This is a genomic window from Polyangium sp. 15x6, from assembly GCF_029960785.1.
Lineage (GTDB): Bacteria > Myxococcota_A > Polyangia > Polyangiales > Polyangiaceae > Polyangium.
The window spans coordinates 1-54,525 of the sequence record NZ_JASBQE010000083.1 but is presented as its reverse complement, the minus strand read 5'-3'; the positions used below and the strand labels follow the sequence as shown (position 1 = coordinate 54,525).

The following is a 54,525-nucleotide window of genomic DNA, read 5'->3' as shown; positions in this document are numbered from 1 at the left end:
GGCGCGGGCGGGCAAGGTGGCGCGGGCGGGCAAGGTGGCGCAGGTGGCGCGGGCGGCGTCGGAGGCGCAGGCGGCAGCGGCGGCGTCGGCGGCAGTGGTGGCGCGGGCGGCGTAGGTGGCAACGGCGGCGCTGGCGGAAGTGGTGGCAGCGGCGGCGCTGGCAATGGCGGCGCCGGTGGCCAGGGCGGCTCCTCGTTCGTCTGCGGCAACGACCTCATCGAGCCGGGTGAGACCTGCGACGACGGCAACACGATGCCGGCCGATGGTTGCTCCTCCCAATGTCTCCTCGAGCCCGGCACCACCTGCGGCGACGCCGTCGATCTCCTCACGAAGGGCCAAACGCAGGGCGATACGCTCGTTTATGCCGGCACCACGATGGGCTCTGCCGTCGTCGGGTTCGGCACGCCAACCTGCTCGGCCGGCGGCACCACGGCGCCTTCCGTCGTGCACCGTTACACCACGGGCTCCTCCCCCGCGCGCGTGACCTTCGAGACCACCGACATCGGCGGCGCGCTCGCCGATACCGTCGCCTGGGCCTACCTCGACTGCCTCGACACCAGCACAGAGCACGCTTGCGACGACGACAGCGGCGACGGTCCCCTCGCGCGCGTCGAAACCGCGGTTTTGCCTCCCCAGACGCCGGTTTTCCTCGTCGTCTCCGGTTATGCGGCCGCGAACGTCGGCCCCTACGAGCTCCGCGTCACCGAGCAGCCATTCGCCCTCGTCGACGCTTCGGGCACCTGCGCAATGCCCTCCCCCGCCGGCGCGGGCAACTACGCCGGCACCACGCTCGTCTCGGACGGCGCGACCCTCTCCGCGAGCTGCACCGGCGCCGGCCCCGAGGCCGTTTATGCGCTCACGCTCCCTGGCCCCGCCGATCTCTCGGTCCGCGTCGCGCCCTCCTCGCCCCTCTTCGACGCCGGCGTATACCTGCTCGACGCTTGCACGATGAATGCGGGCGAGCTCGCCTGCGCCGACACCCAGCTCGGCGGCCATCCCGAGTCGTTCGGCCTGACGAACCTCGCGGCCGGCACGTATTACCTCGTCGTCGACGGCTTCAGCTCCATGGACTTCGGCGCGTATGCCCTCGAAGCCATGGTCCGCCCCGTTCTTGGCCCGGGTCTCGCGTGCGATGCGTCAGGAAAGGCGAACCGCTGTGCGGACGGCGCGGCCTGCGTCGATCTCGGCATGGGCCCGAAATGCGCCGCCGTGACGAGCCTCCTCGCGCAGGATTTTTCCTCCGGCTTCGACCCGTTCGTCGTCACCGACGCGAACGGCGACGGCAAGAGCTTCTACCGCTGCGACCCGCTCCTCGGCTGCCTCCAGGACAACACCACGGGCAGCGCCTCCGGCGGCGCGTTCATGCTCCTCAAGGACGAGAGCAACGTCGCGCTCGACGGCGAGATCCTCGCGTCTCCTTCCCTCGACGCGGGCCCCTTCACGCGCGTCTTCCTCGAATTCGACCACGCCTTCGACCACTGGACCTCGGCCACGGACCGCGCCGCGGTCGAGATCTCCGTCATGGGCGGGCCCTTCAGCCCCGTCGCCGCGTACACGCTCGACGCCTCGGGCCACGTCCGCCTCGACCTCTCGGCGCTCGTCGCCGGCAAGCCCTTCGTCGTCCGCTTCCATTACGACGACCAGACGGCCGGGGGCGACGGTCTCGCCGAGGAATGGCGAATCGACGACGTCCACGTTTACGGATTGTGACGCTCGCGCCCGACGCGGCGCACAATCACGCGCGGCCTTCCGCGACGGTGGACGGCGCCGAGAATGGGGAGTATGCAGCGGAGCGAAACGTCCCGTTTCGTGACGGGGAGGAGGATTCTCATGAAGGTCTACGGTCATCCGGCGAGCACGTGCACGCGCAAGGTCCTTTGCGCTCTGGCGGAGAAGGGCGTGGATTACGAGTTCGTGCTCGTCGACATCATGAAGGGCGACCAGAAGTCGGCCGAGCACCTCGCTCGTCAGCCCTTCGGCGTCGTGCCGGTCCTCGAGGACGACGGCTTCGTGCTCTACGAGTCGCGCGCGATCCTGCGTTACCTCAACGCGAAGCTCGGCGGCCTCGCCCCGACGGACGCGAAGGACCTCGGGGTCATGGAGCAGTGGATCAGCGTCGAGCAGTCGTACTTCAGCCCGCCCGCGATGAAGGCGATCCTCGAGATCTTCTTCTCGCCGATGAAGGGCACGACGCCGGACCCGGAGGTCGTGAAGAATGGCAAGGAGGGCGCGGCGAAGGCCCTCGACGTGCTCGAGCGCGCGCTCGTCGGCAAGGAGTTCCTCGCCGGCTCGTTCTCGATCGCGGAGATCACCTACGCGCCGTACTTCCAGTACCTCTTCGACACGGGCCTCGGCGACATCGTCAAGGAGCGCCCGAACGTCGCGGCGTGGTGGAGCCGCATCAGCGAGCGCCCGTCCTGGCAGAAGGCGATCGGCAAGGCGCGCTGATTCGTTCGACGTCGTAACAAAATGAAAAAGGCGCGCCTCCCGGGGAGACCGGGGGCGCGCCTTTTCGTTTGGGATCACTGCGAGCGCACGATCAAGTGGAAGCCGAACTCCGTCTCCACGACGTCGCTCATCTGGTTCACGGACAGCTCGAACGCCGCGTCCGCGAACGGCTTGACCACCTGGGCGCGCTCGATCTCCCCCACGGAGCCGCCGCGCGAAGCCGCGCCCGGCTCCTCGCTGTACTCCTTCACCATCTCGTCGAAATCCGCGCCTTCGCGCAGCTTGTCGCGCGCCTCCATCGCCCGCAGGCACGCCGCCTCGCGCGTGCGCGTGATCGACGCGTCCGCGTTCTTCGTGCCTTTGTACCTCACCAGGATGTGCTTGACCGTCACCTTCGGCGGCTCGCCGCTGAACTTCGCGCGCTTCGCGTTTGCCGTCGCAATACATTGCTCGGCCTTCTCCGCGTCCGGCCCGGCCGCCGCTTCCCCGCTCGCCTCGGGCTTCGGCGCCTCGGCGACCTTCTCGGGCGCCTTTTCGACGGGCGTCACGGGCTCCGGGGTTCCACCGCCGCACGCCACGAAGAGCGTCGCGGCGAGGAGCGACGCGAGACCGCCATTGCTTGCCTTCATCATCCCTCTTCTCCTTCCTTGTCCTTCGGCGCCTCGGCGTTCGCCGCCTTCGCCTCGGCCGGCGGCGCCGCCGCGCGATCGATTCGCTCGCGCAGCCGCCGGTATCCATCCTTCATGCGCCCTCGATGCGCGCTCACCACGATCGCCAGACCCACGAGCCAAAGCACCGCGACCGGCGCCACGGCCGTGTCCGTCACGTAGACCAAGGTCGGCCGGAAGGGCCGATCCTTCGTCACGAGCTCGCGGCTCGCGCTCATCGCATGCCGATACTCCGGCAGCGGCAGCGGCACCGGCGTCACGCCCTCCAGCACCCCGCCGCCTTTGTCCACCCAACCATTGCCCGATCGATCATCGTCGAGTTTTCCGCCGCCCAACGTCGAGACCGGCGCGGCGGCCCGCTGGGGCGGCGGCTCGTAGCTGATGTCCGACGACTTCATCGGCGCACGCGAGCCCATGGCCGCGAGGCCGATGAGTCCCACGAGCCCGAGCCCGCCAACGAGCACGAGCGTCGCCGCCGCCCGCGCCGCGCCCTTCGCGAACACGCCCACGGCCCAGATGAGCGCCCAGAGCCCGAGCGCGATGAGCGAAAGAACGAACCCCGGCTTCCAGAGGAACCAGAGCGACGCGAGCACGATCCCCCCGAGAATGCGAAGCATCCGCAATCGCGACGGGCTCGTCCCCGGCCCCGGGCGCACCGCGGCCCACCCCGCCGCGAAGCCGATGCCCGACACCAGAAGATCGCTCCCCTCCACCGCCCATTTCGGCCGATCCCCGCCGAGCAACGCCAGCGGGAACACCCCCGCGGGCAATCCCACGGTCAGATGCACGCGGCTCGCCGTCAATGCATACGACGGCATCGGCACCGTCACCGTCCCGAAGAGCGGCTTGAGCCCGGTCTGCGAGAGCGCTTGCACCTGCACCGATTGGCTCCCCGTCCGGAGCGGCACCAGGATTTCCTCCGCATCCGCGCCCTGCCGCATGATCCGCTCGGCCTTCCCCGACGTGGACAGGAAGATCGGCCGGCCCGAGGGCGCGTACGCGAGGTAATCGACGCCATTGTTCTCGTAGTTCACCTGATCCTGCGAGACCACGTCTCCGCGCGCCGTCACCACCACCGTCCGCTGGTGCGATTGCACCACGGCGGCGAGCGCGTCCACCGCCGCGAGCGGCGTCACGGTCGCGTCCATCTTCTGGCCTTTTTGCATCAGAAACAGCCGCGAGGTCGGCTGCGACCGCGGAATGGGCGACTCCGCCGAGTCCACCTGCCGCGCGTCCCCGGCCACGGCCACGCGATGCTCCGGATCACTCTCGATGAGCCACCACTCGTAGCCCGAGCGCGCGTCCGGCGCCATGGCGCCGAGCTTCGCGAGCGTGCCCGTGATGGTCATCTCCGCCGTCCGCCCCGACGTCGGCAAGATGAGCTCATTTCCCTCGACCCGGAACCCCGCCGCGCCCGTCACGTCGAGCACCTTCTCGCCGAGTGTGAGCGGCAATCGCACGACCCCGAGGTCCGTCCCCGAGCGCATCACGAGCCGATATTCGAACCCGATCTCGCGCCCCACGCGCACCGCGCGCGAGAGCTGGAAGACCGTGGGCCCGGCCTCGGCCGCCTTGTCCTGCCGATTCAGGTGGATCGTCGTCCCCGCGATCCCGGACAAACGTGATCCCTCGACCACCACCCCCGACGCGAGATCCGCCTCCAGCGTGTTCAAGGGCCCGGCGATCTGGAGCGTCAGATCGCTCCCGAGCGTCATTTTTCCTTTGAGCACGAACCGCTTCGCGGACGTGTGCAGGAAATACCGATCGCCCTCGAATCCGATCGCCGCTTCCTTGTCGTTCTCCGTCACGCCTTCGAGCCGCACCTCTTTCGGCGGCCCGAACAGCGGGATGTCGACGGCCCCGTCCGCGAGCACCCGGCCCACGAGCTCGAATTCGAGCGGCCCCTCCCCGACCCGACCCGAGAGCTTCAATCGTTCGAGCGTGTAACACCGCGCCGCGCACGCTGGACCTTTGCCTCGGTCCGCGATCCATTTCGACAGCGCATCGAGCTCGCCCGCCCATCCGCCCGGCGCCGGCGCCGGCTGCGCTGGACCCGGCGCCGCCGGCGGATCGGCCGCGAGCGCCGCGCCGGGCGCGAGCAACAGCGCCGCCGACAGGATCCCGAGCGAGCGACGCTTCAAGCCGAGAGAATCGCCTCGATCGGCAGCGCTCGCCCCAGGATCCGCTCGATCGTCGCGACCGGCGTCCCCGCGGCGGGCCTCACGTACCGTGCATTCTGGTGATCGTCCGACGATGCCGTCCAGCATTTCTTGTGCTCCTCCGCGAACGCGCGGAACGACTCGGCCACCTCTGCCTTGTGGCGCGACGTATAAACCTCGATCCCGCTCGCACGCGCGAGGACCGCGCGTGTCCTCTCCTTGTCGCGGTACCGGCCCGGGTGGGCCACCACGTCGAGCGCGCCGTCCTGACGGATGCATTCGATCGCCTCCTCCGGCGTCCAGCCGAAGAGCTCCCTATCCTCTTCCCAGAACCGCACGTGATGATCACGGAACGCCGGAAACAGCGTCGTCCGCGAGGCGACCCGATCCAGCATCGATTGCAGCGCCGGAAAATCGGCCGGCGCGAGGGCCTCGAATGTGCCTTCCGGATCGATCGCGCGCCGCTCCTCCTCCGAAATCCCTTCCATCCACGCCAGCACGAACGCCTTCCATTTCGCCTGCACCCGCTCGCCGCGCCGGAACAGCGCCGTCTGCCGGAGGAGCGGCAGCACCGAGAAGCGCGACGGAAAATAAGCGAGCACGTGAAACTGCTCGGCCCGATCCGTCCCGAAATGCAAGAACGACGTCACCTCCAGGGCCGGCACGAACATGAGCCCCGCCCCCGCCGCCGCCCGCGCGGCGCGGGGCACGGCGGCGAGCACGTCGTGATCCGCCACGGCGATCACGCGCATCCCGAGCTCGCGACGGAAATCCACGTACGCCTCCGGCGTCGCGCGGCCGTCGGAGAACAACGTGTGCCCGTGCAGGTCCGTCGGGAGAAGCATTCAGAGCGAATTCGCGATCGAGAACGAGTAATTTGTGAAGGCCCCGTTCGGGTTGTCGTACTTGTCGGCCTTCAGCATCTTCTCCCCGTCCGCGTACCACTTCTCCGTGATGTTCGAGTATCCCGTGTAATCGGCGACGAGGTACGTCTTCACGTGCGTGTACATCATCATCCGCCGCGCCTTCGCGGGCACCTGGATCGTCCCCTCGTACGTCGTGCGACCCGAGCCCAGGAAGCGCGAATTCGGTTTTTCCGTGAGCATCACCTCGGGCCGCCAGTCGAGCCCGTCGTCGAAATGCACCGCATAGGCGACCTCGTGCACGATCTTGCCGTAAATCGGGATCGTCACCCAGCCGAACCGGCTCGCGCTCTGCGCCTTGCCGATCTGCGTGTCGATCAGCGATTTGTCCACGATCACGTCGGCCCGCCAGTCCGACACCGCGAGCAAGAGCTCCGCCCCCGCGATCGGATCGTCGCCCTCGATGATCCGGTTTTTTTTCGTCGCCTGCGCCCAATCCATGAGCAGGCTCTTGTTCGGCAGCTCCCCGCCGAAGACCGCGAGCGTCGAGAGCTCCGCCGCCGTGATGCTCGCGCTCAGGCCCCCGGGGGCGACGTCCGTGATCGTGATCGCGAACCCGATCCAGTCGGCTTTCGACGGCACGACGAACGTCTTCGTGATCGCTTTGAACCCATACGGATCCATGCCGGTGTAGGTCGTCACCGGCGCCTTCAGCGACGCGATCGTCGTCGCCTTGTCGACCGCGCTCACGGTCACCGTCGCCGTGATCTGCTGGAGCCGCGCGAGATCGGTCGGCAGCGGCGACCCCGGGTAGAGCTTGTCCCAGAGCATCCACACGGGCAGCTCGATCGTGAGCGCCTGGCCGGCGCGCAGAAACTCGTCCGTGTTCGCGTTGACGAGCTTCACGTTGAAGTTGCCCGGGAAGCCGTCGAGCGCGAGCGTGCCCGTGCCCGGCGAGAGCTCGTCTTCGGCCTCGGCGATGGGCTCGTCGCCCGGCTCGATCGGCTCGGCCACGCACCCCGTTTGCGCCCCCGAAAGGGCGATGAGCCCCGACGCCGCGGCGACGCCCGTCCCCGCCTTTCGCACCCTCACCTTGATCATTGTCCGAGGGTAAGATGAAGCCGCGTGCCGCGACAAGACCCGACCACACCCCTCCCCCATGATACGGCCTCTCCGCCCGATCACCGCTGCGTCCACCTGCGCGCGCGCGGCGCCTTCCCCGGCGTGAAGCCCGACGCGCCCGTGGAGCTCTTCGGCGAGGTCTGCGACTGGCAAACGGGGATCCCCCTCGCCTCCACGAAGGCCGGAGCGCCCGGCGAACGAATCGCCGAGGCCACGCTCGACCTCCCCGCTTCCGTGTATTCGTACAAGCTCCGCGCCGGCGGCCACTGGTCGCTCGACCTCGACAATCCGCGGACGCGCTCGCGGGATCGAATTCGGAACAGCGTCCTCTCCGTCGGCGGCGCGCCCGAGCCGCTGCTCTTCGCCCCCGCGCCGCCTTTTGTCGTGCACGCGCCCGAAAAAGACCATTTCATCGTCAGCGCCGGCCTGCGCCGCGGCCACGGGGAGCACCTGCGGCTCCTCTGGGAAGGCGGTGAAATCGAAATGCCCCGCGTCGCCGAGGAGGACGAGCACCTCTTTTTCCGCGCCGCGCTCCCCGGCCCGACGAGGCCCCTCCGCATCCGATTCGATCCCGGCCCGCGCGAAGCATTTTTCCTCGTCCCCGCGCCCGCGGACGATCTCCCTGCCTGGTGGAAAGATGCCGTCCTCTACACCATCTTCGTCGACCGTTTCGCCCCGCGCCCCGGCGCCTCCTGGGGCCACGATCCCGGCCGCGATCGCCCCGCCGGCGGCCACCTCGACGGCATTCGCCTCGCATTGCCTCGCCTCGCCGACCTCGGCGTCACCGTCCTTTACCTCACCCCCACGATCGTCGCCGCCTCCTGCCATCGCTACGACCTCGTCGATCCCCTCCGGATCGACCCCGCCGTCGGCGGCGAACCCGCCTTCGAACGCCTCGTCTCGGAGGCTCGCGCCCGCGGAATCCGCATCCTCGTCGACCTCGCCTTCTCGCACGCCGGCCGCGGCTTTCCCCCCTACGAGGACGTCCGCGCCCGCGGCCCGGGCTCCCCGTTCGCCGCCTGGTTTCACTGGACAACCCCTTCCCGAGGCGCGCCCAAGCTCCGCCATTACGGCAGGCGCAAGGACGCCCCCTTGCTCGATCTCGATCACCCCGAGGTCCGGTCCCTCGTCCTCACCGCCACGTCCCGCTGGGCGAAACGCGGCGCCTCCGGCCTGCGGCTCGACATGGCCGCCGAGGTCCCGCACGACCTCGCCGTCGCCATTCGCGAAACCTTCCGCCGCGAAAATCCCGACGCCGTCGTCCTCGGCGAGCTCGTCCCGGCCCACGCCCATCGCTGGACGAGCCGCGGTGCCCTCGATTGCGCCACCGATTTCGGCTTTCACGACGTTCTCGTCGATTTCCTCGCCAAACGCGCCGTCTCCGCCGAACTCGCGGCAGAGCGGCTCGCCCTCCTCGACCTCGACCGAGGCGCCCCCGGCGCCCGCTCGCTCCGGTTCGTCTCGACACACGACCATCCCCGCTTCGCCAGCATCGCCCGCAAACACGGCGGCCCCTCGCGCCACGGGCTCCTCGGCCTCTTCGTCCTCCTCGCGTGGCCCGGCGTCCCTTCGCTTCTTTATGGCGAGGAGTACGACCTCTTCGCCGAAACACCCGTCACCGAGCCCGAGGACGTCTGGCCCGATCGAATGCCCCTCCCGCTCCACCCCGACGCCGCCGGCGAGCGTGCTTTTTCGATCGTCCGCGCCCTCCTCGCCCTGCGCGCGGCTCACCCCGCGCTCCGCCGCGGCACAGTCAAAGTCGTCTTCGCCGAGGGCAGCCTCTTCATCTTCCGCCGCGCCCACGAGACCGAGGTCCTCGACGTCGCCGTCAATCTCGGCGCCCCCGTCGACGTCGACCTCGAAGACGACGAATTCCCCTCCGCGTCGCTCCTCTTCTCCCTCGGCGAGGCCCGGCTCTCGGGCCAGACGCTCACGCTCGCCACGGACGCGGCGGCCCTCGTCCATCGCGCCCGCTGAAGGCCGCGCTGGCCCCGGGCGCCCGATGCGCTACGATCCGAAGAGCCCGGCCCGCGCGCCGCACGGAGCTTGCCATGAAAAACCTTTTACATATCGCCATTTTGATCCCGATCGCCTCGATATCCCTTTATGCCTGCGATCACGAGGAGAGCGTCCCCGCGGGATACGAAGACGTCGTCTACAGCGGCACGACCACCGACGAGGCGCTCGCCGCGTTCCTCACCGCCGCCGAGGCGAATCCGCCCGCGAACGTCCCCTCCCAGGCGCCCGGGCTGCTCTCGCCTCCGGCCGGCACCATGCTCTCGGCCTCCACCATTCCCACATTCTCCTGGGCCGTCGGCGCCTCCTCGCGCCTCGCGCCGCCCGCGCCGCCGTCCCTCCTCCCCGCCGAGCCTCGCGCCGAGCCCCTGCTCGCCCCGCTCGCCGCGCTCCTCGGCCCCGTCCGCGCGGCGCACGCGCATGGCACGCCGTTCACAGGGTATGCGACCTGGCTCGTCGTCTCTTCCGACGCCGATCCCAAGCTCGCCCGTGTCTTCACGAGCGAGTCCTCGTGGAAACCCACGGACGCGATCTGGGCGCGTATCAGCGCGGCCAAGGCGCCCATCACGGTCGAGCTCCAGGGCGCGCAGCTCGTCGACAACCGCATCGACATGGATGGCGGCCCCTTCCAGGGCAGCAAAACCACCTTTACGATCACGCCATGAGCGCACCTCACCTTCGCGCCCTCGCCGGCGCCGCCCTGCTTGCCGCCCTGCCTGCATGCGGGGACGCCCCCATCGAATACCAATACAGCCCGTACACGGGCGAAGCATTCCCCGATCGCCGTGAGCCCGTCGCCGTCCCTCCGGGCGGACTCGGAATCGTCACGGACAGCCTCTCGGATACGCTGTCGCTCCTCGACCTCGGCACTGGCGAGAAGATCGGGCATGTCCCGGTCGGCCGTGATCCCGTCGGCCTCGACGGCCCCCACCACGTCACCGTCGACAGAACCGGCGGCTTCGCCTACACCGGCCTCTCGTATCCCATCGTCGCGACCGGCGGCCCGCACGCCTCGCACGGGAGCAGCATCCAGCCCGGCTACGTGCAAAAGCTCGCGCTCGACGACTTCCGCATCCTCGGCCAGGTCCGCGTCGACGCGAATCCCGGGGAAATCGTGGCCTCGGACGACGGTCGCCGCGTCGTCGTCTCCCATTACGATCTGCAGCGCGCGATCAAGTATCCGGGGGACCTCGAGAGGTCCCGCGCCACGATCGCCCTCGTCGACCCCGAGGCCGTCCTGCCCACGGGCTCGGCCGATCCGCCGCGGATCCTCACCTGCATCGCGCCGCACGGCATGGCCCTCTCGCGCCCCGACGGCGCCCGCGCCTACGTCGCCTGTTATGGTGAAGACGTCGTCACCGTGGTCGACCTCGACAAACGCGAGGTGATCGATCGCATCCCCGTCGACGCCTCCGGCGGCTCGATCGGCGATCCGAAATACGGCCCCTACTCGGCCATCCTCTCGCCCGACGGAAAAATCCTGGCGCTCGGCAACACGGTCTCGAAGGACGTCCGTTTCTTCGACGTCGAGGCGAACGCGATGTTGCCCGACCGCCAGATCGACACGCTCGGCGCGCCTTTCTTTCCGGCCTTCTCCGCAGACGGCAAGCGCCTCTGGATCCCCACACAATCCCCCGACGCGCTCGTCCTCTGGGATCTCGAAACGGACCAGGAGATCACCCGCCGTGATTTCACGGCCGACGAATGCAAATGGCCGCACGTCGTCGATCGGCTCGACGACACGCGTATGATCCTCATCTGCGAGGGTGACCACGTGGTGCCAGGCAAGGTCCTCACGCTCGACGCGGCGACGCTCGCGACGAAGAGCGAAACTGTCGTCGGCGTGTATCCCGATGGCATTGCGCAGATCCCGGGCGCGGCGGTCGGCAATTGACACCTCGCTCATCGCCGTGATACCGGCTACGGCATGACCCACATGACGGATTTTCTCGAGCGCAGGCTCGCGCGACGCTTTCGCGCTCACGACCACGATCTCAATGGATTTTTGCAGCGACGTGACTTCGAGATATCGGCCGTGCGTATGGCCGAGGAGTTCGGCCACGGTCCCGAGTCTCCCGCCCGGCAAAGGCTCGTCGAGATCAGCTTGGGCTTGTGGGAGCACCTGCGGAAGGTCGCCGATTTCGACGCCGACGACCGCATCAGCTTGGCCGAGTACAAGGCTGCGTTCGCGGCGGGCATGCTCGAGACGCCCGAAACGTTCGATCAGAGCTATGTCCCCTACATCAACGCAGTGATGGATGTCGTCGATCTGGATCGCGACGGGAAGCTCACCGTTTCCGACGAGGTTCGCTGGATGGGATCGTTGATGCGCGTGCCCGAACAGGTTGTTCGAGATGCGTTCCACCGCATCGACAAGGACAACGACGGCTTCATCACCGTCAGCGATCTGGTCGAGACCATTCGCGGTTATTACTTCGACGAATCGCCCGACTCCCCCGGCCACTGGCTCCTCGGCCCGCTCGATTTCTGACCTTCCGGTTTGCGGCCCCAAACCTGAAAAAACAGGTGCGAGACGACCAGAGTCTCGGGATCGTCGCAATGGCGCTTCAGGTCTTGCGTGAGCGCGTTCAGCTCCTCCTCCTTGGCGAAGCCGTCCCTGACGAGGTCGTCGCGGACATTCTGGACGAAGTCGAGGAAGATGCTCCGGCGGTTATGGCCATGCGGGTAGACGTGGATCACCGGATTCACTTGAATCTCCACGATCCCGGCGTCACGCAACATCCGGTGGACTCTCCTCCCGACGAACAGGTCGACGCCCTTTGCACGGCTGTACGCCTGGAAAATCTCGAACAGACGATCCCAGGCGGGGGAAGGTGGGTCGCACATGTGCGGTAGATAGTCCGCCTCGTGGCTCGCAATGACGCCTCCGGGACGCAGCAACGAGACCATCTCATCGACGACCTGTTCCGGCTCTGGAACGTTCACGAGCAGCAATCGACAGAACACCACGTCGAACGACGATTTGGGGAGGTTCGTGGCCCTCGCGTCCCCTTGCACGACCTCGACGTTGGTTCGCCGTTGCTCCGCCACATGCTTCCGTGCCGAAGCGACGAACCCCTCGTTCTTGTCCAGCCCGACCACGGTCCCGGACGGCCCCACGCGCTCGGAGAGCAGCTCGAGCACGCCCTGCGGGCCGCAGCCGAGCTCGATGGCCCTTGCGCCTGGGCGAATCTGGATTTGATCGAGCAACCACCGAGCTTCCCCCGCGAGTTCCTGGATCTGCTTGCGGAGACGCTCTTCTTCCTGCGCGCTGCGCCCGAGCAGATAGATGTCGGATTCTGACATGATGGATGTCGTCTCTCGCGTGCGGCGTTGGGACGTCAAGGAACGCCGAGAAACGCGAGCAGATCCGCCATTTGCTCGTCGGAGAACACCTCCATCGAGAACGGCGGCATCTGCCCGCCGTACCCCAGAAACCCGCCGTGCCGCGTCTTCTGCACGAAGACGAGCCTGCGTTGCTCCTCCGTGTACATGCCGAGCGGGTGCTCGGCGAGCGTCTGATCCGGCAGGATCGGCGCCCGCGCCACGAGGCGGCCGTCGCCCGTCTTTGCCGCGCCGTGACAGCTCTCGCAGGCGCGCGTGTAGACGGACGCGCCCGCGGTCGCGTCGCCCGCGGCTGGCGCCGTGATCTGCACCGGCACCGTGAACGGCCATGGCTGCTCGTCCTCCGCCCCGGCGGGCAAAGCATCGAGATACGCATACAGCGCGCGGCCCCGCTCGTCCTCGGCCGACCAGGATTTGCTCGACAGCATGAAATAATAAAGACAATGGTTCATCGAGCGGAGCAGCTCGACCTCCATTCCGCCCCAATACGAAGCTCGCCGCGTCACGCCCGCGAGCGGCGCGCCGGGCAGGATGGGTCCGTCCGCGGACGGCTTCGACGTCGGGTGGCACGTCGCGCAGGAGAACGAATTCGCCTGCGTCTCGGTGAGCGTCGGGTCCGAAAAGAGCGCCTTGCCGTGGTCCTCCGCGGAGCCCTCCACGATCTCGGGCTCCGGCTCGCACGCACAAAGGAGCCCCGAAAGGAGCGAGGCTCCGGTGAGAAAAGACATCCATCGCATATGGCCCATCCTAGCAGCCGCCCCTCGAGCTGGCTTGTGCCCCCCGTGCAGGCTGTAGTATCAACCCGGAAACCGTGCTCACGTACACCGGCGACGCCACCTACGACCTCGCCCTCTCGATCGCGCTCGGCTTTGCCCTGTTCGTCGCGGTCGCCGCGTGGTTCGTCCCCTCTCCGTATGGCCGCTTCGCGAGCCCACGCTTCGGCGTCGCGCTCGACCCGCGCCTCGGCTGGTTCCTCATGGAGCTGCCCGCGACGCTCTCGTTCCTGTACTTTTACATTCGCGGCCCGCACCGCGGCGAGCTCGTCCCGCTCGTCTTCCTCGGGATGTGGCTCCTCCATTACGGCAACCGCGGCTTCTACTTTCCGCTCTCGATGCGCGTCCCGAAGGGCCAGCGCTCCACGTTCGGCCTCCTCGTCGTGGGCACGGGCGTCCTCGTCACCTCGATGCACGGCTATCTCCACGCCGACTTCATCTCGCGCCTCGGCCCCCAGTACGGCCCCGAATGGCTCACGGACCCGCGCTTCCTCGTGGGTTTCGTGATCTATTACATTTCGTTCGGCCTCACCTTGCACTCGGACTCGATCCTCAGGAACCTGCGCACCCGCGCGGAGGTCGACAGCGGCGAGCGGATCTACCGCATCCCCCGCGGCGGCCTCTTCCAATGGGTCACGAACCCGAGCTACCTGACCGAGCTCACGGGCTGGGCCGGGTTTGCCCTGTGCACGTGGTCTCTCGCCGGCGTCTTCATCTTCGCCATCAGCGCGGCGAACCTCGTGCCGCGCGCGTTCGCCACGCACGCCTGGTACCGCCAGAAGTTCCCCGATTACCCGGTCGAGCGGCGCGCCCTGATCCCGTTCATCCTCTGAGATCGCTCTCGGCCTGCTCGTTCACGATCCCCAGCGCGACGAGCCCTTCGAGCCCGACGAGCAGACGTCGATCGCCGAGCGGCGCCGCGGACCGGAGCGCGGCGAGCGCCTCGTGCGCGGCGCGCGGGCTCCGAAGGAAATCGAGCACGGAGGCGAGCGCCTTCGGCGGCACGAGCGCCTCGATCGGCGCGATCTCCTGCGGATCGGGCTCGCGCCCGTCCCACCGTAAAATCACCCGCGGATCCAGGCCGATCGGCGCCTTCTGCCAATCGAACACCTGGCGCCGCTTCCAGAAGAGCGCCTCGGAAAAACGCGTCTCCATGCCGTAGTATCGGGCGCGTCGATCGAGATGCCCCGCGAGAAACGCCGCCGCATCCGTGGCCGCCTCAGGCAAGGCATCCGCACCCTCCGCGAGGGCCCGATCGATGTCCGTCGCCGCCTCGATCGCCGAACGAAACCCCCGCGCCACGCCGTCCCCGGCCAGCGGATCCCCCGCGACGAGCGCGTCCCCGACCGCGCACCAGCGCGCGCCCCGGCCCGGCACGAGCATCCCCACGTCGGCCCGCACCACGCGCGGCGGCTCGTCGATCGAGCATCCCTCCGCGAGCGCCCGCACGTGGTTCGTCCTTTCGAGCACCGCGCGAAATCGTTCGAGGGGCTCCGCGCGAGGCGCCCCGGCCGTGAGATCCGCGTCCGTCAGGAGCACGCAGAAGAGCTTCCGGCCCGGCTGCGGCGCGACGTACCACCACCCCTCCTCGGCGGATTCGAGGAGCAGCTCGGGCTCCACGTCCCGGCCCTCGGGCGGCGTCATCCGCGCGAGGATCGCGATCATGCGATCACAGGCGAGCCAGCGCCGCGCGTTCGATCCCACGGCGCCCGCGGGCGCGCCGCGGCCGCTCGCGTCGACGAGGAACCTGCACCGAACCTCGACGCCGTCGCGCGAACGCACGGAAATCCCCGCCGCATCCTCCTCGATCGTCGGGACCCCGGTCTCCTCGAGGAGCACGACCCCGCGCTCGGCCGCGGCGCCCGCGAGCATCGCGTCGAAGCGGGCGCGGTCCACGTGAAACCCCTCGCCGAGCGGATGGACGATCGACGGGCGCGCCGCGATCTCCGCCGAACCCCAGGCCGAACGCACGCCTCGAAAGGGCACGCAGGCCTCGGCCCGAAACGCCTCCCGGACCCCGAGCGTGGCGAGGAGCGGCTCGATTTCGGGCCCGAACGTCTCGCCCACGCGCGGCCGCCCGAGCCGCCCCCGCTCGAGGACGACGACGCGAAGGCCCCGCGCGCCGAGCGCGATCGCTGCGGCGAGCCCGGAAGGCCCGCCGCCGAGCACCACGACGTCGTGAATCCGTGTCACGGGGTTCGGCGCGCCCGCTCGTTGGGAACGTTCGGCATTCCCGGAGGCTACCGCCCTCCATTTTCACCCGTCAATCCGGGATCGAGGGCGGCTTTGCGACGCCTCAGAAATAAGGCTGGAAAGAAACCATCCCGTAAGGCGCGGCGGTGTACGAGCCGCTGCCGAACGTTTGCGCCTGGGCGCCGCCTTCGATGGCGAGGCCGAGGATGTCGGCGATGCGCACCCGATAGCCCACGCGCCCCGCGCCGCCGAAGCCGTAGATCGAGTCGACGCCCCAGAGGAACGCGAACCCAGCCGTGGCGCCGAGGTAGAAGCCGTCCGTGCCAAAGGGAGTAAACTCGACGCGCGGCCCGAGGGTGCCGAAGACCGCCGTCGTGTTCTTCACCCAGCCGCCGAACGGCGGCGGCTCGCAGTTGTTGCACTCCGCCTGCGGCGCGAGCCCCGGATCGAAACTCTGGAAGGGCCCGCCGCGCCCCATGTTCTTCTCGATGGTCGTCACCTCGAAGCCAATCGAGAGCCGGTCGGTCACCTTGTAACCCGCGTGCAGGCCGAGCGTCGCGGCCACGTACTCCGTGGGGATCACCATCGGCACGCGCACGGTCTGGTAGGCTACGCCGCCCGAGATGCCCACGTGGAACCGGCGCGGCCTCAGTAGGAGCTCCTTCCCTCCGTCCAGCGGCGCGTTCTCGGCGGCGCTCGCCGAGACCGTCACGAGGGTTGCGAGGAGCGCGAGCTTCGAGGCGACGATAAGGGAGATTCGCATGCGGTTACCTGCCTGTGTACCTGCACGGGGTCGCTGAGGGACGCGCATCCTGGCCGTCCCGTGGGCTTCGTCCGGACGATCGGCAATGAACGTGCCCGACCATCCACCCCCGGAAAACCCAGGAAAGCCCATGACGCCCCGCGCCATTTGCGCAAGTTGTGAAACGTCCGTTGCGCAATTCGCGCAACCCGCCCCGACCCGTTGCGCAATCCGGTCAAACCGTAACCGACATCACACCAGCTCACGCTCTGCCCTCTTCGTCGTCTCCCTCGGGCATGGTCGCTCGCGTGGAGTTTCCCGCGGCGATGGTATACGTTGCGCGCCACGCTCACCCGGGAAGAACCACGATGTCCGTTACCGAAATCGACGCCCCGAAGGCCCTCGAAGCCGCCGAGGGCACCCTCGCCGTGGAGGAGGTCGCCCGCCACCCGCTGCCGGGCATGGCGATCCCCGATCAGGTGGCTTTCAGCCCCGACGATCGCCTGATCACCTATCTGAAGAGCCCCGAACGCAGCCTCGTGCGGCAGCTCTTCGTCTTCGACCCCCAGACGGGGACCGAGAGCCTCTTCGTCTCGCCGCCCGACGGCGGCACCACCGAAGAGAACGTCTCGCTCGCCGAGGCGCTGCGCCGCGAGCGCCAGCGCCAGCGCGAGATCGGCGTCACCACGTACGCCTGGGCGAACCGCGCGAACCGCGTGCTCGTGCCCATCAAGGGCGATCTCTACGTGCAGGACGGTCCCTCCGCGCCGCTCCGCAAGCTCGTCGCGTCCGAGGGCGCGCCGATCCTCGACCCGCAGCTCTCGCCCGACGGCGCTTTCGTCGCGTTCGTCCGTGACGCGGAGCTTTACGTCGTCGACGCGGCCGGCGGCTCGCCGCGGCAGATCACCTCGGGCGCGCGGGGCACGGGCAAGACGCACGGCCTCGCCGAATACGTGGCGCAGGAGGAGATGTCGCGGCACCGCGGGTACTGGTGGTCGCCGGACGGGAAATGGATCGCGTTCACCGAGGTCGACGAGACGCACATCCCCATTTATCGGATCGTCCACCAGGGCAAGGCCACGACGGGCGACGAGGCGGAGGAGGACCACCATTACCCCTTCGCCGGCAAGGAGAACGCCCGCGTACGGCTCGGGGTCGTCTCCGTGTCGGGCGGAACGCCCGCCTGGATGGATACGAGCTACGGCGAGGAGGTGTATCTCGCCCGCGTGCATTGGCTCGCGGGCGGCCGGCTCGCCGCGGAGCTCCAGAATCGGGTGCAGACTTGGCTCGAGCTCGTGGTCTTCGACCGCGCGACGGGCGCGCGGAAGCGCCTCTTGCGCGAGGAGACGAACGTCTGGATCAACCTGCACGACCTCCTCCGCCCGCTCGCGGACGGCGGATTCTTGTGGGCATCGGAGCGGACGGGGTATCGACACCTTCATCGATACGATCACGAAGGAAACCTCGTCGCCGAGCTGACGCGCGGGGCGTGGATGGTTGACGACGTCCGCGGCGTCGATGAAAAAGGCGGCTTCGTTTATCTCACGGCCACGGCCGCGGGCCCGCTCGAAAGCCACCTCTATGCCGTGCCTCTCGACGGCGGCGAGATGCGGCGCATCACCACCGAGCCCGGCATGCACGTGGTCACCTGCGACCGCGCCTGCCGTCGTTTCGTCGACGTCCATCACACGAACGATCGCCCGCCCACCGTAAAACTCCGCTCGATCGAGGACGGCGCCGTGCTCGCCACGATTCACGACGAGCCTGATCCCCGCATCCCCGCGCTCGGCCTCACGCCGCCCGAGCTCGTCTCGTTCACCTCGCGGGATGGCGAGACTTTGTATGGCGCGCTCTATCGGCCGCCGGCGCATTTCGGCAAGGGTCCGTTTCCGACGATCGTCTACGTGTATGGCGGCCCGCACGTGCAGCTCGTGACGAACGGCTGGAACATGACGGTCACGATGCGCCCGCAATGGCTGCGGAGCCTCGGGTATCTCGTGTTCATGGTGGACAACCGCGGCAGCGCGCGGCGCGGGCTCGCGTTCGAGGGCGCGATCAAGTACCGCATGGGCTCGATCGAGGTCGACGATCAGGTCGACGGCGTCCGCTTTCTCGTCTCCCAGGGGCTCGCGGATCCGACGCGTGTCGGCGTCTACGGCTGGAGCTACGGCGGGTACATGGCCGCGATGTGCCTCGCGCGCGCGCCGGAGACGTTCAAGGTCGCGGTCGCCGGCGCTCCGGTCACGCACTGGGACGGCTACGACACCCATTACACCGAGCGGTACATGGGCATGCCGTCGGAGAACGCGCGCGGCTACGAGGACAGCAGCGTGATGCGCCACGTCGAGGGCATCCGCGGCAAGCTCATGCTCGTGCACGGCCTCATCGACGAGAATGTTCATTTCCGACACACTGCGCGGCTCATCAATGCCATGATCGCCGCCCGCAAGCCGTACGACCTCCTCCTCTTCCCGGACGAGCGCCACATGCCCCGCCGTCCCCCGGACCGCATCTACATGGAGGAGCTCATCCGCGATTACTTCGTGCGGAACCTCTGAACCACAGCACACAACACAAGCGGCAGACCGTACGCGGCCGGACGTGATCCGCTTGTTCTTGACTTCTTCAACGTTCCCGTCTAGAAGTTGAAAGTCACTTTCATCAACGCAGATGAGACTTTCGACCTCGGCCGTCCTGTGTTTCGGGGCCTCGCTGCTGGCTGCGGCGACGGCACACGCCGAGGAGCCTGCGCAGAGCGGCAAGGACAAGGACAACGGCGCCGAGGTCGTCGTCACGGGCACACGCATGCCCGAGCAGAGCCAGCGCGCCACGGTGCGCGTCGACGTCGTCACGCGCGAGGAGGCCGAGCGGCGCGGCGCGACGAACGTGGCCGAGGCAATCGCGGGGCAGCCCGGCGTCCAGATCAATCCATCGGCGTACGGCGACATCGGCAATCCGAGCGCGATCCAGATCCAGGGCCTCGACAAACAACGCGTGCTCGTCCTCGAAGACGGCGAGCGCGTCATCGGCGACGTGGGCGGCGCGATCGATCTCTCACGAATGCCGCTCTCGGACGTCGCCCGCGTCGAGGTCGTCGCCGGGCCGATGAGCTCGCTGTATGGCACGAGCGCGATCGGCGGGGTCGTCAATGTCGTCACGGGACAACCCCTGCACCCGGGCTTCAGCGGGCGGGCCCGGATCGAAGGTCGCAATCGCCGCGGGGTGATCGCCCAGGGCAATGCGGCGTGGCGCGGGGAGCGCGCCTGGGCCACGCTCGACGGCAATTTTTTCCGCACGGACGGGGTCTCGCTCCTCGAAGACGCGGTCGACCTCGCCATGCCCTCGCGCCTGCAAGGAATGGTCGGGCTCCGGGTCGGCGGAAACATCGACTCTCGCACGCGCCTGCAAGGCCGCGTGCGCTGGATCCACGACGCGTCCGAGGGCCGGCAAAGCCAGGTCGTCCCGGGCCTCGGGACCTATCGGATCGACCTGCCGCAAAGCACCGATCGATTCGCGGTCCACCTCGTCGAGCTCGTCGATCTCGGCCGCGGATCGACCCTGCGCCTCGCGCTCGGGCAACAATGGGCATTCGACACGACCCAGAAAGACCGATACGAATCGCCGATCGACGAGACCCGCGATCGTGAGGCCTCGCTCTCCAGCCTGGAGGCGACCGGCACCATCGCGGACGGGCGGCGCACCTGGGTCGTGGGCATGCGCGCCGAGGTGGAAAAGCTCTCGCAATCGCTCACGCGCGCCGAGCTCATCAGCGGCGCGGTGCAAACGAAGACGATCGAGGAGCTCGTCCCCGTCACGCTGGGCAGCGTCGCGGGGTATGCGCAGCTCGGGTGGAAGCTCTTCGATTCGCTCACCCTGCTCGCCGGCGGCCGCGCGGAGATGCACCTGCGTTATGGCGGCGTCGCGGTGCCGCGGCTCGCGCTCTCGTATCAGCCCTCGCCGAGCGTCACCGTGCGAGCCTCGGTCGGGCGCGGGTTTCGCGCGCCGGCGGCGAAGGAGATCGGGTTCGCCTTCGATCACGGCGCCCTCGGGTATCGCGTGCTCGGCAATCCCAATCTCGGCCCCGAGACCTCGTGGGGCACGAGCGGGGACGTGAGTTATCGATCGAAAAACGGCTTTCAGATCCGCGGCAGCGTCTTCGCGAACTGGATCGACGGCCTCATCGACATCGACATCCGGCCCTCGGCGAGCCAGGGCGGCATCGACGATTACACGTACCGCAACATCGGCCGCGCGCGCACGTTCGGCGCGCAGATCGACGGCGCCTTCACCCTCGCGAACGTGCTGCGCGCGGAGGCCGGGTACTCCTATCTCTGGACGCGGGACGACGAGAACGAGCGCCCGCTCGAAGGCCGCCCGCCGCACACCGTGGTCACCGCGATCCGGGCCGATCTGCCGCTCCGGCTCGAGCTCGTGCTCCGGTATCGCATGGTCACCGACGCCTTCCTCGACGAGGGTTTGCGTACGCCCGGCTTCCAGACGATCGACGCGCGGATCGCGCGCCCGCTCGTTCGTGGGCTCCGCGCCTATGCCGGGGTGCTCAATGCGCTCGGCGCCCAGAAAGACCCCAGCCGATTGGGCGACCAGCGGCCGGTCCAGGGGCGGACCCTTTACCTTGGCCTCACGGCCGATTTTCCCGCGGAGGAACCATGAAACGAACATTTTTGGCCGCAGCTTTTCCGCTCCTTCTTTGCGCCTGCAGCGAGGAGGTGGGCAAACCCTCGACGACGGGAGAGCCCCCGGGCGACGGGAACGACGCGGCCTTCGAAGTGCCCGTCCCCGCAGAGGGGCGTACCTACGTCTCGCTCGGAAAACCCGAGATCGTCGTGCCCGAGGGCGACGCCACCGCCTCGACGGCCTGGGATCTCGCATTCGAGAAATACGAGGTCTTCACGAACAGCGGCGCGTCCGGATCCGGCGAGGGCGGCGCGTTCGGGCCGCTCGACGCGGTGACGTTCGACGACGGCATCGCGCCGGCGGTCCCCTTCATGACGAAGGACGAATCGGGCGGCGCGTTCCGTGATTTCTGGGCGTACGACCCGAGCGTCCACGTGCTCTGGGTGCGTTATCACGTCTACGGCGTGCGCGACGGCGACAAGCAATGGAAGGTGCAGGTCCTCGGGTATTACGCCGAGCAACAAGGCGCGCCGGTGGCGGCCATTTATCGGGTTCGGTGGGCCGAGGTGACGTCCGCCGGCGTGGGCCCGACGCAGACGCTCACCGACCTCGACGGCACCGCGGGCGGCTCGCAGGCGCCCGAGGACGCGCCCAGCGAATGCCTCGATCTCGGCACGGGCGCGCGGACGAAACACACGCCCGCCGAGGCGCTCACCACGAACGACTGGCACCTCTGCTTCCGCCGCGCCTCGGTCAGCGTCAATGGCGAGCTCGGCGGGCCGCGCGGCGTGACCGCCGTCGATCTGCACGCGTCCGAGACGAAGGACGAGACGCTCGACATCGTGAAAACGCGCACGGACGATTCCGAGCTCCCGCGCTTCGACGCGGTCGGACATGCGGAGCTTTCCGATCCGAAGCTCGTTTGGCGGGGCGATCGGATCTTCAGCGCACTCTCGGACTACTGGATCGATCGAGCTGCGGCGACGCCCGCGCCGACGGACGCCACGTGGCTCGTGCAATCGGCCGCGGACGGCGTTTCGCGGTACCTCCTGGTCTTCGACCGCTTCGACGGCGCGACGACCGACGGCCCGGGCAAGGTCGTTCTGCGCGTCAAGCCCGAGGGCGTCCCGCAGCAATGAGCGGGTGCGCGCCTATTGCGCGCACCGCCCGGCCTCCCCGGGTGCCGGGAAAAACCGGGCGCCGTCGATCTTCTCGGCGCCCGCCTTCCGCGTGATCTCGACGGCCACCGGGTACCTTTCGCACGCGAGGCGGAAGCCCGCCCGCGTGGCGCCGTCGCCCCCGATCACGTCGCCGATCCGGCACGCCCCGCGAATCTCCTTCAGGCTCGCGAGGGATGCCTTCATGCGCCCGAGGTCCACGCTCCCATCGAAGAGCTCCGCCGCCGCGGCGTCGTCCCATCGATTCACGAGCCGGACGAGTTTGTCCCCGCCCGACGCGAGCGCGCTCGGCGGCGGCAGCACGCTGTGGAAATCGAGATACTGGATCCGCGGCGGCGAGGTCGGCGCGAGCGTGAGCGACACGCCGATCCACCCCTTCTCGCATCCGAGCCGGAACGTGCCCCGCAGCGCGTTCTCCGCCTCGAACGTCCCCTCCTCCCGGCACGCGCCGTGCGCCGCGCGGAGCGCGCCGAGGTCCGCCGCCCATCGCTCGCGTGGTTTGTCGAGGTAAAGCGAATCCGCGAAGATCGCATCTGCCTCCGCGTCGCTCCATTTCGCGACGAGCCGGCTCGTGGCCTCCTTCGCCCGCACGAGCGTCTCCGAGGGCACGAATGCGCGTGGCTCGAGCGCGCCCGTCTCCTGGAGGCGCCGCAACGCCTCGCGCACGATCCGCCACATCGGCGCGTACGTGAGGTTCGACATGGCGATCACCCCGACGCCGTAGTCCGGCAAGAACTGGATCACCGACCCATACCCGGGCAAACCTCCGGTGTGCGAGACGCCTCGCGCGAATTCGCACGTCGCGAACGTGCCGAGCCCGAACGTATAGCCCGTCGCGCGCACGGACGGCGGCTCGTCCCCGAGCCCGGGCGAGGCCCAGACCCCGGTCGCGCGTCCGATCTCGTGCATCTCGCGCAGCGTGCTTCGCCGGACCGGACCCGCCTCCCGCTCGTCGCGCGGCGGCCACGCCGCGAGGTGATACGCCACGTACCGCGCCATGTCTGCGAGCGACGAATAAAGCCCGCCCATGGCCCCGTACGCGCCGTGCGGCAGGTTCACCTCGGGCACGAGCGTATCGCCCTCCTTCCGATACCCGCGCGCGAGGTGCTTTTTTTCGACCATCCGCTCGTCGAGGACCGTCCGGTTCATCCCGAGCGGCGAGAGGATCCGCGCCCGCAGATAATCCGCGTAATCCATTCCCGAGACGTTCGTGATCACGCGCCCGAGGATCGCGAATCCCGTGTTCGAATACTCGAACCGCGATCCGGGGGACGTCGAGAAGGGAAACCCCTCGCGCATCATCTTCGAGAACTCGGCCTCGGAAATGCCGAGCTGCCGATCGCCCCAGGGATTGTCCTCGGGGAACCCGGCGCCGTGTCCGAGGAGCTGCCGGAGCGTGATGGGCGCCGCGTCGCGCGTGGGATACCGGAGGCCGGCGAGCTCGGGGACGTATTTCGCGGCCGGATCGTCGAGCGAGAGTTTTCCCTCGTCCCGGAGCTGCAAAATGGCCATCGCCGTGAAGCTCTTCGTCACGGAGGCGATCCGAAACACGGAGTCCTTGTCGACGGGCGCCTTCGTCTCGACGTCCGTCACGCCGAATCCCTTCGCATAAACGAGCTCGCCGTCGATCACGATCCCCACGGCCACGCCGGGCAACCCCCGGCGCGAAACCTCGTCCGCGACATATCGCTCGATCGCGGGGAAGGCCGCGGCGAGCTTCTCTTTCCGCTGCGGATCGAGGAACACGGGCGGCTGCATCGAGGGGCGGGCGAACTGCATGTCGCGCCCCTCGACCTTCGCGGCCTCGGGCGGCTTCGGGGATCCGCAGGCCGAGGCGAAGAGCGCGGCGAGGGGCAGAATACGGCGGGCGGGCACCATCGAGCGCGCATCTTCGCCCCGCCGGCGCGCCCGTGCCAACGAAAAAGGGCGGTTCCCGCTTTACGCCGGCGAACGCTCGACGTATCGAAGCGTGTCGTGACGATCGACGAGGGGCGCAAAGGTGGGACGCGCGCGGCCTGGGACGCGCTCGGGCGCCACGATCCTGCCTCCAGCCGCGACGTGAATCAGGCGCTCAAAGCGGCGCGCCTCGCGTTTCGCCTCGGCGACCTTCGCCTCGGCGACGCGTGGATCACGCAGGCGCTCGCGCTCGCGGCGGCGGAGAGCCCGCGCGCGGCGGCGAAGGTCCACATGGCCGCGGCGAGCTTCGATCGAAGCGCGGGGCGGTTTTCCGGCTGCAAACGGCATGTCGAGCTTGCCCTCGCGCTCGTGCCCGACGAACCCGCGCTACGCGAACGCGCGGCCATTCTCCTGCATGCGTTCGGCGCCGAGAATGATACGGCACGCCAAACGGGTTTGGCGGAGGAGGCGGAGGCGCTCGTGCGCCGCGCGCGGGACAAGAGCGAGCGCGGCGACCCTCGCGGCGCGATCCTCGATCTGCTCGCGGCCAAGCACATCGGAGGCGAAGCCCAGATCTGGAGGATCGATCTGGAGCTCGTCGCGCTCGGCCGGCGGCATTTCGGGTTCCTCGACGTCGAGGCGCTCACGGCGATCGGCCGTGGCCCGGACGAACCCACACGCGAGGCCGGAATCGAGCGCGCGCTGCACCGGCGATTCGTGGCCCCCGCCCTCGAACGCGCCGCGCGCATCGTGAACCGCGCCTGGGACGTGCTCCCGGACGCCGCGCTCGCGCCGCTCGCGTGGCGGTTCGGCGACCGATTCCGCGAGGAAGAAGGCGAGCTGCCGGCCCCGCGCGACCAGAAGCTCCGCCTCCTCGCGCGCCTCTTCCCCGAGGCGATGCTCGCGCGGCTCGGCGACCAGGACAACCTCCCGCTCCGCAGCTCGGCGCGGCACCGCGCCAAGGTCTTGCAATGGTCGATTCGCAGCCGCGCCCCCGCGGACGTGCTCGGCGAATTCGACGCCATCCTGCGGGATCATCCGCGCTCGCATCACCCGCATGCCTACCGGGGCGAATTGCTCCTCTGGCTCGGGCGCGTCGACGAGGCCGAGGAGGATTTCCGTCGTGGCCTCGTGATTCAGCCCCGCGCCCGGTGGCTGCACATCGGCATGGGCGCGGTGCACGTCTTGCGGGACGAATACGCCGCGGCGCTCGCCTGTTTTCAGCGCAGCATCGATTGCGCCCCGGCGCTCGTGGGTCCCACGCTCTACGGAGTTCGTGGCGAGGCACATCGATTGCGAGGGGATCTCTCCGCAGCCGTGGAGGACCTCGCGCGCACGTGCCGCGACACACCCTCCCGCGCGAGCGCCTGGGTGAACCTCTGGCTCGCGGAGAACGACCTCGGCCACGCCGAGGCGCGTGACGCGGCCTGGAAAGAGCTCACGCGCCGCGCGCCGTGGCTCCTCGCGGACGCCGCCGAAGAGGCGCTCGGCCTCGCCTTGCCCGCGGTCGAGGACGAGCGCGCCCGCCGCGCCACGCTGGAGCACGCGCTCCGGATGCTGCGTGGCAATCGCTCCTCGTCCTGCGTCACCTATTTCACGCGCGACGGCGAGCTGCGCACGGTCTTCGACGTGGGTTGACCCGGACGAACCCGCTCAGAACCGCAAGCGCATGCCCGCCGATCCCGGGCCGATCAAGAGCTCCGGCACGAGCGCTTCCTTGGGCTCGAGCGTATCGTTCCGCTGGAGGAAATCCTCTTTCCACGCGATACCCGTCACGAGCAGCGCGGTGCCGACGATCTGGGTAAAACCGTCGAGCAAGAAGATGCTCCGCAGGCCGCTGGGCACGTCGCGCCTCGCCGCGGCGATGGTGATGAAAGGCCCGGCGACGGGGATGTACAGCATCGCGAACCGTTCGTCCCCGGAGAGCACCGAGGTCGTCGCGCCCATGAGCGAGATCGAATAGGCCGTCGCGAGCAGGACCGTTCCTGCGATGACGAGCTTCCTGCGGTTTCGCTGGACCCGCGTGTATCCGGGCGGGATCGCCTTGCCTTCCTCGTACTCGAGGACCTCGGGCTCGGGCTGCGGCACGACGCTCGGCAGCCGATATCCGTAGGGCGGAGGAGGATAGGGATACGGATACGGATACGGAGCGGGATAACGCGGAGCGGGCGGCGCGGAGCCCGGCGTCGGCTGCGGTTGCGGCTGCGAGGGTGCGTCCTCGGCCCCTGCCACGGAGGAGGCCACGACGAGCGAGAGGCTCGCCGCCGCGACCACGAACGTTCGTTGCCAGTTGCGTTTCATCGCCCCATGCGCCTCGATCGTCGGGACATCGTATCGCGCTTCGTTTCGCCCTCGCAACAGCGCTCAGGCGGACCCAGCGAGGCGCTCGCCGGCCACGAGGGCCCCCACGGCGCCGCAATACGCGCCGCGTCGAAGAAAACGCGCGGAGAGCCCCGTGAGCCCGAGCGTCTGCGTGAGGACCTCGACGAGCGCCGGGTTCTCCGCGAGCGTGGAGCCGCCGAGCACGACCGTGTCCGCGCCGGCGAGCCGCGCGATCCCCGCGCAAACGAGCGCGATGTTCTCGCCGACGAGCCCGACGAGCGCATGCGCGAGGTCGGCCGGCTCCGTCGAGGCGAGCTTCGCGAAATTGGACGCCGTGAGGTGCGGCGGAATGGGCGCGCCCTGCGAATACACGTCGCCGACGAGCAGGTCCACCGACCCGCGCTTGCCGCGCGCCGCGAGCGCCGCGAGCTCGGCGAACGAGGCCGCGCCCACGAGCAACCTGCCGAGCCCGACGAGCGTGCCCCCGCCGAGCCCCGTCCCGCCCGCGCGCACGGCCGAGCCGCCGTCGACGACGAGCACCGACGTGCCCGTGCCGGCCGAGACGAGCAAGTGCCGCGCGGGCAGGGCCAAGCCCTCCTCGGCGGCGAGGGCCGCGGCGCCGCGCGACCAGGCCTCGAACTCGGAGACGCCCTCCACGGCCGCGCCGAGCGCGCTCGCGCCGAGCACGGCCGCGCCGCCGCCCGTCATCACGATGCGCTGGGGAGCGAGCGCGGCGATACGCGCGCGGATGGCTTCGAGGTCGCGCGAGGGCCATCGCTCGGTGTGGAGCTCGCCCGCGCGAAAGGCGATCTTCGTGAGGGTCGCGCCGAGGTCGAGGCCGAGGACGGGAGGAGCAGGCGGCATGATGGCCGCACGTTATCACGCTTGCCGTGGACAAACCCTGCGAGGGGACTAAGATCGGGGCATTTCTCGCCATGCCCTCGTCCAAGCTTGCCACCCCCGACATCCTCGCTCCGGACCTCGACGCCTTGTTCATCGGGATCAACCCGGGGCTCCTCTCGGCGCAGAAGGGGCACAACTTCGCCAATCCGGCGAACGCGTTCTGGAGATTGCTCCACGAGAGCGGCCTCGTCCCGGAGCGCCTCGCCCCCGAGGACGAGATGCGCCTGCTCGACCACGGCCTCGGTCTGACGAACCTGGTCGCCCGCGCGACGCGCGGCGTGATGGACCTCGGGCGCGAGGACTACGACGCGGGCAGGCGCGCGCTCACCACGAAGATCCGGAAGTTCCGGCCCCGCATGGTGGTCTTCGTGGGCATCACGGTTTGTCGGAGTTATTTCGACAAGAAGGCCTCGGCGCCCATCCCCTGCGGCGAGCAGCCGGAGGAGATCTGCGGGGCCCGGGTCTTCGTGGTCCCGAACCCCAGCGGGCGCAATGCGCATTTCTCGTATGCGGAGATGCTCGAGCACTACCGGGTCGTGGCCCGCGCGCTCGAGCGCGCTTAGCTGGCCTTGCTACGGCGCGAGGCAGGGCATGTCACCACACGGATCGATGACCTTGCCGGTCGAGCGCAGGAACTCGGAGATCTGCAAGCGCGCGCCGGGCTGCACGCGCGGAACGCCGTGGGGATCGGCCCCGTCGCGCAGCGGCTCGTTCCCGACGGGCGGCGCCGGCGTGCCCTTGCCCGTCGCCATGTCATAGGGCCCCGTATCCCAGACGAAGAGCGCCGAGCCGAAGTGCGGGTAACTCTGGAGCGGCTGGATGCCGAAATACGGGCTCACGTCGATCGAGCGGCCCGGATTCAAGACGGGCACGTGGATCCCCGCGCCGATCGTGCGCGCCTCGATGTCGGCCGACCATTGCGTGACCTGATGGTCGGCGAACGCGTTCTGCATGAGCACCGCGTGGGGCGGCGTCTTCGGCAGCGGATCATTGCCGACGTGCCAGGCATACCCGTTCGTCTCGCCGCGATCCCAGAGGTTCTGCATGGACGAGAAGATGAAGCGCCGGTCGAATTCGTTCGTGTAGGCCTGATCCATGAACGGCCGGAGATCATCGAAGCCCGTGGCGCGGTCGAGCAGGACGCTGTAGTTCATGCCCGTGACGCCGAGCACGCCGCGGCGGATGTCCTGCGAGATCGCGACGAGCGCGCCGCCGAGGATGCCGCCCTGGCTGATGCCGTAATAAAAGACGTCGCTCGTGTCGATGAGCGGCTGGTTCTGCGGGCCGCCCCGGAACGCCGGATCCGAGATGAAGCCCTGCGGGTGAATCATGAGCCGCGCGAGGAACAGGTTGTTCAGGAGGCCCTGCTGGAGCCGGTCGGCGAGCGTGTTCATCCGGCCCCACTCGGCGACGAGCTGGAGGATGTTGAGGTCGTCGCTCGAGGACATGCCGATGAAGTCCGTCGCGCAGAAGACGAAGTTGTACGCCTTCGAAAGCTCGCCGGTCGCAGCGCCGCCGTTCACCTGGCTCGCCGCCCCCTGCTGGCCGTGGCCATACAGCGCCGCGCGGCCGGGGACGACGGGCTGCGTGTTGTCGTTTCCGTCCGGGAGCGCCGAGATTGGGATGTTGCAGATGAAGTTCGCCTGGAGCGTGCCACTACCGTCGAGCTGATCCGGCAGCCCGTCGTTCGGTTCATCGTAATGGAACGACGAACCCGAGACACCGTTCGCCTGGTTCAGGTAGTTCGGGACCGTGAACGTGCCGATGATGCGGCGCGAGCGGTTTAGGTCGGGGTTCTGGAGGACCTGCGTGACCGTGAACGTCGGCGCGGCATTGCCGAGTTTCTCGAAGGCGTCGTCACGGATGTGGAGCATGCGACCGGCGGTGCTCTTCGCGCTGGCGACCGTGAAATCCCAGGCGAGGTAGAGCTCCTTGCGCTCGACGCCCGCGCCCGCGAGGGCGTCGAAGATCTTCTCCATCGAATCACGCCGCGCCTCGATCGCCGGCACGTTCGAGGGGATCGCGTCGCGGTAGACCTGGAACGCGTCCGAGGCTTCGAGGATCTGCCCGGCGCTGTCCTTCAAGTTGCGCAGCGCCACGACGTACCGGTGCCCTTCGCGGAAATTCATGCCGGCGCGGATGATGAGGGCGCGCGTCGCGTCGCTCGTCGCATACGAATCGAGCTCGCCCCAGACGAGGTGGCGTTCGAGGGTCTCGACGTCGACCACCACGAGCGGCGAATCGGCTTCGAGCGAGCGATCCATGTGCGTGATCGGGCCGATCCCGGTCTTGCCGAGGTCGAGGCCCGGCACGTACGTGAGCAGCATCTGGCCCGGGGAGAAACCATCGGCGCGGTTCCAGTCCGTCGGATCGATTCCAATCCCGCCGGGGCTCACGATCGTGCCCGCCGGGGCGCCCGCCGCCGGGGAGAGGTCGACCTCGACATTGACGGGCATGGACAGCGGGTGGAGCGCGACGCGGCGGCCCGTGCTCGTCGTGGGATCGGCGACGGTGAAATGGTCGTTCGGCCAGGGGAAGAGGCAATGGGCGGTGTCCAGGAAATCACAGCGATCCGCGTTCGTCACGTCGATCGTGCTGGGATCCACGTTGAAGACCGGCGGGTCGTCGGTGCATTTCACCAGGACGCCCTTCACGTCGATGCCGCCCAAGGTCCCCTTCCCCGCCTCGACGGCGCACGTCTGCGCGGGATTCGTGGGCTGTGCGGAGACGGTGACGTCGTACGTCTCGCCGTCGGTCTCAGGCGTCGCGAACTGGAAGGGGCCGTCCATCGCGACGGAGAGGTCGTCCTTGCCGTTGTTCTGGAGGACGAGGCCCGTGCCTTTGAGGCCCGAAACCTCGCCGCCAATCCAGCGAGGATTCGGCGGTAGCCTCACGCATTCGACGGAGACGCCGGTCACGTCGGCGCCTGCCACGACGCCCTTGCCCCCCGAGACCGTACAGCTCTGCGCGGGATCCGCCGGCTGCACGGCCACGGTAACGTCGTAGCCGTCGCCGTCGACGAGGGCGGGCTTGAAGGTGAATTCGCCGTTCGCCTCGATCGTGAGGTTCGAGAAGAGGTCCCCGGGGAGGGCGACCTCGAGGACGAGTCCCTTCCCTTCGAGGCCCGATACGGCGCCTCCGAGGCTGTATTCGGTGGGCGCCCCGGGCGGCGGCGCCGCGGGCGCGGGTTCCGAGCCGCACCCGGCCGCGCCGAGGGTGGCGAGCACGAGCGCGTAGGCAAGACGAGTTCGACGCATGGAAAGATCCTCCAGTGGCCCGCGACGGTATCACGGAGGACCGGCCGGCCGATACGAGGCCGGCGCGCGCGTTCAGATCAAGTCGGTCGCCGCCGCGAATCCGATCCGCCCGATCTCGCTCGCGCCCTTGCGCGCCACGAATTCGCGGAAGCTCTCGCCCTCGGCCCGCTCGGCCACGTAATGCCTCGCGATCGCGGCGATCACCTTGGGCGTCTCCTCCTCGGGCACGCGGCCGTCGAGGCGGTCGCCGATCTTCGCGTCCGGGCCGCAGCCGCCGCCGACGCGCAGCGAATAATGCGGGCGCTCGACGCCGTCCTTGCCCTTCACCATGAGCCCGGTCATGCCGATGTCGGCCACGTGGTGCTGGCCGCACGAGTTCGGGCAGCCCGAGATCTTGATGTCGAAGGCGCCGATCTTCTGCACGAGATCGTCGGCCTCGGCGCGGTTTCCGCTCTCCGAGAGGTGCTCGCGCACGCGGGCGCCGACGCCCATGCTCTTCGTGATCGCGAGCGAGCAATAATCGGCGCCGGGGCAGGCCACGATGTCCGTGATGTGCCCGGCGTCGGGCTCGGCGAGGCCGATCTGCGAGAGCGCCCGGTGCAAGGCCACGAGGTTCCCCTCGGGGACGAAGCGCATCACGAAGTTCTGCGCGTTCGTGGTGCGGACCTCGCCGTTGCCGAGCTCGCGCGACAGCGACGCGAGCCTGCGCATCTGCTCGGCCGTGATGTCGCCGAGCGGCAGTTTTACCGTGACGACCCGGTAACCGGGCTGGATTTGCGAAAGCGTGTTCGTCCTCTTCCAGCGCGCGAAGGCGGCGTCGCCGATCGCGTCGCCGCCCGGGGCCGGCGGAGGCGCCTCCTCGTCCTTGTATTCGCCGAGGTATCGATCGAGCTCCGCCTCGACCTTCGCGCCCTCCTCGGCCTTGATCTTCGCGAGCTCGTCGTCGAGCCGCTTCATGAACTCGGCCTCGCCGAGCTTGCGCAGCAGGAACTTGATGCGCGCCTTCTTGCGGTTCTTGCGCTCGCCGTCCCGCCAGAAGACACGAATCACCGCGTCGCACGCGGCGAGCACGTCCCGCTCGGGCACGAAGTCACGCCAGAGGTGCGCGATCTCCGGCGTCGAGCCGAGTCCGCCTGCGACGTACACCGCGAAGCCGCGGCCTGCGTCGGTGACGCGCGCGAGCAGGCCGAGGTCGTTGATCATGATCTGCGCGTGGTCGCGCGCGCTGCCGGACAGGCCGATCTTGAACTTGCGCGGGAGCTTGCGGTTGTGCGGGTGGAACAGGAAGTACTGCGTGATCGCATGGGCGTGCGGCGTCACGTCGAAGACTTCGTCCGGGGCGACGCCCGCGAGGTGCGACGCGGTCACGTTGCGCACCGTGTCGGCGCAGGCGCCCACGGTGGTCACGTCCGCCTTCGCGAGAACGCGCTGCAGCTCCACCGTCTCCTCGATCTCGAGGTGGTGGAGCTGGATGTCTTGACGCGTCGTGACGTGCGCGAGCCCGAGCGCCCAGCGCTCCGTCACCTCCGCGACCACGTCGAGCTGCGCCGCCGTCATGCGCCCGCCCGGCACCTTGATGCGCTGCATGTGCTTCACGTGCGCGAGCTGCGCGTACACGCCCATCCCCAGGCGAAGCGGGCGAAACTGGTCCGGCGTGATCTCCCCCCGCTTGAACCGCTGAATGTTCTCCGCGTACTCGTCGAGCGCGGCCTGCATACGTGACGGTGCGTCAGACATGGCAGCCCACTTTATCCCCCACTTTTCCGACGCGTCAAGTGTGACAATCTTCAGAAGCACCCGCCGGAACGGCCGGAACATCCTCTGAACCACGCAGAAAGACGCCCCGGCGAGGCGGGAGAGGCGTCTGCGGTGATCAGAAGGGGTCCAGATCACGGCCTGGAGGGCCTCTGCGCAGCGCAGAGATGCGCGCGGGTGGGAGCGGGCACGGTCTGCGCAAGTCAGAAGCGGTCGCGGGCATGCCCGGAAGGATGTCTGCGCGGCGCGGAGGTGCTCGCGGGGAAGGTCGGATGGATGGCTGCGGAGCGCAGGAGGGGGCGCGTCCCAGGGAGGAGGTATCTCTGCGCCGGTCCCATGCGCATGCAGGCGTCCGGGAAGGGGGATCGGCGGGGCGCAGGCGTTTCCGGAGGGGCTCGCGAGGTTCGAGCGGTGGAGCGCCGGCGATTGCGCGAGCGAGGTATCCCGGTAATCCTCTTCGAGACATCTGCCCATCCTCCCTCCCCCATGAAAACCGCCCTCCCGACCAGCACGGACTCCGTTCACGCCGGCGAACGCGTCGATCGCCCGCACCACACGCTCGCGCCTTCGATCGCCCTCACCGCGACGTACACGTTCGCCGACTCGGACGACCTCGAACGGTTCATGCGCGGCGAGGATCCAGACCCCGGGCGGCTCGACTACGGGCGCTACGGAAACCCGACCGTGCGCGAGGTCGAGGCGCGCATCGCCGCGCTCGACGGGACCGAGGACGCGCTGCTCTTCCCGAGCGGCATGGCCGCGCTGACGACGACGATCCTCGCGTTCGTGAAGGCCGGCGACGACGTGGTGCTCTTCCGCGACACGTACAGGAGGACGCGGCAGTTCGTGGTGAAGATGCTGTCGCGGCTCGGCGTGTCGCACACGCTGCTCGAGCCGGGAGACCTCGACGGGCTCGAGAGCGCGATCGGGCCGAAGACGCGGCTCGTCATCACGGAGATGCCGACGAACCCGTACCTGCGCTGCGTCGACGTGGAGAGGCTCGCGGACATCTGCAAGAAGACGCGGGCGAAGACGCTCGTGGACGCGACGTTCGCCACGCCCGTCAATGCGATGTTCTCGGCCGTGGGGATCGACCTCGTCGTGCACAGCGCGACGAAGTACCTCGGCGGGCACAACGACGTGCTCGGCGGGAGCGTGTCGGGGCCGTCGTCGCTGCTCTCGCTCGTGCACGAGGCGCGCGACGTGCTCGGCGCCGTGTCCGATCCGCACGCGGCGATGCTCATCGGGCGCGGCATCAAGACGCTGTCCTTGCGCGTGTCGCGGCAAAACCAGACGGCGCTCGCGGTCGCGCGCGCCCTCGAAGCGCACCCGGCCGTGGAGCGCGTGTATTACCCGATGCTCGAATCCCACCCGGATCACGCGATCGCGAAGAAGCACCTCGCGGGCGGCGGCGGCGTCGTGTCGTTCGTGGTCCGCGGCGGCAAGGACGGGGCGCGGCGCGTGGTGGACGCGTGCAAGCTCGCGCGGATCGCGCCGAGCCTCGGGGGCGTGGAGACGCTCATCGAGCAGCCCGCGATCATGAGTTATTCGGAGCTCGGGCCCGAGGAGCTCGTGGCGGTCGGGATCGCGCCGGGGCTCGTGCGGCTCGCGGTGGGAATCGAGGAGACCGAGGACGTGGTCGCGGATCTCGTGCAGGCCCTCGACGCGACCGCGGGCGCCTGATCAGCGGTTGAAGGGCTTCAAGGCGAAGCGGGCGCGGTCGAGAGCGTCCATGCCCGAGCGGTCCGTGAGCCAGCATTGCGAATAACCGCCGCGGATCTCCGGCAGTTCGTCCCGGCCCGCGAGCTGCTTGCCCACGAATGCGAGGATGTCGCGGGCCTCGCTCGGCGAGAGCGTGATGCCGAGCGAGGCGCGGACGACGACCACGATCGTGCTGCTCGGCCAGCGCCCGATCGTCGATCGCTCCGGGCCGAGCGCGCGGGCGAGGTGGACGAGCTCGCCGATCGTGCGCTCGAGCCCCCAGCCGGCGAAAGGCGGCCGCGCGCGGGGCCCCTCCGGCTTCGGCGGCTCCTGGACCTGGAACACGAGCACCGAGAAGGGAATGCCCGTGCTCGCGCTGAACTGGTACTCGGCCTCGAGGGCCTCGGTGAGCCCGGGCTGGTCGAGCACGCCCTTCACCTCGCTCCGCAAGGTCGGCTCGTACGACACGGGGGCTTCGCTGAACCGGGACCTCGGCTTCGTGCTGCCCGGCGCAGGCGCGCTCGGGGGCGGTGTCGGGTCGTCGCGCAGCCGGTCGCGCGTCTGGCGCGGCGGGGGAATGGCCACGGGCGGGCGCTGGGAGATGCGCCGCGCCGCCTGCGAGGGCGGAGGCAGCTCGGAGAGCGGCAAGAGGGGCGTGGACGGCGGCACGGACACCGGGACGCGGAAGAGCTCGGCGAGCATGCCGATCGCCGTGCTCGCCCGCTCGGGTCGCTCCTTGGGCTCACGCGCCCCGACCTTGCGGAACCACTCGTCGAATCCCGGAGGGAGCTGCACGCCGCGCCTCGACGCGCGTGTCGTGGGCGGCTCCGGGAGCTCGCCGGCGATGATCTTGCCGAAGAGCGCATAAACGGACGGAAGCTGCAAGAGCTCCGGCCTCCAGTATGCCTCGCCGACGAGCAGTGTATAAGCAACGTGGGCGAGCGAATAAATATCGGCGGATGCCCGGATCCCGCCATCGCCGTGAATCTGTTCCGGCGCCATGTAGAGAGGCGTACCGACGACGGCGGTGGTGTGCGCGAGGGTCGAGGCGACGGCGACCTTGGCCACGCCGAAGTCGAGGATCTTCACGCAGGACCGGCCGTCGTCGCGGGTCGTGACGAAGAGGTTTTCCGGCTTGAGATCGCGGTGGACGATGTTCGCGGCGTGCGTCTTGTCGAGGGCGAGCGCGACCTGGGAGAGGTAGAGCACGACCTCGGGCTCGGGCAATGGGCCGCGGCGCTTGACCATGCCGCCGAGCTCCTCGCCGACGAGCAGCTCCATCACGAGAAACGGAAGCTGCGTCGAGCTGTCCACGCCCGCGTCGAGCACCTGCACGAGGTGCTCGCTCTCGATGCCGCCGGTGACCGTGGCTTCCTGGGCGAAGCGGCCGCGCATCACCGAATTCTCCAGCACGGCCGGGTGCATGACCTTGAGGGCGCGCTTGCGGTTCGTCGGCTCGTCGTGGACCTCGAACACCGCGCCCATACCGCCCGCCTTGATGCTGCGGACGACGCGGTAACGGTCGTGGAACAAGGCGCCTGTGACGAGCATGGAGGAGACCGGCTCGCGCATCCTAGACCAAACGCGAGGCTCGTTGAAAGGGGTTCTGGCAAACGGGACGGGTCAGACCGGCCGCTTGCACGCGATCTAGCGCAGTTTTACGTCGCTTCCACGAGCTCGCGCAGCGAGACGGGCCGAAGCTCGCCAACGCCGTGGATCTCGGCATAACTGCGCAGGATCTCGCCCGGGCAGGCGGAAGCGAGCACGCAGCGGGCCTCGTGAGGACAGGGGATCGCGGAAGCATGGAAGGCCGCGTGTTCTGCCTCGCCAGCGCGGTGACGGAAGCGTGGGTCGCGGTACTCGGTGCCCGGAAGCGGAGGCCGCTCGGCGGGCGCGTCGAGCCAGGTCCGCGGCGGCGCGCCGTCCTCGCGCATCCGCTGAAAAACCACGCAAGGGACGACGCCCTGCACGTTCATGCGCACGCCGCGCGCGAGCGCCCGGGACATCACCTCGGCCACGTCGGTCATGCGCGGCGCGGACGAAAAATACCGATCGGCGCGTGATTCGAAGCTCGGGTAAGGCATGTGCGGGTAGAAGGACAAACCTCGCGCGGCGGCGAATCGGGCGACGCCTTCGAGCTCGCCGAGGCCGTCGCGCGTGGCGACGCAGAGGATCCACACGGATTCGGGCGAGACGCGGGCGAGGAGGTTGTCTATGGCGCGGGTGACCTCGGCATGCGCGCCCTCGCGGCCGACGATCCGGTCGTGCGCCTCGGGCGATACCGAATAAAGCGGCACGTGGAAGCGTGTTTCCTCGGGGAGCGCGGCGACGACGTCGTCGCAGAAGGCCGGGTCGGCGAGGCGCGTGCACGGGGAGAAGACGTGCGCCGTCTGGTAGCCGAGGTCCTTCGCGCGGCGGAGGACGTCGAGGATCCGCGAATGGGCGAGCGGATCGTATCCATTGATGCGGACTTTGCGCACGCCGCGGCGGCGGTTCGATTCGAGGTCGGCGTAGAGCCGGGCGAGCACGCGATCGCCGCCGTCCTCGGGCGGGGCCGTCTCCTTGATCGAGCAGAACGCGCAGGATTGCCCGCAATCGGCGTCGATCGCGAGGTTCAAGACCTCCCCCTCGGCCGAGGGCTCCGCCTCCTCGGGCGCGGACGGCAAAAGGAGCGCCGGGGCGACGTCCGAGAGGATGTCCGGAAAAACGACGTCGAGGTTCTCGTGATCCCGCAATTGCAGGACGAACGCGACGAGCGCGCGGAGCTCGTCCGCGCCGGGAGGATCGGCCGCGCCGAGCGAGAGGTGCTTGATCGAGAAGTGCGCCGTCGCGGCGAATGCGGGCTTGCTCTCGTCGCGGCGCCCGACGAGGACGAGGAGCCTGCGCGCGTCCGATTCCCGGCGGAAATCCAGCACGAGCTCGAGGCCTCCTTCGTGCGATTTCTGCAGGTACGAGCTCGGATAGACGTCGACGAGGGAAAACCCCGCCGCGGCGGGCGCGCCTTCGACGATCTCCGGCGAGAGCAGGGCGCGCAGGCCGTCGCGGCCGAAGAGGAGGCGGCCCCGCTCGCGGGAGCGGCCGAGGGCCTCGGCGATCGTCTTTCCCGGGCTCCGTTCGAGCAGCGCGTCGATCGAGGCCGCGACGGCCATCACGAGCCGCGAGACCTCCTCACGCCGCTCCGGCGTGCGCTCGGCGATCGCGCCTCGGTATCGCACGGCCGAGCGCGCGAGCCGCCGGAACACGGGGCCGGGCGCGCCGAGCGGCAAGACCGTGACCTCGACCCAGTCGGCGCTGCCCTTCGCCTCGAACCGCGCCGTGAGCCGGTCTTCGCCTTCGAGCAGGATGGCCTTGCAGGAAAATCCCCCGAGCCGCAGCGGCACGAGGGCCATCTCCATCCCCGACGCCTCGGGCCGCGCGAGCGCCGTTTCGTTCGTGCTCAAACGGATCCCCCGCCCGCCTGGTCCCAGGCCTTCACCCAGGCCACGAAACGATCGATCGTGGCGCGGTCGCGGGCGTAAATGCGTGATTGCTCGTCGTCGGGCACGTCCTCGGAGAAATACACGATGTCGTACCGGGACGAACGCCGATACGCGGGCTCGGCCGGATCCGTGGGCGTGACGATGAACGAGAGGGTTCGTCCCTCCATTTCGAGCTCGACGACGGGCACGGTGCGGCGGAACGTGCGGAGGCGGGCGCCCTTGTTTCGCCAGCCCTCCGGATTCGGAAAGGCGGGGCCGCCGAAATCACGCGTGAAGGCCGCGGAGAGGGCGGCGGCCAGGCGCTCCATCACGTCGGGTTCGCTCATGTCGCTCATCCAGAGGCGCGCATGTCGCGCTCGAGGTCCTGGGTCGCCTTGCCGAAGGCCTCCGGATCGAGCTGCCGCAAGGCGAGGAGCGCGGCGATGCGGTGCAGGCGCGCCTCCGCGAGGTCCGACCGGACGAGGGCCTCGCGCGCCGATTGCGCCTGGCTCGCGCGGATCCGCGCGGTCGCGCGGCCGAGCGAGAAGGCGCCGAGCAAAAGGAGGAGCGCGCCGACGCCGAGGAGCAGCGACACGAAGAGCGCGCCCTCCGGGGCGAAGAGGGCCCGAAACCCCGCAATGGCGGCGAGGACGACGATCCCCACGAGCGCGACGACGGCGCCGATCGCGCCGAGCCGATCCATCCACGCCGCCCGCGCGTGCTGCCGCAGGGCGATCCCGCGGTGCAGATCGGCCTCGCGATCGAGCCGGATCGCGAGATCCGCGAGCGGGTCCTCGCCCGAGACCGTGGGCAGATCCGACTGCGCGAGGATCTCCGAGACCTGGAACGCCGTCGGATCTTCGAGCGCGCGCAGGGCCGTGCCCGCGCCGCTCTTCACCGCCTGCGCCGCCCGGTCCGCGGCGGGCGCGACGCGACCTTCGATCGCCGCGCCCACGTCGCGCGCGAGCGTCTTCGCGCGATCCTTGATCCGCGGCGCTTTCGGCTCGGCGTCGTCGCCTTCGACCTCGGCCACCTTGCCCCAGCCCCCGCGCTCGGCTCTCGTCGTCTCTTCCATGGCTCGCGCTCGCTGCCCCACGATCGGGGCGGAAACGATACAGAAACGTCGTTCGAGTGCCAAGCGCCGCCGTTCACCGAGGCCGAACCGCCTTGCGACGAAGGGTCCGACTTCGATAGAGTCGCGGATACCATGTGGGCCCGAGCGCAATTTTCCTCTCTGCCGCGCTCCTTCGCGCTCGCGGCCGCGCTCGTGCTCGCCGGAGGGCTGCTCGAAGTCTCCGGATGCGGGCTCCGGGTCGCGGAGAGCCCGACGCAGCCGGTCCCGTGTTTCAACGTGATGGACTGCCCGCCCTCGGACGATCCGTGCATCGTGTCGACCTGCTTCGAGCAGCAGTGCGTGATGGTGGCGGCCGCCCAGAACACGGTGGTGCGTGATGAAAACGCGGGCAATTGCCGCATGCAGGTATGCGACGGCAATGGCCACGCGATGGAGATCGACGACGACGTCGACGTGCCGGGCGACGACGGCAACGAGTGCACGAGCGCGACCTGCAAGGAAGGCGCGGGTGTGCACGAGCCGTCTCCGGTGGGCGAGTCGTGCGGCGAAGGCGGCGTGTGCAACGGCAAAGGCGCGTGCGGGGCGTGTCTACCCGGGGCCGAGCGCTGCGAGGGGAACGCCGTCGCGACGTGCAGCGACGACGGCGCGTGGAAGGCAGCGGCCTGCCCCGAGGGACGCCCGATCTGCAAGGAAAAGGCGTGCGTGGGGATCCGGCAAATCGCGGCCGGCGGTGCGCATACCTGCGCGCTTTTCGAGGATGGGTCGGCTTCGTGCTTCGGCGCCTCGGGCGTGCGGCGGGGCGCGTATGGAGCGCCGCCGGTCCCGGGCGTCGTCGGCGCGGTCGAGCTCGCGCTCGGGGGCGCGCACGCCTGCGCGCGGCGGGCCGATGGAACCGCGCTTTGCTGGGGTCACAATGCATTCGGGCAGGTCGGCGACGGCACGACGGAAGGGCCTCGCCCGCCCACGCAGGTCCTCGGCCTCGCGGGCGCGACCGCGATCGCGGCGGGCGCGGCGCACACCTGCGCGATCGTGGGCGGCGGCAAGGTCGTCTGCTGGGGACGCGGCGACCGCGGGCAGCTCGGCGCCAAACCCGTGGGATCCGCGGGCAAACCCCCGGCGAGCGAGGTCCCCTCGCCTCTCCCTGCCTCCTCGGGCGGCGCACCTTCGCCCGTCGCGGGCCTGCTCGGCGCCACGAAAATCGCGCTCGGCGGCCGGCATGCGTGCGCGCTCGGGCCCGGCGGCCAGGTCGCTTGCTGGGGCGAGGACGAGAGCGGCGAGCTCGGCAGCTTCCGCCCGTCGTCCCCCGCCAAACCCAAACCCGGCCCGCGCCCGGCATCACGCCTCGTCTCCGTCAAGGGCATCGAGGGGGCGAGCGCGATCGCGCTCGGCGCCGCGTTCGGCTGCGCCCTGCTCGAAGGTGGATCCGTGCGCTGCTGGGGCGACAATGCCGCGGGGCAGCTCGGCGATGGCACGACCGAGGCGCGGGCGGAATCGGTGGTCGTCAAGGGCCTGAGCGGCGCGACGGCGATCGCGCTCGGCGCCGAGCACGGGTGCGCGCTGAAGGAAGGCGGCGTGGTGACGTGCTGGGGCAAGAACGATCGGAGCCAGCTCGGCGACGGCACGACCGAGGCGCGACTTTCCCCCGCCCCCGTGCCCGGTCTCGCGGGCGTGCGCGCTCTTTCCGCGGGCGGCGCGCACACGTGCGTGATGCTCGAAGGCGGGGCTGCGCGATGCTGGGGCGGAAATGGCGCCGGCGAGGTCGGCGACGGCACGACCACGGATCGCGGCGCCCCCACGGCCGTGATCTGGTGACGATTTTATGACCGCCCGCGCACCTCGCGGGCGGCGCGCTCGGATATACTGCCCTCGGCTCGGAGGTGAGCGACATGAAGCTTTTCTGGGGTTGCTTGAGTGTGCTTACGATTGGCCTCGCCGTCGGCTGCAGCGCGACGGGGGGCGGCAGCAAATTCGACAATGAGGGCGGCGGCTCGGGCGACGGCGGCTCGGGCGCGGGGAACCAGGGTGGAGGCGGCTCGGGCGGCGGCTTCATCCCGGGCGCGGGCGGGAGCGGCGCGTTCGGGCCCGGCGACGATTGCAGCGACGCGGCGAAGCTGATTTACGTGCTCTCGGACGAGAACGATCTCTACAGCTTCGACCCGCCGGCGAAGAAGTTCACGAAGATCGGCTCGCTCGGCTGCAACACCACGATGCAGCCGAACTCGATGGCCGTCGACCGGAACGCGGTCGCCTGGGTGAACTACGTCGAATCCGACCCGTTCCTCGGCGACGACATCGACGGCGTCATTTACAAGGTCAGCACGAAGGACGCGAGCTGCGACCCGGCGCCCACGGTGCAGCTCATCTCGAACTGGTTCCGCCTCGGAATGGGTTTTTCCACGAACGACGGCGGGATGGGCGAGACGCTCTACATCACGGGCACGGGCGCGATCGGCGCGGGAGACAGCCCCGGGCTCGGGAAGATCAATCCGCTCTCGTTCGGCGTCGAGACGATCGCGAACTTCTCCCCCTCCACGTTCAAGGGCCAGAGCGCCGAGCTCACGGGCACGGGCGACGGCCGGCTCTACGGGTATTACACGACGACGCCGGTGCAGGTCGGCCAGATCGACAAAGCGACCGGCGGCGTGACGAACGCCAAGGCGATCACGGGCCTCGAGACGCCCTCGGCGTGGGCGTTCTCGTTCTGGGGCGGCTCGTTTTACCTCTATGCCGCCGCGGGCCTCGATTATTCGAACGTGACGAAGTACGACCCGGTGGCGAACACCATCGACAATGCGTACATGACCAACATCGGCTTCCGGATCGTCGGGGCCGGCGTCTCCACGTGCGCGCCGCTCGAGCCGCCGAAGTGACATGACGATCGGGCGCGGGGTCGAGGCCTTCGGGGTCACGCAGCGCGGGCTGCGGTTCCAGGACGAGGACGAAGGCCCTGCGTCCGATCGTATTCGCGCGGCCCTCGCTGCGGCCCATCGCGAGATCTTCCACCGGAGCAGCACGGACCGCTGGCTCCTCGGCATGGGCTCGACGGTGGCAGGAACAGAGCGGACGGACGAACCGTTCGGCCGGGACGACGTGGCGTTGATCGTCGCGAGGGTGTTGACTTGCGCCCCGTCTCGGACGTAGCGTTCGCCTGGTCTCCTTTCAGGAAAGGATCCCGGTCGTGCAACAGAATCCCGGTTATGGTGGTGGCTACGCTGGCGCGCAGGCTGGCGGCGCTTCGTTTCAGGTCATGACGATCGACGCTGGCTGCGGCGGTACCATCGAGCACAGCAAGATCTCCGACCTCGCGAACCAGATGGGCGCGCAGGGCTTCGTGCTCTCGCACGTCTTCATGGACGTCCGCAGCGCGTTCGGTCCGTTCTGCCCCAAGCGTTGTGCCGTGCTGGTCTTCAAGCGTGGCTGATCGCGTATCCCCGCGCAGGCTCGAGCTCGCGGGGGTACCTCCGGCTGCGTTCGCGTTGAGCGAGCTCGGCCGTTATCCTTCCTTCGCTCATCATCCGACCTGCGGGCGGCACGATCATCACCTCGTCCGCCCGTTTGGCGTGCCCTTGTGCCTGGGCTGCGCCTGCATGTACCCGGGCATCGCGGTCGCGCTGATCGCCCTTTTCTTCGTTTCACCCGCGCACGACATCATGACGGCCTTCTGGGTCGCCGTGGCGGCCCTCGGCTGCACCGTGCCGACCTTCTTTCAGCCCTTCATCCAGCGTCGCTGGTACAAGATCCCAGCGCGCTTCGTCCTCGGCGTGGGCTTCGGCCTCGTCGCGGGCGCGGCGTGGATCCTCCCGAATACCCTTACGTGCTGGGCGATCCGCGTCGCGCTCGTCGTGGCGACCCTCGGCCTCGGCACGGCGGCCTTGCGCCTCCGCGCCAAACGCCTCGACGACCCTTGCAAGAATTGCCCCTGGGGTGCCTTCCCCGTCTGCGCGCACAACCTCCCGGCGCTGCGTCGCATCCGGGAGCAGCAGGGGCCCGACCCGTTCGTCGATTCTCTCATCGCGGAGCTCGAGCCTCTCGCGCCCTACCCGCCTCGCCTCGGCGAGGCCCCCCCGGTCCCGCGGCCGGGGCAGTTTCAGTTCCACGCCCCGCCGCCGAACCCCTGATCGAAGCGAAGCTCAGCCCTCGGTCCACGGATCGGATCGCTTCGCGATCCATCCGGCGACCTTCGGCCAGATCTGCTTCGGGCCTTTGCTCGACGTGGACAGGCCGATGTGCCCGACCGGGAAGCGCATGATCTCCTTGTCGGTCGAGGCCACGATCGTGTTCAGGATCTCGCTCGACTTCGGGGGCGCGATCGTGTCGTTGTCGGCGATGATGTTGAGGATCGGGGCCTTGATCTTCGAGAGGTCCACCGTCTGCCCGGCGACCTTCATGCGGCCATTGCAGAAGTTGTTGTACTGGTAGCAATCCTTGATGTATTGCCGGTAAATCTCGCCGGGGAACTGCACGTTGTCCGACGCCCACTGCTCCATGCCGAGGAACGTGGTCACGAAATCGGGGTCGTCGATCCGGCGGAAGACCTCGAGCCATTTCGTCATGCGCTGGATCGGCGCCATCGACGAGAAGCCCGTCTCCATGAGCTCGATCGGCACGTTGCCGTAGGCGTCGACGAGCGCGTCGACGTCGAAGCGGTTCGGCTTCGTCCATTCGGCGAAGACGCCGCCCTCGTGGAAATCGACCGGCGTCGCCTGCGCCACGAAATTGCGGATGCCCTGCGGGTGCAGCGCCGCATAGGCGAGCGCCATCGTGCCGCCCATGCAGTAGCCGTACATCGTGAGGTCCTTCGCGCCGCTCAGGCGGAGCGCCCATTTCACGGCGTTCTTGACGAGCACGTTGAGCACGTCGTCCCAGCCCATCCGCCGCTCGGCCGCGCCGGGCGTGCCCCAGTCGATCGCGTAGACGTCGTAGCCCTGGCCGACCATGAATTCGATGAGGCTACGGCCGGGCAGGAAGTCGAGGATGTAATAACGGTTGATGAGCGAGTAGACGAAGAGGATCGGCGTCGCGTGCTTGCGCACCTTGGGCTCGAAGCGGAGCAGGCGCATCTTGCCGTTCGTGTAGACCACCTTGTGCGGGGTCGGCGCGAGCGGGGGCTCGCCGACGTCCGCGGCGCGGAGGATGAACGGTTTTACGTAGTGGTACGGGCTCATCGAGCCCTTCTGCGCGGCGCGCATGATCTCGCGCGAGAGCTCGAGCTGGCCCTCCACGAAGGAGCGGAGGCGCGCTGTGGTCGATTGCGTCGTCATGGTGTTTCCCGTCCTTCTCCCCGTCAGGAGGGGCGCTCGGTCGACGCGCTGCCGTTCGCGTTCGTCCGGACAGCCTCGACCCCTTGCGCCTCGCGGCGGCTCTTTTCGAGCGCGTCGACGACGAGCTCGAGCTGCGACGAGAGCGCCTCGATCTGGTTCTTGGCGTCGCGCACCTCTTCGCGCAGGTCGTCCATCTCCGTCGACGTGGGCAGGCGGAGGAGGTGGAGCCAGTTCTCCTGGGCCTCGACGTACGCTTTGCGGACGCGCAAGGCGCGATTCAAGGCGCCGCCGACGAGGTCCAGGTACCGGTCGCTGCTGCCGAGCTTGTCGAACGCCTTGGTCATGCTCTTCTCGGCGGCGACGAACACCTTGCCCGTCGGCGTCTCCGGCCCGAGCCAATGGCCGAGGCCCTTCACCACGCGGGTCAAGAGCTTTGGTTGTTTGTTCGAGGTCCCTTTTGCCACGGCATCCTCTCCCTCTCGCGCCTCACCGCGCGTATTTTTCCTTCAGCTCTCTCTTCAGGATCTTGCCGGCCGCCGAGATCGGCATCGCGTCCACGAAGACGACCGATTTCGGCACCTTGTATTTCGCGAGGTGGTCCCTGCAATGCGCCAGGATCGCCTCCTCGGTCGCGCTCGCGCCCGGCTTCGTGATCACGATGGCCCGGCCGACCTCGCCCCATTTCTCGTCCGGAACGCCGATCACCGCGACCTGCGCCACGGCGGGATGCTCGTAGAGAACCTTTTCGATCTCGGCCGGGTAGACGTTCTCGCCGCCCGAGATGAACATGTCCTTCTTGCGGTCGGCGATGTAATAAAACCCGTCCTCGTCCACGCGCGCCATGTCGCCCGTGTGGAACCAGCCCTCCGCGTCCACGGACGCCTTCGAGGCCTCGGGGTTGTTGAAATACCCCGAACACGCGCTCGGCCCCTTCAGCACGAGCTCGCCAACCTCGCCCACGGGCAGCGGGCGGTTATCGTCGTCGACGATCCGCGCGTCGATGAAATAGTTGGGCTTGCCGATGCTGCCGGCCTTCGTCTCGGCGAATTCGGGGTCCATCGAGAAGATGCCCGGGCCGAACTCGGTCATGCCGAAGCCCTGCTTGAAGACGACGCCGTGTTTTTCCCGGTACGCGCGGATGATCGGCACGGGCAGGGGCGCGCCGCCGCTCGTCAAGAAGCGCAAGGAGGACAGATTCGCCGATTCGAAGCGCGGTGATTGCATCATCATCTGGTATTGCGTCGGCACGCAGAAGAGCAGCGTCGCCTTCTCGCGCTCGATGAGCGAGAGCATGTCGTCGGCGGTCCATTTGCGCATGATGACGACCGTCCCGCCGAGCGTGAGCAGAGGCAGCGTGTACACGAAGAGCGCGCCCGTGTGGAACATCGGCGTGTGCGTGAGCGTGACGTCGCCGCGCGAGAGCTCGTGGATCACCGTGTTCAGCGTGTTCCACGCGATCATCCGGTAGGAGATCTTTGCGCCTTTCGGCAGGCCCGTCGTGCCGCCCGTGAAGAGCAGGCAAACGATATCCTCGGCCTCGACGGCGTCGTTCTTCACGGGCTGCGCCTCGCGCGCCTGTACGGTCGCCGCATACGGGCGGCTCCCCGCGATGCCCTCGCCGTCGAGGTGCAGCCACGTCTTGACCGACGCACACGCCGGTAGGCCCGCGATTTCGCTGATTCCGGCGCGGAAATCGTCGCCGAAGATCATCACCTTCGGTTCGGTCTGGCTCGTGAGCTCGGCGATTTCGCGCGGATGGCTGCGCCAGTTGAACGGGACGAGCACGGCGCCGAGCTTCGCGCAGGCGAAGAACGCGTCGAGGAATTCGACGCCGTTCATGGCCAGGATGCCCACGCGATCGCCCTTGCCAATCGCGGCCTCGTCGCGGAGGAACCCCGCGAGGCGATTCGCGCGGCGGTTCATTTCGCGATACGTAAAGCGGCCGGCGTCCCCCTTCGCCACGTCGACGACGGCGAGCGATTCCGGGAAATACCGCTCACCGCGCTCCATCCAGTCCCCGATGTACATGCTCTTTTTCTCCGCTCGCCGGCGCGTGTTCGCTGGTTTCGCCCGGACAGAAGCGAGTTTACGCGAGCTCGGCTTTGCTTGGAAGGCCGCTCAAAGGAACGGCGCGCCGAACGTGTCGCCCGCGCGTTTCGTCGCTTCGAGCGCCATCCGCTGCCATTCCGCGGCCACACGCGCGCCGTAGAGCAGCGACGCCTGGCCGATGCGCGCCATGCTCCCCAGCACCACGCCCATCTGCGCCACGCCCGCCGTCTCCAGCGCCGCGAGCCCCGCGAACACGTCGGCGAGCGCGCTCCGTCCCTGCGAGACGTCACGACTTTGCTGCACCTGCGAATCCGCCCGTTCGCTCATCGTCTGCTCCTCACCCCAGCAGGATCGCCTTGATTTCAAGGTGATTCACGTCCGTCGGGAGCCGAACCTAAACCCCGACCTCCACCCTGTCAAGCAAACGTTGTTGCACCGCAACAATGCTCAGGGCTCGCGGCGCTTCTTGCCGACGATGCGCTTGAGCTCCTCGAGCTCGCGGCGGAGCGCGGCGAGCTCCTCGGCCTGCTCGTCGCGTTCGTTCGGGTCGGGCGGAGGGATCTGCTCCTCGGGCTCGGGCTCGCGCGGCTGAGACCAAGGCGCGTTCTGGCCGCCGCCGAGCATCGCGTTGAGGAACGGCAGCGCGCCGAGGGGGCCGATCGGAAAGACACGCGCGCCCTTCTTCGCGAGCAGGTAGATGTCGAGCGCCCAGATCACCGTGCGCTCGAAGAACTCGGCCAGCGCGTCGTCGCCCATGCGGATGAGCTGGCGCAGGAGCGGCACGGGCAAGAGGCGCGCGGCGCCGCGGCTCTCCAGGATGATCTGCGCCAGCGTCGCCTGCGTCAGGTCGCGGCCGGTCTTCGCGTCGACGACCTCGACGTCGTCGCCGCGCCTGACACGCGCCTCCACCTCTTCGAGCGTGACGTAACGACTCGCCTCGGTGTCGTACAGCCTCCGGTTGCCGTACTTCTTCACGACCATGCGGACGGTCGTACACCCCGATCGTCCAGATCGCAATGGCCTGTTGCGCCGCAACAATGCACGCGAGCCATTCCAGCGCGCGCGCGGCTTTGCTACGCAGGGCGCCATGCACCTCGGCGACTGGCTCGGACGACGCGCGGCGCTCTCGCCCGACAAGGTAGCGCTCCTCGACAACGGCGCAGGCGGGCGGGCCGTGACGTACCGAGCCTGGGATCGCACGGCGAACCGCACGGCGCATTTCCTGCGGGAGCGGCTCGGGGTGCGTCGCGGCGACAGGGTCGCGGCGCTCGCGATGAACGACGTCGCGATGCTGGATCTCTGGTTCGCCTGCGGCAAGCTCGGCGCGATCTTCGCGCCGCTGAACTACAGGCTCACGCCGGGCGAGCTCGGGCAGTACCTCGCCGCGACGACGCCAGAGGTGCTCGTCTACGGGCCGGAGTTTTCCGCGACGAGCGAGGCGATCCGGCGCGAGGGAAGCTTCGTCCCGCGCGCATTCGTGGCGATGGAGAGCGCATCGAGGGCGCGCGGGGACGACGTGGATTTCGGCGAGCGCGACGCCGCCACGGACAGGCCGCCGCCGGCACTATCGATCGGCTGGGACGAACCCTGGGTGCTCTGCGGGACGGGCGGGACGACGGGCACGCCGAAGGCGGCGATGCTGACGTACCGGTCGATCACGGCGAACGCGGTGAACACGATCTCGAGCTGGGGCCTTTCGTCGTCGGACGTGGCGCTGCTCAACGCGCCGCTCTTCCACACGGGCGGGCTCAACGTGTTCACGGCGCCGCTCGTGCTCGCGGGCGGCACGTCCGTGGTCTGTCGCGCCTTCGATGCGGACGAGGTCTACGCGGGCGTGCGCGACCAGGGCGTGACGGTGTTCTTTGGTGTTCCAACGATGTTCCTCTCGCTGTCGCAGCATCGCCGGTTCGGCGAGGGCGAGCTCCGGAGCTTGCGCATCTGCATCAGCGGCGGCGCGCCGTGTCCCGAGCCGCTGTTTCACACGTACTGGGAGCGAGGGATCGATCTGAAGACGGGCTACGGGCTGACCGAGGCGGGGCCGAACAATTTCTGGCTGCCGCCCGCGGACGTGCGTCGAAAGGTCGGATCCGTGGGCGCGCCGCTGTTTTTCGTGGAGGCGCGGGTCGTCGACGCGGCGCGTGAAACCGTTCGTCCGGGCGAGGTGGGCGAGCTCGAGGTGCGCGGGCCGCACGTCTTCGGCGGCTACTGGGGCCGGCCCGAGGAGACGGCGAAGGTGGTCGTCGATGCGTGGTTACGAACGGGGGATCTCGCGCGCTGCGACGACGAAGGGCATTTCTACATCGCGGGCCGCAGCAAGGATCTGCTGATTTCCGGCGGCGAAAACGTGTATCCGGCCGAGGTCGAGGCGGTGCTCGCGGGGCACCCGTCGGTCGCGGAGGCGGCGCTCATCGGGGTGCCGCACGAGAAATGGGGCCAGGTGGGCCGGGCGATCGTGGTGCTCGCGCCGGGCGCGTCGCCCGAAGCCGAGCCGATCCTCGCGCACTGCCGCGCGCGGCTCGCGAAGTACAAGGTCCCGCAGTCGGTGGTGTTCGTCCGCGAACTGCCGCGCACGGGCGCGGGCAAGATCGACAAGAAGGCGCTGGAAAAACAGCACGGCTGAGCGCCGCGCGGGATCAGGCCGTGGCGCGCGGCGGCAGCGCGGCGCGCACCTGGTCGACGAGATGCGCTTCGGGCAGGTGCTTGGGGACGGCGCCGTGCACGCCCATCACCTTCGCGAGGCGCTCGAGGGGCCCGGGTTCCATGTTGCTGCAGAGCAGGACCTTCACGGCCCCGCGGCCGAAGGCGTCGCGGATCATGCGGACGAGCAGGGGGCCGTCGAGCTTCGGCATGTTGACGTCGAGCAAGACGAGGTCGCAGACCGTCTCGCGGATGGCCTGCAGGCTGCCGAAGGGGCCGCGGTGGAAGCGCGCCGAAAAGCCCGCGCTCTCCAGGGTCCGCACCGCGCTGGCGCCGAAGACCGCGTCGTCGTCGATGATCAGGATGCGCGGCATCGGACCGTCCTTCCGTGGGCGTACCCCGGCGCCACCGACCAAGCTGACCGAGCCATGCCCACGGGCACGACCTCGCTCGGGCCGAACCACCGAGAGCCGTTCGTTCCCTCCGACCCCGAGGTAATTCACCAAACGGGCGTCAGTTGTTTGGCGCCTGGTCATTGCGGGTATCGCTCCTCCGTTGGGGCGTCAAGGACGTTTTCCGGCAAGCGAATTGTGGCGTAATTTTCGGTTTGTGGCGGTTCGTACACAAAAGACTGGACAGACGCGAGAGGGGCCGTACGCCCCGAGCGCCACGCGAGGCGCGAGGTCGACGTCGACGAGCGGTCGGGCCTGGGGTATGGCTTGCCCGTCGCCATGACGTTCCAAGACATCATCCTGACGCTCCAGCGCTTCTGGGCCGAGCGCGGCTGCCTCGTCGTGCAGCCCTACAACTCCGAGGTCGGCGCAGGCACGTACAACCCCGCGACGTTCCTCCGCGCGCTCGGACCGGAGCCGTGGAACGTGGCCTTCGTGGAGCCCTCGCGCAGGCCCGCCGACGGCCGCTACGGCGAGAACCCGAACCGCGCGCAGCAGTTCCACCAGTTCCAGGTGATCCTGAAGCCGAGCCCGCTGAACATCCAGGAGCTCTACCTGGAGTCGCTCCGCGCGCTCGGCACGGACCCGCTGCAGCACGACGTGCGGTTCATCGAGGACGACTGGGAGTCGCCGACGCTCGGCGCCTGGGGCCTCGGCTGGCAGGTGTGGCTCGACGGGCAGGAGATCTCGCAGTTCACCTACTTCCAGCAGATCGGCGGCATCGACTGCAAGCCGATCTCGGGCGAGCTGACGTACGGGCTCGAGCGCATCGCGATGTACCTGCAGGACAAGGACAGCATGTACGACCTCGTGTACTCGAACACGGGCGGGCAGGTGGTGCGCTACGGCGAGCTGTTCCAGCGGGCCGAGTGGGAGTGGTCGACGTACAACTTCGAGGAAGCCGACGTGGAGGAGCACTTCGCGGCGTTCGACAAGTGCGAGTCCGAGGTGAAGCGGCTGCTCTTCCGAGGCGTCGACGCGACGGCAAAAGGCGCGAAGCCGGACCCGAAGAAGGCGCTCGTGCTGCCCGCCTACGACTTCGTGGTGAAAGCGGCGCACCGGTTCAACGTGCTGGACGCGCGCGGCGCGATCAGCGTGACGGAGCGGCAGAGGTTCATCGGTCGCGTGCGCGGGCTCGCGAAGCTCGTGGCCGAGAGCTATCTGGCGCAAAGGGAAGCGCTCGGGTATCCGCTGATGCCGAAGGTGGCCGAAGCGGCGGAGTAGCAGCCGCGAAGATTGGCAGCGCCGGGGGGTTGGGGCAGAGTGGCCGCGGTATGGCTCTCGGCGTTCGACCTCGGATTGTCTTGACGGAGGAGCTGAAGCTCCCGGCCCGCACCGCGCGCGACGTGCGGGCTGCTTGCAACCCTTGGTTTGGAGGGCAAGGATCTCGTCAAGCTGCGCGTGGATCTGTCGACCGTGCGGGGCGGTGACCGGGTCGAGCGGATGGAGGCGAGAGCTCCAGACGAACAAGGAAGACCGCGTTTATCATGAGTCTTCATCGACATTCAGGATTACCTCGACGTGCGGGACGTCCAGATCCCGGAGCTCCTCACGGCGATCATCTCGGCCATCCTCGATGATCCTGCGATCGGGCCGCATGCGCGAGCATCCGCTACGGCGAGGAAGGTCTGGAAGGACGTCCTCGGCTGGCTGAAGTCGATCGGCGTGACGCTCGACGCGGAGATCCCCGTGGGCGTCGCCAAGCTCAAGCTCTCGCTGAAGACGTCACCCGGGCTGCAGAAGCGTTATCGCGAGGTGAGCTGGGATCACGTGACGGGCCTGATGGAGGCGCTGAGTGATCTCATCCAGGACGTGCGCACCTACCTCGTGAAGCAAGACGTCCACGATCTGGTGATCATCGTGGACAAGCTCGATCGCGTCGAGAGGTTGCCGCTGAACGACGGGAGTGAGCGGACGACGCACGACATTCTCTTCGTCGAGCAGCTCCCTCACATTCAAAACGTCCCCGCCCATTTCGTCATCACGATCCCCGTCACCCTGCACTTCACGCAGTGCCGGCTACGCCAGGAGTTCCATGGCATCACGGATGTGGTGCTGCCCATGGTCACCGTGCACGAGCGCGGAACGGATACGCCGAACGAGGCTGGCATCGAGGCGCTGGCGCGATTGCTTCGACGCCGCATCGACACCTCGGTCGTGTTCGCGGACGAGGACGCGCTGCGACATGCGATCATCCAGTCCGGCGGGTGCCTTCGAGACCTGTTTCGTATCGTGACGACGGGCGTGCTGAACAAGCGAACGCTCTCGCTCACGCGCGCCGACGTGGACGAAGTCGTCAAGGAGTTCGCGAGCAGCATGGAGCGACTGCTCCAGGGGCGCGGGTTTCTGCGGGATCTGCACCATGTCGCGAAGACTGGCTCGTTCCCGGAGAAGTTCGACGACGACACGAAGCAATGGCTGCTCTATCAGCTCGTCGTGCTCGAATACAACGGCGAGACCTGGTACGACGTGCACCCGTTCGCTCGGCGGATGCGGGCATTCCGTGAGGCAGATCCCGCGAAGGCGCCTGCATGAGCCGCATCGCGCTCGACATCGATTCGAACGGTCGAGCGGAGATTCTGCGCGAGGCGCTCGCGGGCAGCCTCGGGTTCACGATGATCTTCATTCACGCGCCGCCGGGGCCCGTGCGGGAGGAGATCCTGGCGCGATTGCGGGGCTGGGCTGGGCAAGACGAGGTGCCGCCGCTCGTGGAGGTGGAGCTTCAGCCGGGGGAGTGGCCGCATTACCGGCTGAGGGATCTCGGGCTCGAAGATGCCGAGCGGACGATGGTGGCGCTGACGGGGCTCGAGCAGCATATCGTGGGGGATCAGGCGTCTCCGCCGCTGGCGAGCTTCAACTTCGCGCGGGACGCTCTGCCGACATGGATCCCGGGTCCGCTCGTGATCGTGGCTTCGGACGAGGCATTCGTGGCGCTTTCGTTGAGCGCGCCGGATCTGGTGAGCTGGCGGGCGTATGAATTGAACGTGCATGCGGCGGACGGGGGGCCGAAGAGCGAACCGCCGGCGAGGGTGTTGCCGTACGAGTTCCCGGATCCGGACGCCGCGGCGGAGGTGGAGAGGTTATCGGGGATCTTGCAAGGGGTGCTCGAACGGAGGACAGGGCATTCGGAGATCGAGGCGGCGCGATTGCGGCTTCGGCTGGGGGAGGCGCTCGTGCGGGCGTACCGGTATGGGGAGGCGGAGGAGGAGCTTTCGCGGGCGGTGCAGGCGTTCGAGGCGGAGGGGCAGGACGGGGAGCGGGCGGCGGGGTTGTTCTGGTTGGGGCAGAGCGCGTACGGGCGCTCCGATCACGACGCCGCTCGCACTCGCTACGAGGAGGCACGCACGCTCTACCGAACGGTCGGCGCCGTCCTCGGAGAGGCCAACTGCATCCAACGCCTCGGCGACATCGCGCGCGCAGACGGCGAGGACGACACGGCGCGCGCCCGGTTCGAGCAGGCCCTCCGCCTTTACAAGCGCATCGCCGAGCCCTTCTCCATCGGCTCGGCCCACAAGAGCCTCGCCGCCCTCGCCCCCACCGAAACCCTCCGCCAGCACCACCTCGAAGCCGCGCGCGCCGCCTGGTCCAGCATCGGGCGCGATGACCTCGTCACACAGATCGACGAGCTCACGCATCCGGACGAGGAAGCGACAGAGTGAGGCCTCCCGGCCCGTCGTGATCGGTCCGGGGAGCGAAGCTCGCGGGCTCTCGCCCCTCCGAGCGTCGCTCGGGCAAGCGAGCCACCGCCCGACCAGGGCAACAAGCGTCGCTTGGGCAAGCGAGCCACCGCCCGACCAGGGCAACAAGCGTCGCTCGGGCAAGCGAGCAACCGCCCGACCAGGGCAACAAGCGTCGCTTGGGCAAGCGAGCAACCGCCCGACCAGGGCCCCGAGCGTCGCTTGGGCAAGCGAGCCACGGGGTGCCGCTACCTCCCGCGCAGCTTCTCCAGCTCCGCCAGCGCCTCCGCGAGCCGCGCCGCCAGCAGTTGCTTTTCCGCCTCCGCTGCATCCGCTCGCTTCCGCTCCTCCGCGACCGCCGCCTCGGCCGTGAGGTGCTTCTCCACGAGATCGTCCACCATCGCGTTGAGCCGCACGACGAGCTCATCCGCCTCCAGCAGCGGCGCATTCCCCGCGTAGAACCGCAAACGCTCGCCCTCCAGCACGAGCTCGAGCCCGAGCACCTCCGACGCCCACCGCCCGCCTTGCGGCACGATCGGCCGGTATACCCGTGCCCCTGGGCTCTCCAGCCGGTACCCCCGCAGCGACCTCTTCCGTCGGTCGAACAGAAAATACTCCGGGATCCGGAGCCGCGCGTACCGCTCCACGTTCGCCTCGAAGTCCTTCACCCAGTCGCCCCCCACGTGCACTTCGAGCACGAGATCGAGCCCCTTGCCCTCCGCGTTCACCACCCACTTCATCCGCTCGTGCGGATCGACGTCCACGACCGCGAGGAGGTCGGGCGAGAACATCGGCTCGCCCGGGTAGTACACGGCAAGGTCGCTGGAGAGGTACACACGCCGCCCCATCTTCCGGAAGAACGTGTCGAGCGCGTCGAGGGCGCGATTCTTCGCCTTGCGGTGCGGATCGCCCTCGGGCTGAAAAATGCCGAGCGGCACCTCGTTCGGGAGCATGCCCACGACCCGCGCACGCTCCTCCGCGCTCATGCGCGCCCACGTCTCCTCCGAAGGCGCGCGAGGATCGTTCGGATCAACCACGTACCCAGGATCGGGCGGCGCCATACGCCTACCCTACCCGCCTCCTCCGCCGCTGTCCACGGGTCGTCCCACCCTCGGACAAACGCTGGGTCACGTGTCCGGAATGAAATCGCGCCGCGTGCAGATCGAGACCACCGGCAAACCCGCCTGACGGATCGCCTCGGCCCCGCCTTCGAGCCGATCCACGATCGCCACCACGCCCACCACGCGCGCGCCCGCCGCCGTGATCTTGTCGACGGCCTTGAGCGTCGACCCGCCCGTCGTGATCACGTCTTCCAGCATCACGACCGCCATCCCCGGCACGAGCGCGCGATCCCCCTCGATGAGCCGCTTCGAGCCGTGGTCCTTCGCCTCCTTGCGCACGTAAAGCGCAGGGAGCGGACGGCCGCGGACGAAGCTCGTCAGGGAGACGGCGCTCGCGAGCGGACAGCCGCCGAGCTCCACGCCCGCGACCGCGTCGCATCGCGGCAGGCCGTCGAGCGCGTCGAACATGAGCGCGCCGAGGAGGAAGTGCCCCTCGGCGGTCAAGGCCGTCTGCTTGCAGTCGATGAAAAAGTCGCTCTCGCGCCCGGAGGCGAGCACGACTCGTTTGCGTTCGAATGATCGTTCGCGGAGCAGCTCGACGAGCCGCTCTCGCTCGGTTTTGCTCACTTCGCGCCCTTGCCGCGCCTGATCTGCGCCTTGGCACCCTTGGGCACCGCAGGCACGACCGGGGGCGGGGGGCCGCCCGAATGTTCGGCAGGAGCGCTCTCCGGCGCCTCTTCCGCAAGAGCCGGCTCGGGCTCGACGGCGGCAGCAGGCGGGGGAGGAGGCGCGGCAGGCGCAGGCGCCGGGCGAGCCGGAGCCGGGCGAGCCGCAGGCGCGGGCGCCGGGCGAGCCGCCGGCGCAGGCGCAGGACGAGCC

At 68.9% G+C, this 54,525-nt stretch carries 47 protein-coding genes and 1 pseudogene; 22 read left to right on the top strand and 26 right to left on the bottom strand.

Annotated features, from left to right (window positions below; all coding sequences use genetic code 11):
• Together QHF83_RS39685 and QHF83_RS39680 are read left to right on the top strand one after the other, a co-directional pair.
• Positions 1 to 1,710, top strand: a 1,710-nt coding sequence (locus QHF83_RS39685) for a myxococcus cysteine-rich repeat containing protein (RefSeq protein ID WP_282423282.1), incomplete at its 5' end; no start/stop codon positions are given.
• A gap of 120 nt (positions 1,711 to 1,830) precedes the next feature.
• The gene (locus QHF83_RS39680) at positions 1,831 to 2,448 is read left to right on the top strand and encodes a glutathione S-transferase N-terminal domain-containing protein (protein ID WP_282423281.1); all 618 of its coding nucleotides are present in this window, start codon (positions 1,831 to 1,833) and stop codon (positions 2,446 to 2,448) included.
• A gap of 74 nt (positions 2,449 to 2,522) precedes the next feature.
• Here QHF83_RS39680 and QHF83_RS39675 read toward each other — a convergent pair whose 3' ends face one another.
• The 4 genes from QHF83_RS39675 to QHF83_RS39660 are packed head-to-tail and all read right to left on the bottom strand — an operon-like array spanning position 2,523 to position 7,239.
• Entirely contained in the window at positions 2,523 to 3,080 is a 558-nt protein-coding gene (locus tag QHF83_RS39675; protein WP_282423280.1) for a peptidylprolyl isomerase, read from the bottom strand.
• Positions 3,077 to 5,257, bottom strand: a complete 2,181-nt coding sequence (locus QHF83_RS39670; protein ID WP_282423279.1) for a hypothetical protein — start codon at positions 5,255 to 5,257, stop codon at positions 3,077 to 3,079. Before QHF83_RS39670 ends, QHF83_RS39675 begins: the two co-directional genes overlap by 4 nt.
• On the bottom strand, positions 5,254 to 6,120 hold the full coding sequence (locus tag QHF83_RS39665; protein WP_282423278.1) for a PHP domain-containing protein: 867 nt from the start codon (positions 6,118 to 6,120) through the stop codon (positions 5,254 to 5,256). Before QHF83_RS39665 ends, QHF83_RS39670 begins: the two co-directional genes overlap by 4 nt.
• Positions 6,121 to 7,239, bottom strand: a complete 1,119-nt coding sequence (locus QHF83_RS39660) for a hypothetical protein (protein WP_282423277.1) — start codon at positions 7,237 to 7,239, stop codon at positions 6,121 to 6,123.
• Between the two features lie 24 nt (positions 7,240 to 7,263).
• Between QHF83_RS39660 and QHF83_RS39655 the strand changes: the two genes are divergently transcribed.
• From QHF83_RS39655 to QHF83_RS39640, 4 genes are all read left to right on the top strand, one after another.
• The gene (locus QHF83_RS39655) at positions 7,264 to 9,237 is read left to right on the top strand and encodes an alpha-amylase family glycosyl hydrolase (RefSeq protein ID WP_282423276.1); all 1,974 of its coding nucleotides are present in this window, start codon (positions 7,264 to 7,266) and stop codon (positions 9,235 to 9,237) included.
• A gap of 74 nt (positions 9,238 to 9,311) precedes the next feature.
• Positions 9,312 to 9,941: a hypothetical protein gene (locus QHF83_RS39650; protein ID WP_282423275.1), complete on the top strand. Its 630-nt coding sequence runs from the start codon at positions 9,312 to 9,314 to the stop codon at positions 9,939 to 9,941.
• Complete coding sequence (locus QHF83_RS39645; protein ID WP_282423274.1) at positions 9,938 to 11,170, top strand: YncE family protein; 1,233 nt, start codon at positions 9,938 to 9,940, stop codon at positions 11,168 to 11,170. The genes QHF83_RS39650 and QHF83_RS39645 overlap by 4 nt, the downstream gene beginning before the upstream one ends.
• A gap of 147 nt (positions 11,171 to 11,317) precedes the next feature.
• On the top strand, positions 11,318 to 11,767 hold the full coding sequence (locus tag QHF83_RS39640) for a hypothetical protein (protein WP_282423273.1): 450 nt from the start codon (positions 11,318 to 11,320) through the stop codon (positions 11,765 to 11,767).
• Here the strand turns inward: QHF83_RS39640 and QHF83_RS39635 are convergent.
• Both QHF83_RS39635 and QHF83_RS39630 read right to left on the bottom strand, forming a co-directional pair.
• A complete protein-coding gene (locus QHF83_RS39635; RefSeq protein ID WP_282423272.1) occupies positions 11,707 to 12,582 on the bottom strand; it encodes a methyltransferase domain-containing protein in 876 nt (291 codons plus the stop codon). The two genes, QHF83_RS39640 and QHF83_RS39635, sit on opposite strands and share 61 nt — an antisense overlap.
• A 35-nt stretch (positions 12,583 to 12,617) precedes the next feature.
• Positions 12,618 to 13,358, bottom strand: coding sequence for a cytochrome c (locus tag QHF83_RS39630; RefSeq protein ID WP_282423271.1), 741 nt, complete (start codon positions 13,356 to 13,358; stop codon positions 12,618 to 12,620).
• Positions 13,359 to 13,432: 74 nt separating this feature from the next.
• Between QHF83_RS39630 and QHF83_RS39625 the strand changes: the two genes are divergently transcribed.
• Complete coding sequence (locus tag QHF83_RS39625; protein WP_282423270.1) at positions 13,433 to 14,227, top strand: methyltransferase; 795 nt, start codon at positions 13,433 to 13,435, stop codon at positions 14,225 to 14,227.
• Here the strand turns inward: QHF83_RS39625 and QHF83_RS39620 are convergent.
• Together QHF83_RS39620 and QHF83_RS39615 are read right to left on the bottom strand one after the other, a co-directional pair.
• Positions 14,217 to 15,587 (bottom strand): tryptophan 7-halogenase, encoded by a 1,371-nt coding sequence (locus QHF83_RS39620; protein ID WP_282423269.1) that lies wholly within the window; start codon positions 15,585 to 15,587, stop codon positions 14,217 to 14,219. The two genes, QHF83_RS39625 and QHF83_RS39620, sit on opposite strands and share 11 nt — an antisense overlap.
• A 103-nt stretch (positions 15,588 to 15,690) precedes the next feature.
• Entirely contained in the window at positions 15,691 to 16,350 is a 660-nt protein-coding gene (locus QHF83_RS39615) for a hypothetical protein (protein ID WP_282423268.1), read from the bottom strand.
• Positions 16,351 to 16,697: 347 nt separating this feature from the next.
• Here QHF83_RS39615 and QHF83_RS39610 point away from each other — a divergent pair, with 347 nt between their 5' ends.
• The 3 genes from QHF83_RS39610 (at position 16,698) to QHF83_RS39600 (ending at position 22,103) form a co-directional block, all read left to right on the top strand.
• Positions 16,698 to 18,887 (top strand): S9 family peptidase, encoded by a 2,190-nt coding sequence (locus QHF83_RS39610; RefSeq protein ID WP_282423267.1) that lies wholly within the window; start codon positions 16,698 to 16,700, stop codon positions 18,885 to 18,887.
• A gap of 112 nt (positions 18,888 to 18,999) precedes the next feature.
• Positions 19,000 to 21,000 (top strand): TonB-dependent receptor, encoded by a 2,001-nt coding sequence (locus QHF83_RS39605; protein WP_282423266.1) that lies wholly within the window; start codon positions 19,000 to 19,002, stop codon positions 20,998 to 21,000.
• Positions 20,997 to 22,103: an HmuY family protein gene (locus tag QHF83_RS39600; protein WP_282423265.1), complete on the top strand. Its 1,107-nt coding sequence runs from the start codon at positions 20,997 to 20,999 to the stop codon at positions 22,101 to 22,103. The genes QHF83_RS39605 and QHF83_RS39600 overlap by 4 nt, the downstream gene beginning before the upstream one ends.
• A 12-nt stretch (positions 22,104 to 22,115) precedes the next feature.
• Here the strand turns inward: QHF83_RS39600 and QHF83_RS39595 are convergent, their stop codons facing one another.
• Entirely contained in the window at positions 22,116 to 24,020 is a 1,905-nt protein-coding gene (locus tag QHF83_RS39595) for a serine hydrolase domain-containing protein (RefSeq protein ID WP_282423264.1), read from the bottom strand.
• A 96-nt stretch (positions 24,021 to 24,116) separates the two neighbouring features.
• On the opposite strand from QHF83_RS39595, the gene QHF83_RS39590 reads away from it, so the two are divergent.
• Complete coding sequence (locus QHF83_RS39590; RefSeq protein WP_282423263.1) at positions 24,117 to 25,676, top strand: hypothetical protein; 1,560 nt, start codon at positions 24,117 to 24,119, stop codon at positions 25,674 to 25,676.
• Positions 25,677 to 25,691: 15 nt separating this feature from the next.
• Here the strand turns inward: QHF83_RS39590 and QHF83_RS39585 are convergent, their stop codons facing one another.
• Positions 25,692 to 26,339 (bottom strand): hypothetical protein, encoded by a 648-nt coding sequence (locus QHF83_RS39585; RefSeq protein ID WP_282423262.1) that lies wholly within the window; start codon positions 26,337 to 26,339, stop codon positions 25,692 to 25,694.
• 63 nt (positions 26,340 to 26,402) lie between these two features.
• Positions 26,403 to 27,224, bottom strand: coding sequence for a hypothetical protein (locus QHF83_RS39580; protein ID WP_282423261.1), 822 nt, complete (start codon positions 27,222 to 27,224; stop codon positions 26,403 to 26,405).
• 71 nt (positions 27,225 to 27,295) lie between these two features.
• Here QHF83_RS39580 and QHF83_RS39575 point away from each other — a divergent pair, with 71 nt between their 5' ends.
• The gene (locus tag QHF83_RS39575; RefSeq protein ID WP_282423260.1) at positions 27,296 to 27,826 is read left to right on the top strand and encodes a mismatch-specific DNA-glycosylase; all 531 of its coding nucleotides are present in this window, start codon (positions 27,296 to 27,298) and stop codon (positions 27,824 to 27,826) included.
• 9 nt (positions 27,827 to 27,835) lie between these two features.
• On the opposite strand, the gene QHF83_RS39570 is transcribed toward QHF83_RS39575, so the two are convergent.
• Together QHF83_RS39570 and QHF83_RS39565 are read right to left on the bottom strand one after the other, a co-directional pair.
• Complete coding sequence (locus QHF83_RS39570; protein ID WP_282423259.1) at positions 27,836 to 30,520, bottom strand: hypothetical protein; 2,685 nt, start codon at positions 30,518 to 30,520, stop codon at positions 27,836 to 27,838.
• A gap of 72 nt (positions 30,521 to 30,592) precedes the next feature.
• On the bottom strand, positions 30,593 to 32,257 hold the full coding sequence (locus tag QHF83_RS39565; protein ID WP_282423258.1) for a nitrite/sulfite reductase: 1,665 nt from the start codon (positions 32,255 to 32,257) through the stop codon (positions 30,593 to 30,595).
• Positions 32,258 to 32,761: 504 nt separating this feature from the next.
• On the opposite strand from QHF83_RS39565, the gene QHF83_RS39560 reads away from it, so the two are divergent.
• Positions 32,762 to 33,958, top strand: coding sequence for an aminotransferase class I/II-fold pyridoxal phosphate-dependent enzyme (locus QHF83_RS39560; protein WP_282423257.1), 1,197 nt, complete (start codon positions 32,762 to 32,764; stop codon positions 33,956 to 33,958).
• On the opposite strand, the gene QHF83_RS39555 is transcribed toward QHF83_RS39560, so the two are convergent.
• The 4 genes from QHF83_RS39555 to QHF83_RS39540 all read right to left on the bottom strand — a co-directional run bounded on the left by QHF83_RS39555 (position 33,959) and on the right by QHF83_RS39540 (position 38,509).
• The gene (locus tag QHF83_RS39555) at positions 33,959 to 35,527 is read right to left on the bottom strand and encodes a serine/threonine-protein kinase (protein ID WP_282423256.1); all 1,569 of its coding nucleotides are present in this window, start codon (positions 35,525 to 35,527) and stop codon (positions 33,959 to 33,961) included.
• Between the two features lie 107 nt (positions 35,528 to 35,634).
• The gene (locus QHF83_RS39550) at positions 35,635 to 37,416 is read right to left on the bottom strand and encodes a radical SAM protein (RefSeq protein ID WP_282423255.1); all 1,782 of its coding nucleotides are present in this window, start codon (positions 37,414 to 37,416) and stop codon (positions 35,635 to 35,637) included.
• Entirely contained in the window at positions 37,413 to 37,781 is a 369-nt protein-coding gene (locus QHF83_RS39545) for a hypothetical protein (protein ID WP_282423254.1), read from the bottom strand. The genes QHF83_RS39550 and QHF83_RS39545 overlap by 4 nt, the downstream gene beginning before the upstream one ends.
• Before the next feature lie 5 nt (positions 37,782 to 37,786).
• Positions 37,787 to 38,509 (bottom strand): hypothetical protein, encoded by a 723-nt coding sequence (locus tag QHF83_RS39540; RefSeq protein WP_282423253.1) that lies wholly within the window; start codon positions 38,507 to 38,509, stop codon positions 37,787 to 37,789.
• Between the two features lie 132 nt (positions 38,510 to 38,641).
• On the opposite strand from QHF83_RS39540, the gene QHF83_RS39535 reads away from it, so the two are divergent.
• The 5 genes from QHF83_RS39535 to QHF83_RS39515 all read left to right on the top strand — a co-directional run bounded on the left by QHF83_RS39535 (position 38,642) and on the right by QHF83_RS39515 (position 42,627).
• The gene (locus QHF83_RS39535) at positions 38,642 to 40,321 is read left to right on the top strand and encodes a hypothetical protein (RefSeq protein ID WP_282423252.1); all 1,680 of its coding nucleotides are present in this window, start codon (positions 38,642 to 38,644) and stop codon (positions 40,319 to 40,321) included.
• Positions 40,322 to 40,395: 74 nt separating this feature from the next.
• The gene (locus QHF83_RS39530; protein WP_282423251.1) at positions 40,396 to 41,379 is read left to right on the top strand and encodes a hypothetical protein; all 984 of its coding nucleotides are present in this window, start codon (positions 40,396 to 40,398) and stop codon (positions 41,377 to 41,379) included.
• A gap of 1 nt (position 41,380) precedes the next feature.
• Positions 41,381 to 41,650, top strand: a complete 270-nt coding sequence (locus QHF83_RS39525) for a hypothetical protein (protein WP_282423250.1) — start codon at positions 41,381 to 41,383, stop codon at positions 41,648 to 41,650.
• Positions 41,651 to 41,687: 37 nt separating this feature from the next.
• Complete coding sequence (locus QHF83_RS39520) at positions 41,688 to 41,930, top strand: hypothetical protein (RefSeq protein ID WP_281332926.1); 243 nt, start codon at positions 41,688 to 41,690, stop codon at positions 41,928 to 41,930.
• Positions 41,923 to 42,627 (top strand): hypothetical protein, encoded by a 705-nt coding sequence (locus QHF83_RS39515; protein WP_282423249.1) that lies wholly within the window; start codon positions 41,923 to 41,925, stop codon positions 42,625 to 42,627. The genes QHF83_RS39520 and QHF83_RS39515 overlap by 8 nt, the downstream gene beginning before the upstream one ends.
• A 12-nt stretch (positions 42,628 to 42,639) precedes the next feature.
• On the opposite strand, the gene QHF83_RS39510 is transcribed toward QHF83_RS39515, so the two are convergent.
• The 5 genes from QHF83_RS39510 to QHF83_RS39490 all read right to left on the bottom strand — a co-directional run bounded on the left by QHF83_RS39510 (position 42,640) and on the right by QHF83_RS39490 (position 46,800).
• Complete coding sequence (locus QHF83_RS39510) at positions 42,640 to 43,770, bottom strand: alpha/beta fold hydrolase (RefSeq protein ID WP_282423248.1); 1,131 nt, start codon at positions 43,768 to 43,770, stop codon at positions 42,640 to 42,642.
• A 23-nt stretch (positions 43,771 to 43,793) separates the two neighbouring features.
• Positions 43,794 to 44,234 carry a hypothetical protein gene (locus QHF83_RS39505; protein WP_282423247.1) on the bottom strand — a complete coding sequence of 147 codons (441 nt, stop codon included), beginning with the start codon at positions 44,232 to 44,234 and terminating at the stop codon, positions 43,794 to 43,796.
• Between the two features lie 22 nt (positions 44,235 to 44,256).
• Complete coding sequence (locus QHF83_RS39500) at positions 44,257 to 45,798, bottom strand: long-chain fatty acid--CoA ligase (RefSeq protein WP_282423246.1); 1,542 nt, start codon at positions 45,796 to 45,798, stop codon at positions 44,257 to 44,259.
• A 90-nt stretch (positions 45,799 to 45,888) separates the two neighbouring features.
• Positions 45,889 to 46,146 carry a hypothetical protein gene (locus QHF83_RS39495; protein WP_282423245.1) on the bottom strand — a complete coding sequence of 86 codons (258 nt, stop codon included), beginning with the start codon at positions 46,144 to 46,146 and terminating at the stop codon, positions 45,889 to 45,891.
• A 120-nt stretch (positions 46,147 to 46,266) separates the two neighbouring features.
• Positions 46,267 to 46,800, bottom strand: a complete 534-nt coding sequence (locus QHF83_RS39490) for a polyhydroxyalkanoate synthesis regulator DNA-binding domain-containing protein (RefSeq protein ID WP_282423244.1) — start codon at positions 46,798 to 46,800, stop codon at positions 46,267 to 46,269.
• Between the two features lie 106 nt (positions 46,801 to 46,906).
• On the opposite strand from QHF83_RS39490, the gene QHF83_RS39485 reads away from it, so the two are divergent.
• A complete protein-coding gene (locus QHF83_RS39485; protein ID WP_348980512.1) occupies positions 46,907 to 48,439 on the top strand; it encodes a long-chain fatty acid--CoA ligase in 1,533 nt (510 codons plus the stop codon).
• 13 nt (positions 48,440 to 48,452) lie between these two features.
• Here QHF83_RS39485 and QHF83_RS39480 read toward each other — a convergent pair whose 3' ends face one another.
• A complete protein-coding gene (locus tag QHF83_RS39480; RefSeq protein ID WP_282423242.1) occupies positions 48,453 to 48,830 on the bottom strand; it encodes a response regulator in 378 nt (125 codons plus the stop codon).
• A 357-nt stretch (positions 48,831 to 49,187) separates the two neighbouring features.
• Here QHF83_RS39480 and glyQ point away from each other — a divergent pair, with 357 nt between their 5' ends.
• From glyQ to QHF83_RS39465, 3 genes are all read left to right on the top strand, one after another.
• Positions 49,188 to 50,132, top strand: coding sequence for a glycine--tRNA ligase subunit alpha (gene glyQ / locus QHF83_RS39475; protein WP_282423241.1), 945 nt, complete (start codon positions 49,188 to 49,190; stop codon positions 50,130 to 50,132).
• Positions 50,133 to 50,429: 297 nt separating this feature from the next.
• On the top strand, positions 50,430 to 51,443 hold the full coding sequence (locus QHF83_RS39470) for a hypothetical protein (RefSeq protein WP_282423240.1): 1,014 nt from the start codon (positions 50,430 to 50,432) through the stop codon (positions 51,441 to 51,443).
• The gene (locus tag QHF83_RS39465; protein ID WP_282423239.1) at positions 51,440 to 52,567 is read left to right on the top strand and encodes a tetratricopeptide repeat protein; all 1,128 of its coding nucleotides are present in this window, start codon (positions 51,440 to 51,442) and stop codon (positions 52,565 to 52,567) included. The genes QHF83_RS39470 and QHF83_RS39465 overlap by 4 nt, the downstream gene beginning before the upstream one ends.
• Positions 52,568 to 52,833: 266 nt before the next feature.
• On the opposite strand, the gene QHF83_RS39460 is transcribed toward QHF83_RS39465, so the two are convergent.
• From QHF83_RS39460 to QHF83_RS39450, 3 genes and pseudogenes are all read right to left on the bottom strand, one after another.
• Entirely contained in the window at positions 52,834 to 53,646 is an 813-nt protein-coding gene (locus QHF83_RS39460; protein ID WP_282423238.1) for a Uma2 family endonuclease, read from the bottom strand.
• A 66-nt stretch (positions 53,647 to 53,712) separates the two neighbouring features.
• Complete coding sequence (pyrE, locus tag QHF83_RS39455) at positions 53,713 to 54,273, bottom strand: orotate phosphoribosyltransferase (protein ID WP_272418383.1); 561 nt, start codon at positions 54,271 to 54,273, stop codon at positions 53,713 to 53,715.
• Positions 54,270 to 54,525: pseudogene (locus tag QHF83_RS39450) on the bottom strand (hypothetical protein); the annotation flags it as partial. The gene pyrE and the pseudogene QHF83_RS39450, both read right to left, overlap by 4 nt.

Excerpts from the sequence above, each read along its gene's own strand:
- QHF83_RS39675 (WP_282423280.1), bottom strand. The coding sequence starts at position 3,080 with ATGATGAAGGCAAGCAATGGCGGTCTCGCGTCGCTCCTCGCCGCGACG.
- QHF83_RS39480 (WP_282423242.1), bottom strand. The coding sequence starts at position 48,830 with ATGCCGCGCATCCTGATCATCGACGACGACGCGGTCTTCGGCGCCAGC.
- QHF83_RS39610 (WP_282423267.1), top strand. The coding sequence starts at position 16,698 with ATGTCCGTTACCGAAATCGACGCCCCGAAGGCCCTCGAAGCCGCCGAG.
- QHF83_RS39605 (WP_282423266.1), top strand. The coding sequence starts at position 19,000 with ATGAGACTTTCGACCTCGGCCGTCCTGTGTTTCGGGGCCTCGCTGCTG.
- QHF83_RS39545 (WP_282423254.1), bottom strand. The coding sequence starts at position 37,781 with ATGAGCGAACCCGACGTGATGGAGCGCCTGGCCGCCGCCCTCTCCGCG.
- QHF83_RS39680 (WP_282423281.1), top strand. The coding sequence starts at position 1,831 with ATGAAGGTCTACGGTCATCCGGCGAGCACGTGCACGCGCAAGGTCCTT.
- QHF83_RS39595 (WP_282423264.1), bottom strand. The coding sequence starts at position 24,020 with ATGGTGCCCGCCCGCCGTATTCTGCCCCTCGCCGCGCTCTTCGCCTCG.
- QHF83_RS39570 (WP_282423259.1), bottom strand. The coding sequence starts at position 30,520 with ATGCGTCGAACTCGTCTTGCCTACGCGCTCGTGCTCGCCACCCTCGGC.
- QHF83_RS39540 (WP_282423253.1), bottom strand. The coding sequence starts at position 38,509 with ATGGAAGAGACGACGAGAGCCGAGCGCGGGGGCTGGGGCAAGGTGGCC.
- QHF83_RS39525 (WP_282423250.1), top strand. The coding sequence starts at position 41,381 with ATGACGATCGGGCGCGGGGTCGAGGCCTTCGGGGTCACGCAGCGCGGG.
- QHF83_RS39575 (WP_282423260.1), top strand. The coding sequence starts at position 27,296 with ATGCCCTCGTCCAAGCTTGCCACCCCCGACATCCTCGCTCCGGACCTC.
- QHF83_RS39460 (WP_282423238.1), bottom strand. The coding sequence starts at position 53,646 with ATGGCGCCGCCCGATCCTGGGTACGTGGTTGATCCGAACGATCCTCGC.
- QHF83_RS39615 (WP_282423268.1), bottom strand. The coding sequence starts at position 16,350 with ATGCGAATCTCCCTTATCGTCGCCTCGAAGCTCGCGCTCCTCGCAACC.
- QHF83_RS39630 (WP_282423271.1), bottom strand. The coding sequence starts at position 13,358 with ATGCGATGGATGTCTTTTCTCACCGGAGCCTCGCTCCTTTCGGGGCTC.
- QHF83_RS39555 (WP_282423256.1), bottom strand. The coding sequence starts at position 35,527 with ATGCTCGTCACAGGCGCCTTGTTCCACGACCGTTACCGCGTCGTCCGC.
- QHF83_RS39585 (WP_282423262.1), bottom strand. The coding sequence starts at position 26,339 with ATGAAACGCAACTGGCAACGAACGTTCGTGGTCGCGGCGGCGAGCCTC.
- QHF83_RS39500 (WP_282423246.1), bottom strand. The coding sequence starts at position 45,798 with ATGTACATCGGGGACTGGATGGAGCGCGGTGAGCGGTATTTCCCGGAA.
- QHF83_RS39560 (WP_282423257.1), top strand. The coding sequence starts at position 32,762 with ATGAAAACCGCCCTCCCGACCAGCACGGACTCCGTTCACGCCGGCGAA.
- QHF83_RS39495 (WP_282423245.1), bottom strand. The coding sequence starts at position 46,146 with ATGAGCGAACGGGCGGATTCGCAGGTGCAGCAAAGTCGTGACGTCTCG.
- QHF83_RS39640 (WP_282423273.1), top strand. The coding sequence starts at position 11,318 with ATGGCCGAGGAGTTCGGCCACGGTCCCGAGTCTCCCGCCCGGCAAAGG.
- glyQ (WP_282423241.1), top strand. The coding sequence starts at position 49,188 with ATGACGTTCCAAGACATCATCCTGACGCTCCAGCGCTTCTGGGCCGAG.
- QHF83_RS39635 (WP_282423272.1), bottom strand. The coding sequence starts at position 12,582 with ATGTCAGAATCCGACATCTATCTGCTCGGGCGCAGCGCGCAGGAAGAA.
- QHF83_RS39645 (WP_282423274.1), top strand. The coding sequence starts at position 9,938 with ATGAGCGCACCTCACCTTCGCGCCCTCGCCGGCGCCGCCCTGCTTGCC.
- QHF83_RS39485 (WP_348980512.1), top strand. The coding sequence starts at position 46,907 with ATGCACCTCGGCGACTGGCTCGGACGACGCGCGGCGCTCTCGCCCGAC.
- QHF83_RS39490 (WP_282423244.1), bottom strand. The coding sequence starts at position 46,800 with ATGGTCGTGAAGAAGTACGGCAACCGGAGGCTGTACGACACCGAGGCG.
- QHF83_RS39565 (WP_282423258.1), bottom strand. The coding sequence starts at position 32,257 with ATGTCTGACGCACCGTCACGTATGCAGGCCGCGCTCGACGAGTACGCG.
- QHF83_RS39535 (WP_282423252.1), top strand. The coding sequence starts at position 38,642 with ATGTGGGCCCGAGCGCAATTTTCCTCTCTGCCGCGCTCCTTCGCGCTC.
- QHF83_RS39600 (WP_282423265.1), top strand. The coding sequence starts at position 20,997 with ATGAAACGAACATTTTTGGCCGCAGCTTTTCCGCTCCTTCTTTGCGCC.
- QHF83_RS39660 (WP_282423277.1), bottom strand. The coding sequence starts at position 7,239 with ATGATCAAGGTGAGGGTGCGAAAGGCGGGGACGGGCGTCGCCGCGGCG.
- QHF83_RS39510 (WP_282423248.1), bottom strand. The coding sequence starts at position 43,770 with ATGACGACGCAATCGACCACAGCGCGCCTCCGCTCCTTCGTGGAGGGC.
- QHF83_RS39665 (WP_282423278.1), bottom strand. The coding sequence starts at position 6,120 with ATGCTTCTCCCGACGGACCTGCACGGGCACACGTTGTTCTCCGACGGC.
- QHF83_RS39650 (WP_282423275.1), top strand. The coding sequence starts at position 9,312 with ATGAAAAACCTTTTACATATCGCCATTTTGATCCCGATCGCCTCGATA.
- QHF83_RS39580 (WP_282423261.1), bottom strand. The coding sequence starts at position 27,224 with ATGCCGCCTGCTCCTCCCGTCCTCGGCCTCGACCTCGGCGCGACCCTC.
- QHF83_RS39465 (WP_282423239.1), top strand. The coding sequence starts at position 51,440 with ATGAGCCGCATCGCGCTCGACATCGATTCGAACGGTCGAGCGGAGATT.
- QHF83_RS39530 (WP_282423251.1), top strand. The coding sequence starts at position 40,396 with ATGAAGCTTTTCTGGGGTTGCTTGAGTGTGCTTACGATTGGCCTCGCC.